This window comes from Gluconacetobacter sacchari (assembly GCF_014174255.1).
GTDB lineage: Bacteria > Pseudomonadota > Alphaproteobacteria > Acetobacterales > Acetobacteraceae > Gluconacetobacter > Gluconacetobacter sacchari.
On the sequence record NZ_JABEQJ010000035.1, the window covers coordinates 1 to 50,628 of the forward strand.

44 protein-coding genes and 2 pseudogenes are annotated in these 50,628 nt (G+C 66.8%); 24 read left to right on the forward strand and 22 right to left on the reverse strand.

Features of this window, described 5'->3' with window-relative positions; genetic code table 11:
* A partial coding sequence (locus tag HLH48_RS19295; RefSeq protein WP_182999111.1) for a transposase occupies window positions 1-170 on the reverse strand: 170 nt, incomplete at its 3' end.
* 162 nt (window positions 171-332) lie between these two features.
* On the opposite strand from HLH48_RS19295, the pseudogene exbB reads away from it, so the two are divergent.
* A pseudogene (gene exbB / locus HLH48_RS19300) lies at window positions 333-1,027 on the forward strand (tonB-system energizer ExbB); the annotation flags it as partial.
* Window positions 1,027-1,323 (forward strand): annotated as a pseudogene (locus tag HLH48_RS19305) (energy transducer TonB); the annotation flags it as partial. The pseudogenes exbB and HLH48_RS19305, both read left to right, overlap by 1 nt.
* A gap of 48 nt (window positions 1,324-1,371) precedes the next feature.
* Here the strand turns inward: HLH48_RS19305 and HLH48_RS19310 are convergent.
* Genes HLH48_RS19310 through HLH48_RS19325 form a run of 4 tightly spaced genes read right to left on the reverse strand, consistent with a single transcriptional unit; the run spans window position 1,372 to window position 4,455 of the window.
* Window positions 1,372-1,686, reverse strand: a complete 315-nt coding sequence (locus HLH48_RS19310; RefSeq protein WP_182999112.1) for an antibiotic biosynthesis monooxygenase family protein — start codon at window positions 1,684-1,686, stop codon at window positions 1,372-1,374.
* Window positions 1,687-1,712: 26 nt separating this feature from the next.
* Complete coding sequence (locus HLH48_RS19315; RefSeq protein WP_182999113.1) at window positions 1,713-2,513, reverse strand: ATP-binding cassette domain-containing protein; 801 nt, start codon at window positions 2,511-2,513, stop codon at window positions 1,713-1,715.
* Window positions 2,510-3,541: a FecCD family ABC transporter permease gene (locus tag HLH48_RS19320; protein WP_182999114.1), complete on the reverse strand. Its 1,032-nt coding sequence runs from the start codon at window positions 3,539-3,541 to the stop codon at window positions 2,510-2,512. Before HLH48_RS19320 ends, HLH48_RS19315 begins: the two co-directional genes overlap by 4 nt.
* Window positions 3,538-4,455 (reverse strand): heme/hemin ABC transporter substrate-binding protein, encoded by a 918-nt coding sequence (locus HLH48_RS19325; protein ID WP_264812262.1) that lies wholly within the window; start codon window positions 4,453-4,455, stop codon window positions 3,538-3,540. Before HLH48_RS19325 ends, HLH48_RS19320 begins: the two co-directional genes overlap by 4 nt.
* Window positions 4,456-4,592: 137 nt before the next feature.
* On the opposite strand from HLH48_RS19325, the gene HLH48_RS19330 reads away from it, so the two are divergent.
* Window positions 4,593-6,746 carry a TonB-dependent receptor domain-containing protein gene (locus HLH48_RS19330; RefSeq protein ID WP_182999115.1) on the forward strand — a complete coding sequence of 718 codons (2,154 nt, stop codon included), beginning with the start codon at window positions 4,593-4,595 and terminating at the stop codon, window positions 6,744-6,746.
* 209 nt (window positions 6,747-6,955) lie between these two features.
* Here HLH48_RS19330 and HLH48_RS19335 read toward each other — a convergent pair whose 3' ends face one another.
* The 5 genes from HLH48_RS19335 to HLH48_RS19355 all read right to left on the reverse strand — a co-directional run bounded on the left by HLH48_RS19335 (window position 6,956) and on the right by HLH48_RS19355 (window position 14,388).
* Entirely contained in the window at window positions 6,956-7,465 is a 510-nt protein-coding gene (locus HLH48_RS19335) for a hypothetical protein (RefSeq protein ID WP_182999116.1), read from the reverse strand.
* A complete protein-coding gene (locus HLH48_RS19340) occupies window positions 7,447-7,995 on the reverse strand; it encodes a hypothetical protein (RefSeq protein WP_182999117.1) in 549 nt (182 codons plus the stop codon). Before HLH48_RS19340 ends, HLH48_RS19335 begins: the two co-directional genes overlap by 19 nt.
* A 152-nt stretch (window positions 7,996-8,147) precedes the next feature.
* Window positions 8,148-9,242 carry a Gfo/Idh/MocA family protein gene (locus HLH48_RS19345; protein ID WP_182999118.1) on the reverse strand — a complete coding sequence of 365 codons (1,095 nt, stop codon included), beginning with the start codon at window positions 9,240-9,242 and terminating at the stop codon, window positions 8,148-8,150.
* A gap of 2 nt (window positions 9,243-9,244) precedes the next feature.
* On the reverse strand, window positions 9,245-11,536 hold the full coding sequence (locus tag HLH48_RS19350) for a Ca2+-dependent phosphoinositide-specific phospholipase C (protein ID WP_182999119.1): 2,292 nt from the start codon (window positions 11,534-11,536) through the stop codon (window positions 9,245-9,247).
* Complete coding sequence (locus tag HLH48_RS19355) at window positions 11,536-14,388, reverse strand: TonB-dependent receptor (protein ID WP_182999120.1); 2,853 nt, start codon at window positions 14,386-14,388, stop codon at window positions 11,536-11,538. Before HLH48_RS19355 ends, HLH48_RS19350 begins: the two co-directional genes overlap by 1 nt.
* A 672-nt stretch (window positions 14,389-15,060) precedes the next feature.
* On the opposite strand from HLH48_RS19355, the gene HLH48_RS19360 reads away from it, so the two are divergent.
* From HLH48_RS19360 to HLH48_RS19405, 10 genes are all read left to right on the forward strand, one after another.
* Window positions 15,061-15,951 (forward strand): glycoside hydrolase family 76 protein, encoded by an 891-nt coding sequence (locus HLH48_RS19360; RefSeq protein ID WP_182999121.1) that lies wholly within the window; start codon window positions 15,061-15,063, stop codon window positions 15,949-15,951.
* On the forward strand, window positions 15,948-17,240 hold the full coding sequence (locus tag HLH48_RS19365; protein ID WP_182999122.1) for an extracellular solute-binding protein: 1,293 nt from the start codon (window positions 15,948-15,950) through the stop codon (window positions 17,238-17,240). Before HLH48_RS19360 ends, HLH48_RS19365 begins: the two co-directional genes overlap by 4 nt.
* Entirely contained in the window at window positions 17,237-18,109 is an 873-nt protein-coding gene (locus HLH48_RS19370) for a sugar phosphate isomerase/epimerase family protein (RefSeq protein WP_182999123.1), read from the forward strand. The genes HLH48_RS19365 and HLH48_RS19370 overlap by 4 nt, the downstream gene beginning before the upstream one ends.
* 5 nt (window positions 18,110-18,114) lie before the next feature.
* Window positions 18,115-19,038 carry an ROK family protein gene (locus HLH48_RS19375; protein WP_182999153.1) on the forward strand — a complete coding sequence of 308 codons (924 nt, stop codon included), beginning with the start codon at window positions 18,115-18,117 and terminating at the stop codon, window positions 19,036-19,038.
* Window positions 19,039-19,045: 7 nt separating this feature from the next.
* Window positions 19,046-19,948, forward strand: a complete 903-nt coding sequence (locus HLH48_RS19380; RefSeq protein WP_182999124.1) for a carbohydrate ABC transporter permease — start codon at window positions 19,046-19,048, stop codon at window positions 19,946-19,948.
* Entirely contained in the window at window positions 19,948-20,766 is an 819-nt protein-coding gene (locus HLH48_RS19385; protein WP_246387559.1) for a carbohydrate ABC transporter permease, read from the forward strand. Before HLH48_RS19380 ends, HLH48_RS19385 begins: the two co-directional genes overlap by 1 nt.
* Window positions 20,763-21,971, forward strand: coding sequence for an ROK family transcriptional regulator (locus tag HLH48_RS19390; protein ID WP_182999126.1), 1,209 nt, complete (start codon window positions 20,763-20,765; stop codon window positions 21,969-21,971). The genes HLH48_RS19385 and HLH48_RS19390 overlap by 4 nt, the downstream gene beginning before the upstream one ends.
* A gap of 44 nt (window positions 21,972-22,015) precedes the next feature.
* Window positions 22,016-23,131 carry an ABC transporter ATP-binding protein gene (locus HLH48_RS19395; RefSeq protein WP_182999127.1) on the forward strand — a complete coding sequence of 372 codons (1,116 nt, stop codon included), beginning with the start codon at window positions 22,016-22,018 and terminating at the stop codon, window positions 23,129-23,131.
* 156 nt (window positions 23,132-23,287) lie between these two features.
* Window positions 23,288-24,385, forward strand: coding sequence for a phosphotransferase (locus HLH48_RS19400; RefSeq protein ID WP_182999128.1), 1,098 nt, complete (start codon window positions 23,288-23,290; stop codon window positions 24,383-24,385).
* On the forward strand, window positions 24,382-25,734 hold the full coding sequence (locus tag HLH48_RS19405) for an aspartate aminotransferase family protein (protein ID WP_220795211.1): 1,353 nt from the start codon (window positions 24,382-24,384) through the stop codon (window positions 25,732-25,734). The genes HLH48_RS19400 and HLH48_RS19405 overlap by 4 nt, the downstream gene beginning before the upstream one ends.
* A gap of 13 nt (window positions 25,735-25,747) precedes the next feature.
* Here the strand turns inward: HLH48_RS19405 and HLH48_RS19410 are convergent, their stop codons facing one another.
* Together HLH48_RS19410 and HLH48_RS19415 are read right to left on the reverse strand one after the other, a co-directional pair.
* Window positions 25,748-26,176 carry a DOPA 4,5-dioxygenase family protein gene (locus HLH48_RS19410; RefSeq protein ID WP_182999129.1) on the reverse strand — a complete coding sequence of 143 codons (429 nt, stop codon included), beginning with the start codon at window positions 26,174-26,176 and terminating at the stop codon, window positions 25,748-25,750.
* The gene (locus tag HLH48_RS19415; RefSeq protein WP_182999130.1) at window positions 26,173-26,835 is read right to left on the reverse strand and encodes an NADPH-dependent F420 reductase; all 663 of its coding nucleotides are present in this window, start codon (window positions 26,833-26,835) and stop codon (window positions 26,173-26,175) included. The genes HLH48_RS19410 and HLH48_RS19415 overlap by 4 nt, the downstream gene beginning before the upstream one ends.
* Before the next feature lie 309 nt (window positions 26,836-27,144).
* Between HLH48_RS19415 and HLH48_RS19420 the strand changes: the two genes are divergently transcribed.
* The 5 genes from HLH48_RS19420 (at window position 27,145) to HLH48_RS23830 (ending at window position 33,116) form a co-directional block, all read left to right on the forward strand.
* A complete protein-coding gene (locus HLH48_RS19420) occupies window positions 27,145-27,768 on the forward strand; it encodes a nitroreductase family protein (protein ID WP_182999131.1) in 624 nt (207 codons plus the stop codon).
* Between the two features lie 167 nt (window positions 27,769-27,935).
* Window positions 27,936-28,148, forward strand: a complete 213-nt coding sequence (locus tag HLH48_RS19425; RefSeq protein WP_182999132.1) for a heavy-metal-associated domain-containing protein — start codon at window positions 27,936-27,938, stop codon at window positions 28,146-28,148.
* Window positions 28,149-29,017: 869 nt separating this feature from the next.
* Entirely contained in the window at window positions 29,018-31,102 is a 2,085-nt protein-coding gene (locus HLH48_RS19430; RefSeq protein WP_373320161.1) for a TonB-dependent siderophore receptor, read from the forward strand.
* Entirely contained in the window at window positions 31,020-32,816 is a 1,797-nt protein-coding gene (locus tag HLH48_RS19435; protein ID WP_182999134.1) for an ABC transporter ATP-binding protein/permease, read from the forward strand. The genes HLH48_RS19430 and HLH48_RS19435 overlap by 83 nt, the downstream gene beginning before the upstream one ends.
* A 99-nt stretch (window positions 32,817-32,915) precedes the next feature.
* Entirely contained in the window at window positions 32,916-33,116 is a 201-nt protein-coding gene (locus tag HLH48_RS23830) for a helix-turn-helix domain-containing protein (protein WP_182999135.1), read from the forward strand.
* Window positions 33,117-33,344: 228 nt separating this feature from the next.
* Here the strand turns inward: HLH48_RS23830 and HLH48_RS19445 are convergent, their stop codons facing one another.
* Window positions 33,345-35,729 (reverse strand): heavy metal translocating P-type ATPase, encoded by a 2,385-nt coding sequence (locus HLH48_RS19445; protein WP_182999136.1) that lies wholly within the window; start codon window positions 35,727-35,729, stop codon window positions 33,345-33,347.
* 168 nt (window positions 35,730-35,897) lie between these two features.
* Between HLH48_RS19445 and HLH48_RS19450 the strand changes: the two genes are divergently transcribed.
* Window positions 35,898-36,245 carry a metal-sensitive transcriptional regulator gene (locus HLH48_RS19450; protein ID WP_182999137.1) on the forward strand — a complete coding sequence of 116 codons (348 nt, stop codon included), beginning with the start codon at window positions 35,898-35,900 and terminating at the stop codon, window positions 36,243-36,245.
* 27 nt (window positions 36,246-36,272) lie between these two features.
* On the opposite strand, the gene pdeM is transcribed toward HLH48_RS19450, so the two are convergent.
* A complete protein-coding gene (gene pdeM / locus HLH48_RS19455) occupies window positions 36,273-36,959 on the reverse strand; it encodes a ligase-associated DNA damage response endonuclease PdeM (protein WP_182999138.1) in 687 nt (228 codons plus the stop codon).
* Window positions 36,956-39,364 carry a ligase-associated DNA damage response DEXH box helicase gene (locus tag HLH48_RS19460; protein WP_182999139.1) on the reverse strand — a complete coding sequence of 803 codons (2,409 nt, stop codon included), beginning with the start codon at window positions 39,362-39,364 and terminating at the stop codon, window positions 36,956-36,958. Before HLH48_RS19460 ends, pdeM begins: the two co-directional genes overlap by 4 nt.
* A gap of 46 nt (window positions 39,365-39,410) precedes the next feature.
* Between HLH48_RS19460 and HLH48_RS19465 the strand changes: the two genes are divergently transcribed.
* Entirely contained in the window at window positions 39,411-40,448 is a 1,038-nt protein-coding gene (locus HLH48_RS19465) for a ligase-associated DNA damage response exonuclease (protein ID WP_182999140.1), read from the forward strand.
* Entirely contained in the window at window positions 40,445-42,052 is a 1,608-nt protein-coding gene (locus HLH48_RS19470; protein ID WP_182999141.1) for a cisplatin damage response ATP-dependent DNA ligase, read from the forward strand. Before HLH48_RS19465 ends, HLH48_RS19470 begins: the two co-directional genes overlap by 4 nt.
* Before the next feature lie 29 nt (window positions 42,053-42,081).
* On the opposite strand, the gene HLH48_RS19475 is transcribed toward HLH48_RS19470, so the two are convergent.
* The gene (locus tag HLH48_RS19475; RefSeq protein ID WP_182999142.1) at window positions 42,082-42,999 is read right to left on the reverse strand and encodes an AraC family transcriptional regulator; all 918 of its coding nucleotides are present in this window, start codon (window positions 42,997-42,999) and stop codon (window positions 42,082-42,084) included.
* Window positions 43,000-43,098: 99 nt separating this feature from the next.
* Between HLH48_RS19475 and HLH48_RS19480 the strand changes: the two genes are divergently transcribed.
* Window positions 43,099-43,857, forward strand: a complete 759-nt coding sequence (locus tag HLH48_RS19480; RefSeq protein WP_182999143.1) for an SDR family oxidoreductase — start codon at window positions 43,099-43,101, stop codon at window positions 43,855-43,857.
* 95 nt (window positions 43,858-43,952) lie between these two features.
* Here HLH48_RS19480 and HLH48_RS19485 read toward each other — a convergent pair whose 3' ends face one another.
* Entirely contained in the window at window positions 43,953-44,546 is a 594-nt protein-coding gene (locus tag HLH48_RS19485; protein WP_182999144.1) for a glutathione S-transferase family protein, read from the reverse strand.
* Between the two features lie 109 nt (window positions 44,547-44,655).
* Between HLH48_RS19485 and HLH48_RS19490 the strand changes: the two genes are divergently transcribed.
* Window positions 44,656-45,210 carry a TetR/AcrR family transcriptional regulator gene (locus tag HLH48_RS19490; protein ID WP_182999145.1) on the forward strand — a complete coding sequence of 185 codons (555 nt, stop codon included), beginning with the start codon at window positions 44,656-44,658 and terminating at the stop codon, window positions 45,208-45,210.
* 114 nt (window positions 45,211-45,324) lie between these two features.
* Window positions 45,325-46,326, forward strand: coding sequence for a zinc-binding dehydrogenase (locus HLH48_RS19495; RefSeq protein WP_182999146.1), 1,002 nt, complete (start codon window positions 45,325-45,327; stop codon window positions 46,324-46,326).
* 66 nt (window positions 46,327-46,392) lie between these two features.
* Here the strand turns inward: HLH48_RS19495 and HLH48_RS19500 are convergent, their stop codons facing one another.
* From HLH48_RS19500 to HLH48_RS19520, 5 genes are all read right to left on the reverse strand, one after another.
* Window positions 46,393-47,202: an SMR family transporter gene (locus tag HLH48_RS19500; protein ID WP_182999147.1), complete on the reverse strand. Its 810-nt coding sequence runs from the start codon at window positions 47,200-47,202 to the stop codon at window positions 46,393-46,395.
* Window positions 47,203-47,350: 148 nt separating this feature from the next.
* A complete protein-coding gene (locus HLH48_RS19505; protein ID WP_182999148.1) occupies window positions 47,351-47,842 on the reverse strand; it encodes a hypothetical protein in 492 nt (163 codons plus the stop codon).
* Window positions 47,843-47,970: 128 nt separating this feature from the next.
* On the reverse strand, window positions 47,971-48,759 hold the full coding sequence (locus HLH48_RS19510; protein ID WP_182999149.1) for an SDR family oxidoreductase: 789 nt from the start codon (window positions 48,757-48,759) through the stop codon (window positions 47,971-47,973).
* Between the two features lie 82 nt (window positions 48,760-48,841).
* Window positions 48,842-49,753, reverse strand: coding sequence for a LysR substrate-binding domain-containing protein (locus tag HLH48_RS19515; protein ID WP_182999150.1), 912 nt, complete (start codon window positions 49,751-49,753; stop codon window positions 48,842-48,844).
* 297 nt (window positions 49,754-50,050) lie between these two features.
* A complete protein-coding gene (locus HLH48_RS19520) occupies window positions 50,051-50,578 on the reverse strand; it encodes an aspartate/glutamate racemase family protein (protein ID WP_343065451.1) in 528 nt (175 codons plus the stop codon).
* Window positions 50,579-50,628: the final 50 nt, after the last annotated feature.

A 50,628-nucleotide genomic window follows, 5' to 3' on the forward strand; every position in this document is an offset into this window, starting at 1 on the left:
GGATCGGCGATGAGCCGGGCGAGGCGATCAGCCAGGCCGATCCGCCGCTCGGCGGCAGCCAGCAGCAGGACACCACCATCCGAGGTGATCCGGCCACCATCAAAATCAGCCATGATTTTCTTGCGTCGGATGGCTGGAAACAGGAACGGTTGGCTCGTATCGTCGGACATGGCGGGTGTGGCTCGGCGCGATCGGAGAAACGGATGGCTTTGACACCCAATTCGTAAACCCAATCAAAAGCTTAGGCGATACCCGCCACCCAGCCCCGACCAACCCCGTGAATAAGATGGGTTAACTCCTGGTCCCATTTCCGGGGACCACTTCAGTCGCTCATGACCCCGATTTCGTTTTCTCCATGGCAGATGTTCCTCGGCGCCGTCGTGCGCGGCGTCATGATCCTGCTGGCGGTGGCATCGCTGCTGACCTGGACGATCCTGATCGCCAAGAGCGTGGAACTCGTGCGGCTCCGCCTGGCCCTCAGCCGCGCCGAGCGCGCGCTGGGCGCGGCCAATACACTGACTCTCGGCGAGGAATGGACACGCGACCATGGCGGGATCGCCCACCGCCTCGTCATGGCGGCCGAGGCCGAGCGCAGGCAGTCGCAGGATATTCCCGACGACCGCGACGGACTCAGGAGCGCATCGTGCTCCATCTCGAACGGCTGGAAGCGGCCGAGGGGCGCCGGCTGATGCGCGGCACCGGGTTGCTGGCCACCATCGGCGCGACGTCGCCCTTCATCGGCCTGTTCGGCACCGTCTGGGGCATCATGACGTCGTTCACCGGTATCGCCGCCAGCAGGGCCACCAGCCTCGCGGTGGTGGCGCCCGGCATCGCCGAGGCGCTGCTCGCGACCGCGCTCGGGCTGGTCGCGGCCATCCCGGCGGTGGTGATCTACAACCACATCGCGCGGCAGTCGGCGTCCTGCCGCGCACAGCTGGCCGACCTGACGTCACTGGTGATGCGTCTGGTCTCACGCGGCCTTGGCCGGATGCAGGCTTTGATCGCCAGCGGCCAGGTCGTGCGGCTCCCGTCGCCTGGCAGGGCGCGTTGCTGGCGCAGTTGGAGACGTTCAAGCGCTATCCGGCCGATGCCATGGCCGAGCATCAGGAAGGCACGCCGACCGTGACCTTCGCCATGGACCGCAAGGGCCGCGTGCTCTCGGTGACGCTGGCCAGCCGTTCCGGTCATCCGTTGCTGGACCAGGAGGCGGTCGCGCTCCCCAGCCGCGCCCAGCCCCTGCCGATCCCTCCCGACAGCGTCGCGGGGGATCCGATTACCCTGACGGTCCCCGTCGCGTTCTACATATCCGGCGGCGGAGACTGATCTTTCCTCGCCGCCATGGGCGCTGGCCGCGCGCAGACGGGGGCGCTTCTACCCCTCGACGTTCTGGAGTACGTCGAATCCTTCAAAAACGGGCGGCCCGACCGTCAGGGGCTGGCCTTCCCCCGCATTGGCGTGGGCCGCGCGAAACTGCTCGGAGCGCGTCCAGCCGATAAACGCCTCGTAGGACGCCCAGACCGTGTGCGAGGCGTAGAGCACATGGTCCTCGGCGGCCGCTCCCTTGAGAAACTGGAAACTGACGAATCCCGGTACGGTTTTCAGCAGGACGTCGCGGTCCAGCCAGCGCCTCCGGAAGGCTTCCTCGCAGTCGGGACGTACGCGAAAGCGGTTCATGGCGATATACATGCATGTCTCTCCGTATAGGGGGTAGGCTAATCAAGCAGATCGTGCGGCAGAATGTAGGGCCGCCCGGTGGGTGCATGAGGCGGCGCAGGCACGGTCCGGACACCGAAAACGTCCGCCAGAAGGGCCGCGTTCAAAAGCTGGTCCGGCGGCCCCTGCGCGTGGATCTGCCCCCGCTTCATCACGACGATCCGGTCCGCCCGCGCCGCAGCCCAGTTCAGGTCATGAAGCACGACGACGACGCTGCCACCCATGCGCGCATGATCGCAAGCGAGATCGAGCACCAGTTTCTGGCGCGCGAGATCCTGCGCCGCGATCGGCTCGTCGAGCAGGAGAATGCCGGGGCCGTCCCTGACGGCGCCCGCCTCCAGTTGCGCCAGCACGCGCGCCAGATGCGCCCGTTGCCGTTCGCCACCCGACAGGGTCATGACGTCCCGCCGCGCGAATGCCGAAAGACCGGTCCGGGCGAGCGCGGCGTCGACGATCCGCGCCTGTCGGGGCGCGGTGAGGCCGGCTCCGGCGACGGCAAGCCCCATCGTCGCGAGTTCCCGCACGGTAAAGCGCGCCCGAAGGCTGCCGTCCTGCGGCAGAAGCGCCCGCCGGCGGGCGAGGATGTGCCGGGGAACATCCGCGATCGGCCGGCCGTCGGATGTCACGACGCCCGTGGTCGCCCCCACGATGCCGGCCAGCAGGCGCAGGGCCGTGCTCTTGCCCGCGCCATTCGGCCCGACGATGGCCAGAACCTCGCCCGGCCGCGTCTCAAGGTCGAGCGCCGCCACGATGGATCTCGCCGCAACATGAAACCCGGCCCGTCTCAGACGCAGGCTCATGACGGCATGTCCGGATCATGCGTGCGGGTCAGCAGCCAGACGAAGGCCGGGGCGCCGAGCACCGCCGTCACGATCCCGACCGGCACCTCGGCAGGTGCCGCGATCACGCGCGCCAGGCTGTCGGACAGCGTCAGGAGCGTCGCCCCCAGCAACGCGCTTGCCGGCAGCACCAGCCGGTGATCCGGCCCGGTCGCCAGCCGCACGAGATGCGGCACCACGACCCCGACGAAACCGATGGCGCCCACGATCGAGACCGTCGCCCCGACCATGGCCGCGACGGCGAGCATGGCCAGACGCTTGGTCCGCTCCACCGGATAGCCCATCAGCCGCGCGTCCTCCTCGCCGAGAAGCAGCGCGTTCAGCGGCCGCACGAGGCCGAGCGTCGCGAGCAGGCCGAACGCAAGAAACGGCGTGACGAGCATGACGTTCCGCCAGCTCGTCCCCGCCAGGCTTCCCATGGTCCAGAATGTCAGGTCGCGCAGGGCCTGGTCGTTGGCCCGGAAAATCAGGATGCCCGTCAGCGCGCCGCTGAAGGCCCCGAAGGCGACCCCCGCGAGAAGAATGGTCCCGATCGACGTGACGCCGTTGCGGGTTGCGAAGACATACAGCAGCGCGGTCGTCGCGAAGCCGCCGGCCATGCCGGCGAACGGCACGCTCCACAGGCCCAGGCCACCCGGCAGTCCGGCGGCGCCTCCCGCCACGATGACGAGCGCCGTCGCGAGGGCGGACCCCGGTGAAACGCCGATCAGACTCGGGTCCGCCAACGGATTGCGAAACAGCCCCTGCATGATCGTGCCCGCCACGCCAAGCGCCGCGCCGGTCAGGGCGGCCATCGCGACGCGGGGCGCGCGGATGCGCGACAGGACCGTCCATGCCATGCCGTCGCCGGAGCCGGCCCACGCGGCGCGGAGCCCAACGCCCGTCGCGCCGATATCGAGCGACGCCAGCAGTGACAGGCACAGCGCCAGGGCCAGGCCGCAGAGGAAGATCGGCGGCGGCAGCCGCACGGCACGATCCTGCCCGGTCATATCGTCTTGCCGGCCATGTCGATCATCCGCGCGAGATCGAGCGCCGCGCCGGGCGTGCGCGGGCCGAAACCCAGCATGCGCTCGCCCTCCATGGACACGATCGCCCTGCGCCTGCCCGCCGGCGTCAGGGCGAAGGCCGGGCTGGCGAGAAGGGCCGGCCGGATCGCCGCCGCGTCCTGGTCCATGAGCAGGATGACGTCCGGCGCGAGCGCGACCACCGCTTCGTCGTTCAGGATCTTGTAGCCCTGCATGCCAGAGGCCGCGTTGGCGTGCCCGGCAAGCCCGATGATGGACGCCGCGGCCGTACCGCTTCCCGCGGCGAGGGGGCGGCCATTCTGCATGCGCATGACGAACAGCACCTTGCGGGCGCCGCCGGCATGGTCCAGTCGCCATTGCCGCAGCGTGGCGAAACCCCGTTCGATCGACTCGCCCAGGCGCGCGCCCGCGGCCGGAAGATCGACCACATCGGCAAGAAAGCGCGTCCGCGCGAGAATGGCATCCGGCGACGGCGTGGCATCGACGAAGACGATGGGCACCGCCGCCGCCATGAGCTGATCGAGCGCGGCCGGCGGCCCGGCATCGTTCATGGCAAGGACGAGATCGGGGCGCAGGGACAGGATGCCCTCCGCCGAGAGCGTTCGCATGTAGCCCAGCGATTTCCTGTCGCGCAGCGCCTCCGGGGGCCAGGTGCTGGTGACGTCGACCGCCACGACGCGCCCCTGCGCGCCCAGGGCGTAGAGCGTCTCGGTAATGGTGCCGCCGGCGCAGGCGATGCGCCGCGCGAACCCCACTCTGACGCGACGCCCACGACAGTCGGTCACACTCCGTTCGTCGGCGCCGCGGGCAGGCGGCGTCATGACCGCCGAGGCGCACAGGACGAGGGTGCGCCGGGTCATTCTGGTCAGGGACGGCACGCGACGATTCTCCCAAGGATTTGGCGCCTTCATCCGAGCGCCCTCGTCCGGACATCATTAGATGAGAATGATTCCTATTGCAAATAAGAATCTTTCGCACTAACCGTCGACACGATCAGCCGGAGATCAAATGTGTGATGGTTACTCTGCGTCGAATCCTCTGCCTTTCCTGCGCGACGGCGCTTCTGGCGCCGGCCGCGGCCGTCCGCGCCGCATCCGCGCGGGACGGGACGACCGCCCCGGCAGGCACCGGACATTCCACCGCCAGCATCCGGTCGAACCCGCCCGCGATCGCGCTGCCGACCGTAAGGGTCGGCGGAAATATCCGGCCTGCCACCGTGCCCCAGGCATCGGCATCGGTCTCGCGCCAGGACATGCTCCGGGTCCAGCCCAACGAGCCCTACGCGATCCTGACCGGCGTCCCGGGCGTGTTCTTTCAGAACGACGGAACGCCCGCCCTGTCGGTGAGCATCCGGGGGATGCAGGATTTCGGCCGGGTCAATGTGATGATCGATGGCGCGCGGCAGAATTTTCAGGAAAGCGGACATGGCGCCAACGGCAGCGTGTATGTCGATCCGGCGCTCCTCGCCGGTCTGGACGTTCGGCGCGGCACCGTCTCGACCGGCGATGGCGCGGGAGCGACCGGCGGCGTGATGAACCTGCATACGCTGGATGTCGGCGATATCGTCGAGACGGGAAAGCGGTATGGCGTCACGGCCCGCGCCCTCGGCGGGACGAACAATTATGACGGGTCGGGGATGATCGGCGCGGCCGATCGCATCAATCGCTGGATCAGCATCGGCGCGGCCTTCAGCATGCGCAGCTCGGGCGATTACGAGGACGGCAACGGCGACCGGGTCGCCCATACCTTCCAGCGCCTGCAATCGGGCCTGTTCAAGATCGACATCACGCCGGGGGCCGACCAGAGCCTGCGGCTGGGCACGGTGATCTATCACAACCAGTTCGGCGTCGGCTCCGAGGGCATCGCGACCGCCGACACCGTGCAGAACAATACGGGCAATATCGAATATCGCTACACGCCGAAGGGCAATCCGCTCGTCGCCCTGCATGTGAAGGGCTATGTCGTCAGCACCGGCATGACCAATTACACGCCGTCCTTTCAGGGCGTCACCATGGCGGCGGCGGATCGGACGCGCTACGGACTGACCACGCTGGGGTTCGAGGCCGACAACAATTCGCGGCTCCTCGCGGGCCCGATCCGCATAGCGCTCGATTACGGCGGCGAATATTATCACGACCAGGTCACGACGACGGACCAGACCGGATACACCGGCGCGACACCCTCGGGCGGCCGGGCGGTCGGCGGCGCCTTTACCCAGGCGACGCTGGGATGGAAGATCGTCGATCTGACGGGCGCCATTCGCTACGACACCTACCACCTCTCGGGCGGCGGAACCAACGAGGCCTCGGGCTTCACGCAGGTTCCGGCCGGACGCTTCCATGTCGGCCGCGGCGCGGACGCCGCAAGCCCCAAGGTGACGCTGGCCGTCCATCCGACGCCGGGTCTTCAGGTCTATGCCAATTACGGTCTCGGCTTCCGTCCGCCGGCCACGACGGAGACGCTCTATTCCGGCTCGCACCCCGGCCTCGGATTCCTGAAATTCATTCCCAACCCCGCCCTGGAGCCCGAACGGACCTATGGATGGGAAGCCGGCAGCAAATTCCATTTCCGCGATGTCTTGTCCGCCCATGACAGCGTGGAGTTCAACGGCGATTATTTCGATACGCGGATCAGGAACTATATCGGCCAGACGCTCGTGACCGGCGCGCCCGCTCCGGGTTCCTACATCCCGACCATGGGATATTTCTTCCAGAACATGCCGGGCAATACGCGGACCAGCGGCTTCGAGGGGCAGATCAGATATGAGTCCGCGCTGGTCTTCGCCTCGCTGTCCTACACCAACACGACCACAAAACTGCCGATGATGGACTATACCGGCTACGACCAGCTCGTCACGACGCCCCCCCGATCGGTCATGGCGGCCACGCTCGGGTTCCACCTGCTCCAGGACAGGCTGACCCTCGGCGTGCGCTCGCGCGCGGGGTCGGAAACGCGCGGCCAGCCCAGCGCGGAAACCGGTATGGCCCAGGTGCGGCCGGGCTACGTCATCTTCGATCTGTTCGGATCGTACCAGATGACGAAACGGCTCCAGATCTTCGCATCGGCCGACAACGTGGCCAACCGGGCCTATTACGCCGACGCTCTGTCATCGATTCCCAATCAGGGGCTCGCGGTCATGGCCGGACTGAACTTCGCCCTGTCACGATGAGGAGGCGAGCAGATTGCCCGACGTCATGCGCACGGATGTCCGCAAGCCGCAAGCCGATCCGGCCGGACACCACGCCCTGAAGCACGCGAAAGCCAAGCGGCAGCGGAAACGACCGTGCCATGCCGCACAGGCCGGAGGCGAGCGTGCAGGCCGGCCGCGACCCGCGCCGACGAACAGGCGCACCTGCCCGACACGCCGCCTGTGTGGGTTCAATGCAGGGTCGTGGCAGGGATGGATGACGACCATCCCTGTTCGCCGCCGGGCCACCACGGCGCGCCGCGCGGCGCTTCGAAAACATGTCCCGCCGCCGCGAAGGTCAGCGCCATCCGCGCGAGATGGTCGCAGCCATCCAGGGCGGCTGCGTCGGTCATCAGGCCGGTGAGGATATCGAAGGCGTCCTCATGCCGCCCCCGTTGCTGGCAGGCGAGGGCATCCAGCAATAGCCGTTCGTCCGCGCTGACATACGGGAAACAGACGCAGTTCACCTCGATGACGCGCCGCGCGCCCCGCCCCGTCGTCACCATCAGGCCATGCAGGTCCGCGATTGCCGCGCCGACGCCAAGCTGGTGGAAGACGTTTTCGATCCCCTCCGCATAATCGCGACGATCGGACAGGCTGATGACCCAGGCCCGGATGCACCAGAGAACGGTCCGTTCCAGCTCCGGCAGGTCGGCACGGCGGCGGGAGATGCCGGCCGCCGTCATGACGGCTCTTCCCATCTTGCCGTTCCGGACCATCCGACGCCCGTGCCGCCCGAAGCCGGCCACGCGACCGCCAGGCGGGCCGGATCGGCGCCACGCAGGCGCATCAGGCGCAGGGCCGGCGCCGGCAGCGGCGCGGCCGACAGCCAGTGTCCGCACCCGGCCAGGCTGTTCGCCAGCGTCGTCACCGCCCGTGTCAGTACCGGGCGCGCGCGCGGGTGAGGCGCGAGTTTGCACAGGAAATTATCCACCAGCCCGTCCTCCTCGTTCTGCGCGGCGCCCGCCGCCTGGAGCAGCCGGCGCTCATGGCGCGTGGTTTCGATGGTTCCGGGCGGCGCCACGATCAGCCCCGCGCCCTGCCATTCCAGCATCGCCGCCTGGGCACCGCGGAAGCCGGCGCCGATCGCCGGCAGCGCGCTCTCCCAGGCGGTGATTTTCCGCGCCGACAGGGGGCAGGCTCGCGATCCATGGAAGGCATGCCGGACCGCGCCGATGATTTTGGCGGCGGCCTCGCTGGCGGCGGGATCATAGGTGAGCGTGATGGTCATCGGCCTGTCCTTCTGCCGTGTCTCCCTCTTCGCGATGCTATATATTGCAAACGACTCGCAATTGCAATTCAAAACATAGCCGCGCCCCATGATCCGATGCGGCGCTTCGCGACCGGTAAGATTGTCCGGCGGTGTCGGCCCCTGTGCCGCCTCTATGGCAGGGGCGTCATCGTCCGACGCGCCGCCATGATGATCTGCCGGCACAGGTCGAGATCGGCGACCGCCTCGCGGAGCGGGGTACGCGGCGGCACGCCCATGACGACGGCCTCATGGAAATGCTCCAGCTCCACGCGGAACGGGTCCTTGTAGAAAGGACCGAAATTCTGGATGACATTTTCCGTCTCGGTGCTTTTCTGTAGAACCGCGCGGCCGGGCAGATTGCGGATATAGGGCGTATCGTAATGAATATCGAGCTTTTCGTGCCCTGAAATCACCTCGATCGTCGCGTCGAAGCGGACGACATCGTCGATCAGGCATTCATAGCTCGTCACGAAATGTCCATGGTCCAGAAGCGCGTTGATCTGCATGCCGCTCTGCGCGACATGCGCCGCGATGACGCGCCGCGGCGCGCCCAGCAGCATGCGCAGGGCCGACAGCGAATGCACACCCAGCCCGGTGAGAACCTCATACGCCTTCAGCATGGTGGGCGACGCGTCGTCGCCACAGACGGATTTCAGGTCGGCAAGGCGTCTGGCCCGGCCCGACGCGACCATGTCCGCCGGAATGTCATCCGTGGGCACGGCAACATCGCTCCAGTTGCGGAAAAACCACGGGCCTTCGCAAATCAGGTCTCGAACACGGGCATACCGCGTCTCGCCCATGTGCGTCAGCAGCGCCTGGCCCTGCGTGAAGGCGGGGGCGTAGCACCGCATGTATCCCACCATGGCCACCCGGTCGGTCTGCTCGTCCACCTCGATCAGGGACCGCAGATCCGCGTTCGTCAGGCAGGCGGGCTTTTCGAGGAAAACATGCTTTCGGGCCTTCAGCGCGGATCGGGCATGTTCGCCATGGAACTGGTCCGGACTCAGGATCATGACGGCGTCGATCGAGTCGTCGGAAAGAAGGGCGTCAACCGTGTCGTGGCGATGCGGTATCGCCCATGCCTCGCCGACACGCGACAGAACCGAGGGCGACGGGTCGTACAGCGCGGTCACGTCATATCGGTCCCGCAATTGGTGCAGGACCGGCAGATGGATAAGCTGCGCGACCTCGCCGGCGCCAAGCAGGCCGAGAGAAATCTTCGTCATTGTCACTTTTCTCCTGTGGTGGGCGCATGCGGGTCCTGCGCCCGGCTGGTCTTCAAGGCGGATATCAGCTCGTCAGGCGTGCAGAGGCCCGTTGCGGCCTTGCAGGCCGGCACGGCGGGAAACCCGAGCGAAGGCCGGGCGTGCCCAGGCGCCGCGCGCAAGGCTTCCGGCGTCTGGGATTGGAAGAAGACGCGGATAGCCGTCTTGCCCGCATCGGTGTCGTAGACGGCAAATCCCAGCGCCGAACCGACGGGTATCTCGTCTGGCGCGTAACCCGGCGCGCGCACATGGGTATCCATCAGGCCCAGAAGCGGTGCGATGGTGTCGTCATGCCCGACATAGAGCCGGAAGTCCGGTCCGCTGGTCTCGGTCAGATCCGCGATAAGGCGCTCACGCAGGTCGCGGGACAGGGGTTCGCCGATCGCGGGCGGCCGCACGATGCTGTTCAGCATCGCGGCATGCAGCGCCGAAAACAGTCCGAGTTGGGCGGCGCCCACGGACGCCCCGTCCAGGCGCGTTTCCGGCTTGCCGTCCAGATAGGCCAGCATCAGCGCCTCGGCGATGGAGGAGCCTTCGCGGATCGGGCCGGCGAGGATCAGCCCGTGATTCGCGCCATCCGGCTGGACACGGTTCACGGATGTCAGGAAGCTGCACAGGCCGCCATTGCAACGGACAAGCCGCGCCAGTGCCGCCAGCGCGTCCGTCCGTCGCGCAAAAACCCGGTCTGCGTCCGGCAGCCGCCGCACGATGGCGCGCATGTCGAAGCGCGTCGGGTCGGCGTCCAGCGCCGAGAAGATCGGGTCGGGCACCCCAGGGCGCAGATGCGTGACGCTGATGGAGCACGCGGGCGCGAAGCCGCGGGTAAACGCCTCGGCGCTGGCGACCGTGCGGGGTTCCGAATTGGCGCGTATCGCCAGGGTCTGCGGCGCGGGGCAGCCACGCGCCGGAATCAGGCCGTTCTGATCCAGCCATTCACGCTCGAACCGTCCGGTCGCGCGCATGCCCGCGGCACCGCGCGGCGTCAGGTCGCCGGGGGCGACCTCCCATCGCGGCCATCCACCGGGAACGGTCGCCTCCCCGGGTTCCTGTCCCGGAAGCGGAGAGCGGATGCCGTGCCGCATGACCATGACGACCCGGCGCAGATGGAGCCCGTGCCGGCCGGCGGGCTCGATCCCCTGCGCGATACAGCCTGCCGGGGCGGTGACGGGGTTGCACCGCGCGGCGCCTCCAGCCGGAAACCCGACCCGGTACCCGCTCCAGCGCGCCGGTTCACCGTCGGGATAATCCGTGCTGACGATCTGCGCCCCGCTGGCCAGCATGGCGTCGCGGCGTGCGATGCGCCCGTCCCGGGCCTCGATGGTGTTCACGTCGGCCCGCGTGCGTACAAGCAGGTGGCGGCGCACCAGCGCCGTGATCCGGTCGGTCGGACCATCGTTGAGTTCCGCGAAGGCGGCGTCGGGCGCGTCGGGGGCCGCATTGGTAAAGGCGACGCGGCCGCGCAGGGACGGGTGTCCCTCGAGATAAAGCGGCCCGTTATCGCGTTGGTCGAGCAGAAACACGATCTTGCCCCGGCTGCGGGCGAGCGTCGGCCACCCACGCGCGCTGACGGCGGCCGAAAGCGACGGATCACGGCCGCGCACGTCATCGGGGGTCAGCAGGTCGTTCGGCGCGAAAACGGACCGGATCGTCTCATCGAGCGTGTCGAACGCTCCGGCGTTGAAAAGCTCGGCAGGCGTCGTGCCGGGAACATCGTTCGACTGTTCGATTTCGAGAATGACGAAGACCGGAACATGGTCGGGATGGGCGTGCGACCAGGTGCGAATCTCTTGCAGGCATGCCTTGAGCGGCTGGCAGGTCGCATGCTGGTCGATGTCCGGAATATGCATGACCTTCAGGCCGGGCTGGCGCATGAGCGCGGCCTCGGCCGGAGGAAGCGGCCATTTTTCTTCAGGGTGACCGGGGCGATGCGGATCCGCGAAGCGGCCGCCCTGGCTGTCGGCGTAAATATCGAGTTCGAGTTGGCGAACGCCCTGATCGAGTTGCGTCGAAAGGGGCGGGTGCGCGTAGTCGAGCAGCCGCGCGAGATCGGGGGAGGTGCGTCCGATCTCCGCGAGAATGCCGGGCTCGACCCCGGCATGATAGCTGTTATGCGATCCGATGACCTGCACCTGATCCAGCCGCAGCGATGCCGGATCGAATGTCTCATCGGCCTTCGCCGCGCCAACCGCCGCCAGGAACAGCGCGGCCGCAAGGGCCGCGCTCCGGTGATGACGGCGCTGTGGGAAAGCATTCATCAGAATTGCCCGGTCAGCCCTGCGAGATACGTCCGGCCCGTCTGGACAAAGGCGCCATTGGCCGAGCCGTCATAGGCGAGATAGGCTTTCCCCTTGCCCATCGTTTCCCAGTAGGCGGGCGTATTCAGCAGGTTCTGCATCGCCAATGTTCCCGTCAGACCCCAGCCGAACCTGTATTTCATGCTGAGATCGAGCCGCTGCGTCGGTTGCAGATAGAAGTCCGGCAGAGTCGAATTGACGCTGAGAAGCTGCGGTCCGATATAATTATAGTTCAGGTCGAAATGGACCGGACCCCGGTTATAGAACACGCCAAGATTATACATCATCTCCGGCGCGCGCGGCAGCGCGGTATTCGGATGTCCGGCAATGTTGCTGTCGGCGACCGAATGCTGGAGCGTGATGTTGCCGTTCACGCCAAAGCCGCCGAGCCAACCCGGCAGGAAATACAATGTCTGCTGGGCATTCAGTTCGATGCCTTCCAGCGTCGCGCCGCCGCCGTTCATGGGCATCTGGTATTCGGTCCCGTTATTCGTATAGGCGTTGGTCGGCACGTTGCCACCCAGCGTCGAACTGTTTGACGTGCCGGAGACGGAGGTGAAAACGAATTTCTGGATCTGCTTGTAATAGACCGACGCCGAAACCACGCCGGAATGGTGGTTGTAGAGTTCTCCGGAGAAGTCGAAGACGGTGGCGGTCGTCGGGCGCAGATTCGGGTTGGGCTCCGAAACCGAGATGATGCGGTTGGTCAGAGAGTCCAGCGTCAGGGAGGTCGCGCCGTTGATCAGGCCGAAGGCCGGGCGCGTCAGGGAGCGGCGCACGGAAAAACGCAGGACACTGAGGTCCGTCGGGCGCCAGTTGATGTTGAGGTAGGGAAGCGGCGTGCCATAGGACTGCTTCACGTCGATGAAGGACCCTGTCGCGTCGTCGCCGTTCGATTTCCAGTGCGCGCCGCTGAAATCGGTATATTCGTAGCGGAAGCCAGGATGGATATCGACGGGGCCGGCCTGGAGGTTCAGTTCGACGAAAGCCGCATAGATGCGTTCGGAGCCACGGCTGGTATTCGCATTCCAGTCGTTCTTCGTGTAATCGCCCGCGCCGTTGGGATCGTTCTGATATTTGTACGGGACGGTCGTATTCTTGATCCAGTCGCGGTCAAGCAGGCGGAAATCGCCGGCGGCGCCGCCGAACGCATTCACGTTCCTGCCCGGAACGGCGCCGACGACCGGGCCGGCCGCATTGTTGTAGGCCCAGTTCTCGCCACCGAAGAAAGGCCCGTCATACACGAAGTTATTGTCGTCGTGGAAATACGGATGATGCCAGGCCTGCCGCTGCGTGTCGCTGACCTTGAAGCCGAATACGATGGATTTCAGGATGTCGGAATGGAAGCGATAGGCGGCGCCGGCATGGATGCCGAACATGTCCGCGGTACTCCGGGAATCACGTCCCTGCGTCTTCCAGAAGCGGTCCGTGTTCTGATCGTAGAGCCGGGAAAGGGCGGCGGACGACGCAACGGCGCGCGGCAGCGTCGTGTTGGCGACATCGAAGGTGAAGGGGCCATTGACGATCGTGTTGCCATACATGCTGGCCTCGACCTGATTGGGGCTGGACTGGACGCCATAGCTGTTGAACACGTCATAATTGACGGTCCAGTCGCCGGTGCGCGTGGTGCCTCCGAGTTTCTGCGTGGTCAGCAACTGGGCCGAGTCGTCGGTTTCGAAATACTGGCCGCGCGTGGCCGTGGCGGACTGGTACACGCCATCGGAGCCATAGCCCGAATTCGCGCCGCGCAGCGACACCTGATTGTCGTTTATGTTGACGTTGTACTGGCCGTACGTGCCCAGAAAATAGAGTTCCTGGTTGTCACCCTTGTAATTGAGCGAGAGGGAACCGCCATAACGCTTGAGGGAACTCGAAAACAGATCATATTTCAACTGTTGCGTCGAAAGCTGCGATGCCTGGTTCAGGCTCGTCACACCCGCCTGGGACAGCAGGGTCGGCGTGTACGATGTGTTCGGCGCGACGGCATCGGCCAGAACACCCTTGGACGAATAATAGCCCGTGGCGTAGACGCCGAAACGTCCATCCCTGCCGAAACGCCGGGCGAACTCCACCTGCGCGGTGCCGCCGAGATCCTGCGTGCCGATCTGCGCGGCCTTGTCGTTCAACTGTCCCTGCAACGTGATCTTCTGGTAGGGGCCGACGAAATCGAAGGCCGTGGGCGTCCGGATATCGATGGCGCCCCCGACCGCATCGCCATCCATGTCGGCGGTGGTGCTTTTGGACACCTTGATCGACGTGATGCCATAGGGGGCGAGCATATCGAATGAAATGGCACGGGTGGACGGGTCCGCCGGGGCAATGCGCTCGCCATTGAGCATATAGGCGTTGTAGCTCGAATCCAGGCCCCGGATGGTCATGTACTGCGCTTCGCCCGTCGCGGCCTGGCCGCTGGCCATGTCGCTGTAAGCCGATACGCCCGGCAGTCGCGTCAGGATGTCGGAAAGGTTCGTCTCGGGCGCCTGCTCGATCTGCTCGCGAGACATCACGCTCGCCACGCCCGGGCCCCGGCGCTGCTCGTCGAGCGCGGCGGCAACGCTCCCTCCGCGCAGCGCCGTGACGTTGATGCTCTCGGTGTTGTCGGCAGGGGCGACGGTCTTCCGCGAGGCAGCGGGGGCGGATGCCGCCGATGCCGGCAGCGCCGGGGCCGCGGTCTGGTTGATGGCGTGCGGCTCAGTCTTCTTGCTGCGGGTCTTGAGCTTGTGCGTCGTCGGCTGCGCCATCGCGGGCGCGATGACGCCTGCCGCCGCCAACGGGATCAGATATCTCGTCAGCGCTTTCTTGAACGATATCATCGAACGGATCCTCTTGAAGGAAAGAGACGGACGACACGCCGGCCGCATGGGACATCCGGCTGTCGCAGGCGGCGGGGTCGCGGGAAATTCGGGAGGGCGAGAGACGGGAAGGGGTCACATCCGCCACCCCTGTTCGACGGGTATAAAACAATAGAACGGATTTAAATTTCTATTGTCCAGATTCGCAACGAGAAGCCATATCGCCTCGTGGTCTTTCGCGTCCTATCATCAGAAATCCTGATAAAACTTGGAAGATGACCTCCGATGCGGCTTTAATCGCTTTCCTTGGGGATTTGTGTGAAGGCTGTGTTAAATCTCCATCCATGTCGATTTGTGCCAAAAACCCGGATGGACTTGGGAATAAAATACGACATATGTAATTAAAGAGGCGGCATGAGGCCGGCATGAGGTGCTTCTGGCTCTCAGCGCCCGTTCAGGGCGGTGCAACGGGAGAGGGCGGTGAGGTCGGGACGCGTTCGAAAACTTCCGGGAGTTCCGGCTTTTGTCGCATGGGGGCTTCTGTCATGGTCATGTCCCCTCGCGGCGGCAACGTGCCCCGGGTCGCCACTTCTCCACCATGCGTCGGCGGCGCTGGCGGTCCTGCCCGGGCGTTATGGCCGCGCGCTGCATGCCCATCGTGACGGCGGCGATGTTCATGCCTGGCAGCGTTTCGTGACCGTCAGCGCCCTGGCGGGATACGAGGCGGCGTCGCATGACCGTCGCTTTCACACGCTGGGGCTGGCGCTTCTCGCCGACCGCCGTGGGCTGGACGGCAATGACGACGATCTGTGGGTCGCCGAGGCGGCGCTGGACATGGCCGAACTGGAGGCGGACCCGGCGCATCGGCGCGATGCGGCGATGGACGCGGCAGGCATCTTCGATCGTCTCGCCGCCGATTATTGGGATACGACCTGTGGCGGCGGCCTGTGGTGGGATCACGCGCGTACCTACAAGAACGCGATCACCAACGCGCTTTTCATCGATGTCGCCGCCCGTCTGTATGGCGCGACGGGCACGTCTCGCTACAAGGGGTGGGCGATGAAGGGTTGGCGCTGGTTCGATGCCAGCGGCATGATCGCGGCGTCCCATGAGGTCAATGACGGCCTGGACGCACGCTGTCGCAACAATGGCGGCGTACCCTACAGTTATAATCAGGGCGTCATTCTCGATGCCCTGCGGCGCCTGTCGGTTCTGACGGGCGATCGCCGCCTGCTGGACGAAGCCGCCCGGATCGCCCGAAAGGCGATCGACGCGCGCGGAACGCCGGCAGGAGGCTTCCGGGAGGCCCAAGAGCCGATGAGCGTGGACAGCCGGATTTTTCGCGGCATCTTCGCGCAGGCCCTCGGGCGCCTCGCACCGGCATTGCCCCCCGGCGAGGACCGTCGGCATGTCGGCGCCTGGCTGCGCGACCAGAGCGCGCACCTGTGGAAGACCCGGTCCCCAGCCGCGCTGTTCAATGCCACCTGGGATCGCACGGCCTTTCGGCCCTCGGCGCAGGCACAGGTCACGGCGGCCGATCTGTTCGTCGCGGCGGCGCGCGCCTCGGGGGAACGCGCCCGATGAGGAGAGGTCTGTCGATCATCCTGGCGGGCTGCGCGCTGCTTTTCGGCCAGCGGGCGTCGGCGGGAAGCCTCACGGTGTTCTGCTCGTCGAGCGGCGCGGAAATGGCGCTCTGCCGGTCCGAAACCCAGGCCTGGTCCCGCGCGACGGGAAACACGGTGACACTCGTCCCGCTGCTGTCCGACTGGGGCACGATCCTGCCGCTCTATCGGCAACTTCTGTCGGCGCAGAAGACGATGGTCGATATTCTGGTCATGGACGGAACATGGCTGGGCACGCTGGCTCCCATGCTCGGCACCATCGCGCCGGCGCCCGATGATGGCGATCTGGCGCCCGGTCCGTTCGTCAGCGCCGGGCGCGAGGTCGCGCTCCCATGGTACCGCGATATCGGTCTGCTGTTCTACCGGCGCGACCTGCTGGAAAAATACCGCCTTCCCGTGCCGCAAAGCTGGGACGACCTCGCCGCCGAGGCGCGCACGATCCAGAACGCCGAACGGGCGCACGGAGACGGGTCCTTGTGGGGCTATGTCTGGCAGGGCCGGACGGCGGAAAGCCTGATATGCAATGCCCTCGAATGGTTCGGCCCCGCCGGGGGCACCATCGTTGCCGAGAGCGGGGCGGTCGATCTCGACAACGCGGACGCGCGCGCGGCTCTGGCGCGGGCCGCGGGCTGGATCGGCACGATCTCGCCCGCGGGCGTCCTCTCGGACGACGAGGAAGCGGCGCGCGGGGTTTTTCAGGACGGCCATGCCGTGTTCATGCGGAACTGGGTCTATGCCTGGGCGCTCGCCAATGATCCGCAGAGCCCGATCGCGGGAAAGGTCGGGGTCGCGCCGCTGCCCCGCGCACGCGCTTCCGAACCGCCGCGCGGCGTCGATGGCACGGTCTATCTCGGCATGGCGCGCGGCACCGCCCATCCGGCGGAGGCGCTTTCGCTCATGCGCTATCTGACGTCGCGCGCGGTCGAACGGGCGCGCGTCGTCACGGGGGCTTATATCCCGGCGCGCCGATCGCTGCTCGACGAACCCGACGTGCGCGCGGCCCTGCCTGTTCTCGCGACGATCCGGTCGGCGCTGCTCCATCCCGTCCTGCGTCCGATGGCGCAGACCGGCGTGGATTATCCCCGTGTGGCCTGGCTCGCGGCAAACGGCTTCCACGATGCGTTGCGCGACCGGCACGATGCCCCGGACACGCTGCACCGGCTTGCGAACGTTTTCGAGGTCATGGCCCACCGTGGCCAGTGGCCCGGAAGGCCGGCGGACAAGAACGCTCTTCAGGAGAAGACAGAATGACCATTCAGATCGGAACGGCCCCGGACGCCTGGGGCGTATGGTACGCCGAGGATCCCCGCCAGACACCGTGGGAGCGTTATCTCGACGAGGTGGCGCAGGCCGGTTATGGCTGGACCGAACTGGGCCCGTGGGGCTACCTGCCGACGGACCGTTCCCGGCTCGCGGAGGCATTGGCCGCGCGCCATCTCGGCCTGTGTGGCGCGGCGGTGGTTCATCCGCTGGCGGAGGCGAACGCCCTGGAGACCCTGCGGGCGCGCCTGCGGCCATTGTGCGAGACGCTGGTCGCCACCGGCACGCCGTGGCTCCTGCTCATGGACGATTCGGACGTCTATCCCACCCGGCAGGGGCGTATCGCATCGCCCGAAACATGGCGGCACATGATGGGCGTCATCACCGAGGCCGGGCGCGTCGTCGCGCAGGACCATGGGCTGCGGCTTCTCTTTCATCCGCATGTCGGCACGGCGGTCGAAACCGAGGAGGAAATCCTCCGTCTTCTGGCCGACACGCCGGAAGACCTCGTGGCCCTCTGCTACGATTTCGGCCACCACGCCTATACCGGCGCGGATGCGCTGGCCTTCATGCGCGCGCATGCGGACCGGATTCCCTATTATCACTTCAAGAATCTGGACGGTTCCATCCATGCCCGCGCGATGGAGGCGGCCACGCCGTTCATGGAGGTGTTCCAGAACGGCGTGATGTGCGAGCTGGACAGGGGGGTCATCGATTTCGCGGAAGTGGTGGCCTTTCTCAAGGCGCGGAATTTCGAAGGCTTCGCCGTGGTCGAGCAGGACATGTATCCGTGCCCGCCGGAAAAGCCGCTGCCCATTGCCCGGCATAACCGCGAAGCCCTGCGGCGGCTCGGCCTGTGACGGCAATGCGGGCGCCGTCCTCGTACGCCATCGGGATCGATGTCGGGGCAACCAAGGTCGCGGCGGCCTGGGTAAACCTGCATGACGGCACGCTCGGGCCCGTCAGCCGCATTCCAACCCGCCGCGACGCGCGGCGGGAGGCGATCGTAGACGATATCGTGGCGCTGGTCGGCACAGCCACACCTCCCCCCGGCCCGGACGCCATCGCAGCGGCCGGCGTGGGCGTGGCGGTTCCCGAACTGGTTGACCTGCGCGGCGAAATCCGCAGCGCCTGGAATTTCCCGCTTCCCGGTCTCGTCGAGCGCCTGACGGCGGTCGCCGGCGCGCCTGTCAGGGCGGAGAGCGACGTCCGTGCCGCCGCCCTCGCCGAAGCGCGCTTCGGCGCGGGGCGGGGCTGCGACAATTTCGCGTATTTCTCTCTCGGTTCCGGGATGAGCTACACACTTTGCCTCAACGGTCGCCCCTACGCGGGCGCGCACGGTTTCGCCATCCATTTCGCGAGTTCCGAAATGGCGGTGCCGGTGCGCGATCGTTCGATGCTCGCGGCCGCCATCCCCGAAGACTACGCCTCGGGCCTGGGCATGGCGCGCCTGTGGGAGGAGCGGGGGGGCGCGCCGCTGCCGCAAGGGGTCCATAGTCTTGAAGGGCAGGCCGCCCTGGGCAATCCACGGGCGCTGGGGGTCATCGCCGATGCCGCCGGAATGGGGGGGCGCCTGATCGCGCAGGCGGTGAACATGCTCGACCCCGAGAAGCTCATTCTCGGCGGCGGGCTCGGCTGTTCCACCGGGCTCTACAGAACGCGGCTTGAAACGCAGATCCGCGCCCATATCTGGGAGCGGTCATGTGCGGATATTCCGCTGCTCGTGGCCGAACTTGGCGAGGAAGCAGGCATCATCGGCGCGGCTCTGGCCGCGTGCGCGGCGCGATAGGCGCCGGATGTCGCGCGGCAGCCTGACGCACAAGATGCCCGCATGGCAGCCATGGGCCTTGCTGCTGCCCGCGCTCGCCACGCTGGCGGCGCTGGTGCTGGTCCCGTTCGTCCAGACCGTGATTCTCGCCTTCAGCCACGATCCGCACGGCTTCGTTCCCGCGCGGCCGGGCGCGACGTTCGAGAATTTCCATATCCTGCTGGGCGATCCGGGCTGGTGGCGCGCGGCGCGCACGACGGTCGCGTTCGCGCTGGCCGCCGTTCCGGCCGAGACGGCGCTGGGCGTGGTCCTGGCCGTGCTGCTTCGTCAACTGGGCAGGCGGCCGCGCGGGGCCGTGCTGGCGGTCATGCTGCTGCCCTGGGCCGTGCCCGGCGTGGTCGCCGCGCGGCTGTGGGGCTGGATGCTCAACGACCAGTACGGCGTGCTGAACGCGGTACTCGTCGATGTCGGGCTGATCCGCCACGGCGCTGCCTGGATGGCGAACCCGGCCGGGATGCTCTTCGTCATGGTCATCGTCGACATATGGCAAGCGACGCCCTTCATGACGCTGCTCGCCCTTGCCGGGCTCCAGGCCGTGCCGCCGGACGTGGTGAACGCCGCGCGCATGGACGGCGCGAGCGGCTGGCAATGCTTCGTCCATGTCACCCTGCCTCTGCTCCGGCCGACACTTGCCGTCGCGGCGCTGTTCCGCCTGCTCGACGCGCTGAGAATGTTCGATCTTTCCAGCGTTCTCTACGGCGCGGATATGAACGGCATGACCCTGTCCGTCTTCGTTCAGATGCAGATCGTGCAATTCGGCGCGGCGGGTTACGGCGCGGCGTCGGCGCTCGCCACGCTGGGGGTCATCGGCCTCGTCGCCGCCCTGTTCTGGCGATGCGCCATCCCGCCGCGCCGCGGGGGCGATCGCTGATGCGCCCCGCCCGTCTCTCCTGGCGCTGGCTGGCCCTGGCCGCGGCATGCGTCCAGACGATTCTTCCGCTGTACTGGGCAGTCGTGACGTCCTTCCGGCGGGGGCCGCAACTTTTTTCGACCGCGTTGCTCGCCCGTCCCGATTTCGGCAATTATCGCGTGGTGCTGTCGGAGCCCACATGGTGGCGCGACGCCGCCAATTCCCTGGTCTCGGCCGCCGCCGTGGGGCTGATCGCCCTGTTTCTGGCGCTTCCCGCGGCCTATGCGCTGGGGCGCATGTCCTTTCGCGGGCGCAGGACGGTTCTCGCCCTGCTGCTTGGCTGCGCGATGCTGCCGCAGATCGCGATCCTGTCCGGCCTGTTCACCATCATTTCCCGCCTCGGCCTCTATGACCGGCTTGGGGGCCTGATTTTCGCCGATCTGTCGTTCGCGCTGCCCTTCGCGATCTGGCTCCTGGCCGGCTTCTTTCGCGATCTGCCGCGCGATCTCGACGAGGCTGCCGCGTTGGATGGATGCGGCCTGCTGCGGCGCCTGGCGATGATCCACCTGCCGCTGATCTGGCCGGGCATCGTCGCGACCGGCCTTCTGATTTTCATGAACTGCTGGAACGAGTTCCTTTTCGCCCTGGCCTTCACCCTGAGCGAGTCCGCGCGTACACTGCCGGTCGGTATCGGCCTCATCTCCGCGTCCGGCCGGTTCGAACTGCCTTTCGGAATCATCATGTCTGCTTCCCTGCTCGCGACGCTGCCTCCTGTTTTCCTCGTCCTGCTGTTCCAGCATCGCATCGCGGCGGGGCTGACGGCGGGAGAGGTGAAATGACCGAACATGACGTGCCCGACGGCGCCGGACAGGCCTTCTCGCGCATCTACAACCGGCGCCTCGTTTTCGAACTGCTGCATCAGAACGGGCCGTTGAGCCGTGTGGACATCGCGCAGCGCGTCGGCCTCAAGCCGCAGACGATTTCGGGCATTACGCGCGAACTGCTCGATCAGGGGCTGATTCGCGAGGCCGGGCGGTCCACGGGGTTGCGGGGGCAGCCCCAGACCTACCTCGCGCCCAATCCCGAGGCCGGCTACGCGATCGGCATGCACGTGGATCGCGGGCGGATTTCGGCCGTCCTCGGAGATCTCCTGCTCAATATCGTCGCCCGGGCCGACTGGTCGGGCGATACCGGCAATCCGGTGGACACGATGGCGGTCATGGCGCGGCTGGCCGGCCAGCTCATGACGGACAGCGGCATCCAGCACGCGGCGGTCTGGGGGCTCGGCCTCGTGCTGCCGACGCTGAACGCCGACATGTATGAAGTCGAGATGCGCATGCCTGGCTGGGAAATGTGGCGCGGCTTCGATCCGATCGCCGACCTGGCCGGTCGGCTCGGGATTCCGGTCCTGATGGAAAACGATGCCACGGCGGCGGCGGTCGGCACGCTCCTTCACCAGTCCGGCGGGTCGCTGCGCAATTTCGTGCTTGTCTATATCGGGTATGGAACCGGCGCGGGCATCGTCGTGGACGGCATGCCGATGAAGGGCGTGCATGGCAATGCCGGCGAATTCGGCCTGCTGCCGGCACCGGGCGGCGAAGGCGTGATCGACGACCAGCTTTCGCTCCACGCCGTCGCGCGCTTGCTGGACCAGCCCGTGGAGGAACTGACGCCGGACAGGCTGGCGGACCTGCATCGCCGGCGTGACAGCCGTCTCATGCACTGGCTGGAAGATGCGGCCACGACCCTGCGCTACCTCATTTCAATCATGGAAACGGCCTTCGATCCCGAGACGGTGCTGCTGGGCGGCACGATGCCGGAATCGATCCTCTCGGCACTGGTCGAACGGGCCTATCCGCTTCTTCCGTCCCTCAGCGCCATCCGCGCGCGCGACCTGCCGCGCTTTTCCGTCGCCAGCCTCGTGACGGACGGTCCCGTCATCGGCGGCATGAGCCTGCCGATCTTCGTCAATACGCGCTCGGACTTCCATCATCTCTATATCCGGCACGCCGCGGGCGACGAGCGGCCTTTCGATCATCGCTGACCGCGCGTTTCGGCGTCCTGACTTTTCCACGGAGCCTGCCGCCCATGGCCCTCGTCGAACTGAAGAACATCCGCAAGACCTATCACGCGGAAGAGATCGTCCGGGGCGTTTCCCTGTCCGTCGCGCGGGGCGAGTTCGTGGTCTTCGTGGGCCCGTCGGGCTGCGGCAAATCGACGCTGCTGCGCATGATCGCGGGGCTGGAGGACATCTCGTCCGGCGAACTGCTGATGGACGGCCAGTTGATGAACGCGGTCGAGCCGGCCAGGCGCGGCCTGGCCATGGTGTTTCAGTCCTACGCCCTTTATCCGCACATGACGGTGCGGCGGAACATGGAATTCAATCTCAGGCTCGCGAAGCTTCCGGCCGCCGAACGCGCGCGGCGCGTGGAGGACGTCGCGCGCATTCTCAAGCTGGACTCCTGCCTCGACTGCAAGCCCGGCGCACTGTCCGGCGGCCAACGGCAGCGCGTCGCCATCGGGCGCGCCATCGTGCGGAACCCGAAGCTGTTCCTGTTCGACGAGCCGCTGTCCAATCTCGACGCCGAGTTGCGCGGGCACATGCGGGTCGAACTCGCGATGCTGCATCGCAGGCTCGGCGCGACGACCATCTACGTGACGCACGATCAGGTCGAGGCCATGACGATGGCGGATCGGATCGTCGTGCTGCGCCAGGGCGCGATCGAGCAGGTCGGCACGCCGCTCGACCTCTATCTCCACCCGCGCAACCGCTTCGTCGCCGGATTCATCGGCAGCCCGGCGATGAATTTCATCCCCCTGACCATCCTGAAAACCGGGGGTGCCGAAACGCGTGTCGCACTGTCCTGCGGGGTTCATCTCACGCTGCCGATCGGGTGCCCGTCACGGCTGGCCGGCACGTCGGCCACGCTGGGCATCCGGCCGGAGCACATTCATGTCATGGATGGCGCAGACGCGCCGCTTCGGGGCACCATCCTGACCGTCGAACATCTCGGGGCGCTGACGTTCCTGCATGTTCGCCTCGGGCGGGCGGAAACGGTGGTGATCCAGGTCGGGGGGTATCGGGACGGCCGGGTCGGGGCCGACCTGTCTTTCTGCTTCCCGCCTGCATCCTGCCACCTCTTCGATGTCACGGGCGCGTCGGTCGCCCGGATGATGGCGGACGAAGCGCCGTCGCAGGCCTGACGGCACCGACAGGGTCGAGACCGCCGGAGGCAAGACGCGCCGCGCGGACGCGATCCGGCTGCGCGGACCGGACAATTGACAGCAATTCCGGCACGCAAATATAGTCCAGCCCGGCACCTGTCTCGATCCGCCCGTCCGCTGGAAAGGCCCCGGCCCTTGCCCGACACGCCCGCCCGCATGCCGGACATCGCCCTGCTGGGCGACCTGGGCTCGACCTTCGTGTCGATCGCGCGGGACGAAGCCATCGATATCCTGAAACGTTTCTATGGCCTGACCGCATCGGTGGCGCGGCTGGAGACCGAAAAGGACGACACGTTCCGCGTCACGCCCGCCTGCGGCGACAGCCTGATTCTGAAAATCGCCAACCCGGCCGAGGACCCGGCCGAGATCGAGGCGCAGGCCGCGCTGCTGACGTTCCTGGAACGGACGGCGCCGCACCTGCCCACCCCGCGCGTGATGGCGGGCCGCGAGGGTGCGGCGATCGTCACCTTTCAGGACCGCGCCGGCCAGACACGCCGCGCGCGCGTCATGACCTACCTGCCGGGCCAGCCCCTGGACCGGCTGGACGCCGGCGCGGTGCTCCGCCGCGATGTGGGGCGGATGCTGGGGCGATTGCGCCTGGCGATGGCGGCGTTCGATCATCCGGGCTGCCATCGGGTCCTGGCCTGGGATGTCCGGCATGTGACGAAGCTTGCGCCCCTGCTCGACCATGTTCACGACCAGCGGCGGCGCGAGGCGCTCGCGGAGGCGATGCGCCGCCTGACCGGCCTCTCGCAGCGTATCGCCGGCCTGCGCCGGCAGGTCGTGCATAACGATTTCAACCGCTCCAACCTCATCATCCGCGACGATGGCGGCCCCCGGCTCGGCGGCATCATCGATTTCGGCGACATCGTCCACACCGCGATCGCGATCGACGTCTCCACCGCGGTCGTGAACCAGTTGCCCCGGACGCTCGACGGCGCCTTCCGCGACGATCTGTTCCGCGACGCGCGCGATGTGGTGCGCGGCTACCTGGCGGCGGCCGACCTCGATGACGAGGAACTGCGGCTGATTCCGCACCTGGCGATGGCGCGGATCGTGGTGCGATCCCTGATTTCACTGTATCGGGCGGCGCTGCTCCCGCATAATGCCCGCTATATCCTGCGTAATACCGAACCGGGCTGGGCCCAGCTCGACTGGCTGCTGAAACGCGATCCGGACCGGATGTCCGCCCGGTTCCTGTCCGATCTCCGACATCGAGGCCCCAGCACATGACGTCCGTGAAACAGCCCGCGACGATGGTCAACGCCTTCGATCCCGCCCGTCTGGGCGATCTCGACGCCGAAACGCGCGGCATGATCGAACGGCGCATGCGCCTGCTCGGCCCGGCCTATCGCCTGTTCTACGAACAGCCGCTGCGCGTCGAACGGGGCAGCGGCCCGTTCCTCTACGACCAGAACGGCGTGGAATATCTCGATGCCTACAACAATGTCGCCAGCGTCGGCCACGCGAATCCCCGCGTCGCGGCGGCGATCGCCGGGCAGGCCGCGCGCCTGGCCACGCACACCCGCTACGTGCAGGAGCCCATCCTGCGCTATGCCGAATCGATCCTGCCCAGCTTCGGCGGCAGGCTGGCCGAAGACGGCCATATCATGTTCACCTGCACCGGGTCCGAGGCCAACGACCTGGCATTGCGCATCGCCCAGCATCGCACCGGGCGCGACGGGATCATCATCACGTCCGAGGCCTATCACGGCAATTCCCAGCTCACGGCGGGGTGCTCGCCGTCGCTGGGGCGCCGCGCGCCGCTGGGCCCATGGGTCAGGCAGGTGCCCACGCCCGATTCCTATCGCCTGCCGCGGGAGACGATGGTGCCCTGGTTCGTCGAACAGGTGGCGCGCCAGATCGACGACCTGGAACGGCACGGCAACGGGATTGCCGCCTTTATCTGCGATTCCATTTTCTCGTCCGATGGCATCTACGACGATCCGGTCGGTCTGCTGGCACCGGTGGCGGATCTCGTACGCAGCCGGGGCGGGGTCTTCATCGCCGACGAAGTCCAGGCGGGCTTCGGGCGCACGGGCACGGCATTCTGGGGCTATCGCCGCCACGGCGTCGACCCGGACATGGTGACGATGGGCAAGCCGATGGGCAACGGCTTTCCCGTCGCGGCCGTCGCCGTCCGCCCCGACATCATCGCGGGCTTCGGGTGCGACATGCGCTATTTCAATACGTTCGGCGGCAACGCGGTGGCGATCGCGGCCGCCCAGGCCACGCTCGACGTCCTGCGCGACGACGCCCTGTCCGAGAACGCGGAGCGCGTGGGCAACCATATCCGCGCCGGCTTCGCCAGGTTGCGGCACCGTTTTCCCGTCATCGGCGATATTCGCGGCGCCGGCCTATATGTCGGCGTCGAGATGGTCACGGACCCGGCGAGCCGGCAGCCCGACGGCGCGCTGGCGGCGCGCATCGTCAACGGCCTGCGCGACCGGCATATCCTGATCTCCGCGACCGGCTTTCACGCCAACACGCTCAAGATCCGCCCCCCGCTGGTGTTCACGACGGAGAACGCGGACCGGCTGCTGGATCAGACCGAAGCGCTTCTCGACGCTCTGGCCGGATAGGCCGCGCGGCGCCTCACGCGCGCGCGGGCACGACCGGCGCGGTATTGGGCACCCCGGCGCCATCCGCGTCGGGCGCATCCTCCGGCAGGCGTTCGCCCAGCAACGCCAGGCGCGGCCCAAGCCACGCGCCGGCAACCAGATGATCCCGGCGCGGGTGGCGGGTGTTCGGATGGATCAGCACGCTCAGGCCGCCATGATTGAGCATCAGCCACGGCACCAGCGTCGCGAACAGCGCGGTTTCGAACGCGATCTGGTACATCGGCAGCGTATGCGGGCCCACCGGCACCTCATGCCAGCGCCCCAGCCGGACGGCGAAGCGATCGGCGAGGGCGCCGCGCAGGTCCCCGGCCGCCGCGCGCTCCGCCGGGCCGTCGAAATAGACATGAGCATGATAGCTGGCGATCGTCTCGACCTGGCGAACCGGCTCGGGCATCGGGGTCATCCGGCCTTCCATTGCGCTGTCCGTTCCGGCCGGGCGTCGGCCAAGGCCTTTTTCACCCCCGCGAAGTCCAGGTCGGCGGCATAGACCGGCGTGCCGGGCTGCTGCCGCCACGAATCGTCCAGGCCCCCGGCATCGACCGGGTCGAAGCCCAGGTCGTTCACCAGGTCCAGCACGATCGCCTTGGCGACCGGGTCGTCCCCCGCGACCGGCAGGGCGATCCGCCCCGGCGTGCCCTGCGGCCTGCCGTTCTCCAGCAGGTGCAGCGAATAGATGGTGTTGAATGTCTTGACGACCGGATGCGCGATCATCCGCTCCACCCAGCGGCTTTCGGGCAACCCGTCCTCGATCGCCGCGATCCGGCCATCGCGCTGCTGCGGGTAATAATTCCCGGTATCGACCACCGGCAGCGCCCTGGGCACGTCCGCGAACAGTCCATGGGGCAGGGACGGGACGTTCTTCTCCGGGATCGTCAGCACGATCAGATCGACATCCTTCACCGCCTCGCGCGGCGTCACGGCGGTCGCCCCGGTTTCCGCCGCCAGGTCGTCCAATGTTTCCGGTCCCCGGGAATTGGCCACCAGAACGATATGTCCCAACGCCGCCAGCCGGCGCGCCAGCGTGCCGCCGATATGCCCGGCGCCGATAATGCCGATTTTCATAGGTGCCTCCGTTGCAGGTGGCCTGTTAGCTATGAACGGCACCGAAGGCGGGCAAGGGGTGCGCCCAGCGGTTCTTTTTTAAAAAGAGCCCCAGCGCCCGCACAACACCGCGCGTCCGCCAGCGATCTTCCTGCGTCCATGCGCGGTGTCGATGCAGGAATGCACGTACCGCGCCCTTGCGGCGATGCCACGATTATATTGCATTTGTTCCGTATGATATACAAATAACGAATAATCGTTGTAAGAATGGTATTTTCCTGACAGCATGGAACTAAATCCGTTCCAGCCAAGCATGAAAGGCCGATCGCCATGACTGACCTGTCCAGGACCAAAGCCTCCGGGCGCGTGTCCGAAACCCCCGTGGAGCCCCTGATCCTCGACCGCTGGTCGCCCCGGGCCTTCGCCCCGGCCCCGATTGCCGAGGCCGACCTGCTGGCCCTGCTCGATGCCGGCCGCTGGGCGCCGTCCGCCTATAATTCCCAGCCCTGGCGCTTTCTCTACGCCCGCCGGGATACAGCCGACTGGGATCGCTTCCTCTCCTGGCTGATCCCGTTCAATCATGCCTGGGCGCAGCATGCCTCGGCGCTGGTCTATGTCGCGTCGCACACGGTGACCAGCGCGGCGGGACAGGCCGAGCCGGTGCCCGCCCCGACCCACGCCTTCGATGCCGGCGCGGCGGCGGTGCTGGTGCAGGTGCAGGCCGCCCGCGCCGGCTGGGCGACGCACCCGGTCAGCGGCTTCGACCACGAGGTTGCCCGCGCGGGCCTGGAACTGCCGGACGATTATGCGCTGAACGCGGCGATCGTCATCGGCCGGCAAGGCTCGGCCGATACCCTGCCCGAGGGGCTGCGTGCCCGCGAAACGCCCTCCGGCCGCCGGCCGCTGTCCGAACTGGCGTTCGAGGGGCGCTTTCCCGCCCGGGCGGACGCATAGCGCGCAGCCGCGTGGATGTCCCTGTTCATTCTGGTTTCAACATGAGTGTTGCATACCCCCATGGGGGATGATAAGGAGTCGTCAGATACCCTCATATGGTATCGATCCTCTCTTGCTTGCAGACTTCGCGCCTCCCGGGGGCGGATGAAAAAAAGGGAACAGGGCATATGGTTGCCATTGAAAATCTGATCGTCGAAGGCATGTCCTGTGGCGGTTGCTCCGGCAAGCTCAAGCGCGCGCTGGAGGCCCTGGACGGCGTATCCGAAGCCGATGTCGTGCTCGAAGGCGGGAAAGTATCGGTGCAGTACGATCCGGCCGTCGTGCAGGCGTCGAAATTCGCCGAAGTGGTGGAAGAGACCGGTTTCGAACTGGTCTCCTGATCCCGCGATAGAATCCAGGCCGCATCCTTGGGCATAACGAAGAAGCGGCCTGGATGACTGTGACATATGGTTCCGGGTGGCTGCCCGGGGGGCATGCTGCATGCCAATTAGTTTCGATAAAGAAATGATTTGGCGGGGATTTTCATGCGGTACCTGCCCTCGCCAATCATCGGCTATTAAAAACCACTATATAAAACTGTCAAATTGGGCATCAAAACAAGTAGAACAATTATCTTGCGTGATTCGTTTGTTGCTTCTATATACCCATATAGGGTATGGATACTTTCTCTGGCCCGGGCGACTCGATATGTGGTGGGTTGGCTGTCAATCATGGAAGATCGTCTGGATGTCATAACGCCACCGGCGAGTCGTCTTTCCCAGTCGAACAATAGGCTGGTGTCCTGTCTTTTTTATCTGTGTTGCGACGTCAGGCGTCGCATTTTTTAAATGCGTTCTTATCAGTTCAAGAGATGTAATAGTAAAGTGCTTCTGCTCTGCTAAACTGATAGCGTGTTCCGAAATATAAATACAGGCTGTACCGCCGTGGCGCAGGAATCGGTACCACCCTTTTGGATAATACCTGCCATTTCGTTTCTAGTAAGAAACGTTTAGTCGTTTTCATGTCTGCGAAAGGTTCGGTGATGAAGCGATCGGTCGAACATAAGGAAATCCGCCTTTCCGGGGTCTCCCTGCCTGCCCTGCTCTGGGGCGGCGTTTTCATGGGTCTCTGCGCCCCGCCGCCGGCAGGGGCCGCAGATCATCCGGCGGTGCTGTCGCGGTCTTGCAAGACCGCACGGCAGGCTGGCATGCATCGGTGCCATCGCGCGAAGCTCCCCGCGACGGTGTCCCCGACCGCCGCCCCGGTCTCCATGCCGCAGCAGCCCGATTCCGCCGCCGCAAGCAGCGGGCCCGAATCCATCCAGGTTCTCGGCACCGCGGGGTCCTATACCGCCCCCACGGCCGAAGGCTGGGGCAAATCGCCGGTCGCGTTGAAGGATATTCCGCAATCCATTTCGGTCCTCACGCAGGAGCGGATGCAGGATTCCAACATGCTGACGATGACGGACGCCATGCGCGCGATCAGCGGCATCCGCGTCATTCCCGCGTCCACGGCGAACAGCAATTTCTATGCGCGCGGCTACCAGTTGACGACTTCCGTCGACAGCACGCCGAACGTGGCCGGCACCCTGAACAACGCCACCTTCGACCTGTCGATGTATGACCGGATCGAGGTCCTGCGCGGCTCGGCCGGACTGCTGCAAGGCGGTGGCGGGGCAGGCGGCGTGGTCAATGAAGTCACGAAGAAGCCGGGCCGCGCATTCGCGATCAGCGGTGCCGCGACGGTCGGCAGCTTCGACACCTACCGGGCGGACCTGGACATGACCGTGGTCCTGAACAAGGCGAGAACCTTGCGGTTCCGCACCGCCGACCTGTTCGAGGATAATGATTTCTTCTACAAATACGCGCATTCCCGCAAATGGCAGGCCTACGGCGTCCTGGAATGGGACATCACGCCGTCCACGACCTTCACCGTCTCGAACGCTTCCCAGCAGCAGGACATCACGGCTCCTTATTACGGCCTGCCGCTCACCACGGCCAATACCCTGTGGTACGGCGGCCGCGACGCCAATCCGTCTCAGAAATGGGGCTACAGCAATTACATGACGCAGCAGACGATCGCGTCGCTGTCACGGAAACTGTGGGGCGACTGGACGGTCACCGCGCGCGGCACATTCTACGACCAGAGCTACAATACCCTGTATAACGAGCCCTGGAACACGATCGATGCCACGACCGGGCTGCTCCAGTATCGCGACCAGGGCAACGTCGCCTATCGCGGCACCAATTCGTCACGTTCGGCGGACATCTACACGCAAGGCGGCTTCAGGCTTTTCCGTCGGACGCACCACGCCCTTTTCGGCTTCAACTACAATTCCTATGACCAGCTTGTCCGTTATGGCAACGTGACCAGCAACAATATCTATAATGATGTCAGTATCAACGATACGGGGGTGGTGCCGCCGCCGCCGGTCGGCAGCATCAATTATCTGCAAAATTCCGACGGCTACGGGACCGACGATTTCGCCTATCAATGGGGGTTCTACGGCCAGCTTCGCCTCGAACTGCTGAAGAACCTCACCCTGATCCTGGGCGGTCGCGTCTCGCGGTTCTTCGAACATATCCGCAACGTCTCGCCCGCGCCGGCCAGCGGATGGAATCCGGAGGCCAATATCTCGGCGCAACTGACCCCCTATCTTGGCCTGACCTATGACATCACGCTCCATATTACCTGGTATGCCAGCTATTCCAGCATCTTCACGCCTTCTGTCGGCAGGTTGAACTATCACGGCGGGGGCCTGCCGCCACAGACGGGCAATCAGGTCGAGACCGGCTTCAAGGGCGAATATTTCCATGGCCGACTGAATGTCTCATCGGCGCTGTTCCGCCTGGAAAGCGTCAACCAGCCGGCGCAGGACCCGGAACATTCGAATTTCTACGTCACCACCGGCCTGATCCGACGCCAGGGGTGGGAAGCACAGGTCGACGGCCAGATCATCCCGAACCTGGATGTCTCGATCGGCTATACCTACCTTGATACCAGGGTATCGGGCGGCAACCGCATCAACGATTTCGGCGGTATCTACTCTCCCCGCCACATGTTCAAATCCTGGGTTCATTACAACGTGCCGTCGGGCAGGCTGAAGGGCCTGGGCGTCGGACTGGGGCTGGACGCCAATTCGAACCTGCGCGGCAGCTACGCCACCACCCTCCAGGGCGGCTACATGACGCTCGACGGCATGATCGGCTACCATTTTGATAAACATCTGAAGCTTCAGCTCAATGCGACCAACCTGACGAACCGCTATTACTATGAGCGCGCGAGCGGGATATGGCAGTTCAACTTCCCTGCGGCCCCGCGTTCCTTCCTGGCGACACTCCGTGCAACCTACTGACGAAACCCCGCCCCATTCCCTCTCCGATTGGAAAGTCCTGCTACCCTATTGGGTGTCGGAGGAGAAATGGCAGGGCCTGACCCTGCTGGCGGGCATCGTGGCCCTCTCGTTCCTGTCCGTCCAGACGGCGGTCTGGTTCGGGAAGTGGGACCAGCGATTCTTCGATGCCTTCTTCGCCTTCAAGGTCGCGGAGTGCATCGGAATGCTGCCGGTCTACGTGGCGGTCATATTCGTCTCGGTCGGCATTCACGTGACGCAGACCTACATGACGCAGATCCTGTCCATGCGCTGGCGCCTGTGGAACACCCGCGTCTATCTCAGGCAATATCTGTCCCACGAGGCCTATTACCGGCTGGAACACGGGCTGGAAAAAGCCGACAACCCGGACCAGCGGATCGCGGACGACCTGTCCCAGATGACGATCTGGGCGCTCAGGCTCGGTCTCGACGCCATCCAGGCGGTGACGACCCTGCTGTCCTTTTCCGTCGTGCTGTGGGAAATCGGCGGCGCGCTGACGATCCCGTTCCGGGGGCATGACATCCATGTCCCCGGCTACCTCTTCCTGGGTACGGTGGCGGCCACGCTTCTGGCCTCGCTCATACTGGAAAAATTTGGGGCGCCGCTCGTCGACGCCGATTACCGGCAGCAGCATTTCGACGCCGACCTGCGTGCCGGATTGCTCGATATCCGCCGCAATTCGGAACAGATCGCGTTCTATGGCGGCGAGGACGCGGAAAATGCGCGCCTGTCCACCTACCTGTCCCATATCGCGACCAATTGGCGCAGCGTCGTCACCTATACCTGGCGGGCGAACTTCGTCTCCGGTTTCTTCAACGGTACCGCCACCATCATCCTGTGGCTTCTGCTGATGCCGAAACTCATGGCCCACGCCCTGACCTTCGGTCTCTATTCGCGGATCAACGCGGCATTCATGCAGGTGCGCCGCAGCCTGCAATGGTTCATCGACAATTATACCGACCTCGCGACGCTCCGCTCCATCCTCCAACGACTGAGCGAGTTCGAGCGCATCATGGCGCATCCCTTCCAGAAAGGGATCACGCGTCATCAGGTCGATACCAGGGATGTCGAGATCCGCGATCTCGTGCTCAACCGGCCCGACGGCACCCCGATCGCATCGATCGCTTCCCTCGTGATACGCGGCGGCGAACGCTGGATGATCGTCGGTCCGTCCGGCGCGGGCAAGAGCACGCTGCTGCGCGCCATGGCCGGCCTATGGGGCCATGGCAGCGGGGACCTGTTCTTCGACATCCGCCACGCGATGTTCCTGCCGCAGCGCAGCTATATGCCGGCCGGCACCCTGCGGCAGGCCCTCAGCTACCCGCTCGCACCCGGCTGTCATGACGGTCCCGCCTGTGGCACGGCCCTCACGGCGGTCAATCTCGGCCCCTATGTCGCCCGGCTGGATGAAGACGCCGACTGGCCCGCCATCCTGTCCCCCGGCGAGCAACAGCGCCTGGCCGCCGCCCGCGCGTTGCTGCTCCGTCCACGGATCCTGTTCCTCGACGAGGCAACCTCGGCCCTCGACGACGAAAACGAACGCCTGGTCTATGACGCCCTGACCACGCACCTTGCCGGCGCCACGATCATCAGCGTCGCCCATCACGCGGCCCTGCGGCGCTATCACCAGTGCGCGCTCGCGATCGGTCCCGGCTACCCGCGCGCCGAGCGCATCACCACGGCGCGGGAGGCCTGACGCGCAGGGGGGGCGGACAGGGATCTGTCGTGTCGATGTCGTGGCGGGCGCCCCGGCAAGCCTATACAGCGGCTCGGGCAAGGACAGAGGGAGGCGCACGTGCATGGACGGATCAAGGGCGCAAGGCTGCGGGATCTCAGGCAGGCGCGCGGCTGGACCCGGGAAGAACTTGCCGAACGCTGCGATCTGAGCCCGCGTTCCATCCAGCGGTTCGAAGGCGGCTCGCGCATCGCGCGGCAAAGCGCGCAGAGACTGGCGCGGAGATCATCGAAACGGAAACCGACCAATGTGTGGGCATAATATACGCCACGACGGGTTGGATATTCGCGTCAGACCGTCACCTGTCGCTGTTCTTTCAGTCGGACACGGTGCGCGAATTATCCGGCCTGACCGTCCCGTAGTCCTGTACATCTACGTCCGCCAATTCAGCGCCGCCGAATGGGTCGTCGGCGCCGAGGGGCGGCTCTCGATCTACGCGGCGCGCCTGCCAGGCCCGACCGGTCAACTCCCGGATCGCGCCGAGTGATCCTACCCCTGCGCGCCCGAGCGGGCATGCGGCTTCCAGCGGTTCAGCAGCAGGGAATTGCTGACCACCGACACGGAACTCATGGCCATCGCCGCGCCCGCCACGATCGGGTTGAGCATGCCCAGGGCGGCCAGCGGCACGCCCAGGATATTGTAGATAAAGGCAAAGAACAGGTTCTGCCGGATCTTCGAAAGCGTGGCGCGCGACAGCGAAATCGCGTCCAGAACGCTGGTCAGCTCGCTGTTCATCAGCACCACGTCCGCCGTGTCCAGCGCAACGGCCGACCCGCCGCCGATCGCGAAGCCCACATCGGCGGCCGCCAGGGCGGGCGCGTCGTTGATGCCGTCGCCGACCATGCCGACCACGCTGCCCGCGGCGCGGTATGTCTCCACGCCCTCGGCCTTGTGGCCGGGCAGCACGCCGGCCAGGTAATCGTCCACGCCGACCTGCTTCGCCACGGCCGAAGCCGCGCGCTGGTTGTCGCCGGTCAGCATCACGACCCGGATGCCGGCCGCCTTCAGGGCCCTCACGGTCGCAACCGCGTCCGGGCGCAGGCGGTCCGACAGGGCGATATATCCCAGCAGCCGCGTCGCCAGCGCCACGCCGATCACGGTCTTGCCCTCGCTCTCCAGCCGCCCGACCAGCGCATCGTCGACGGCAATCCCGGCATCCGCCAGAAACCGGGGCGATCCCAGGCGGGCGGCGGCGCCGTCAAGCGTCGCCGCGACACCCATCCCGGGTATCGCCTGAAACCCCGCGACCGTTCGCCCGGCCGCGCCGGCCGCCAGGGCATGGTCCACGATCGCGCGGGCCAGCGGATGCTCCGAATCACGCTCCAGGGCCCAGGCGACGCCCAGCAGCTCGGCGTCCGCGCTGCCCGGCGCGGCATGAACGTCGCTGACCGTCGGCCGGCCTTCCGTCAGCGTGCCGGTCTTGTCCATGATGATGGTGGTCAGTTTCTCCGCCTGTTCCAGCGCGTCCGCATTGCGGAACAGAATGCCCGACCGGGCGCCCAGCCCGGTGCCGACCATGATCGCGGTCGGCGTGGCCAGGCCCAGCGAGCAGGGGCAGGCGATCACCAGCACCGAAACCGCCGAGACGAGGCTCCAGGTGGCATTGCCCGTCACCAGCCAGCCGACCAGGAACGTGGCCAGCGCGATCGCCACCACGGCGGGGACGAAGATGTTGGAAACCCTGTCGGCCAGGCGCTGCACGCTGGCCTTCGACCCCTGGGCCTGCTCGACCATCCGGACGATGCGCGCCAGCGCGGTGTCCGCGCCGACGCCGGTCGCCTTGGCCCGCAGCACGCCGTTGGCATTCATGGTGCCGCCGAAGATCTGGTCCTCTGGCGCCTTGAGCACGGGCATGCTTTCGCCGGTCAGCATGGCCTCGTCGACGTCCGACATCCCCTCGATCACCGCGCCGTCGACGGGAATGCTCTCGCCCGGCCGCACGACGAAGATATCGCCGATCCGCACATCGGCCACCGGCCGGTCGACCACGCCGCCCCCGGCCTCGACATGCGCGACCGGCGGCTGGAGCCGAAGCAGGCTCTCGATCCCGGCACTGGTCCGGTTCTTCGCCCGGGTCTCCATCAGCTTCCCGAGCGAAATCAGCGTGATGATGGACGCGCTGGCCTCGAAATAGACAGGTTGGGGCAGATGGAACAGCACCACCACGGCGCTGAAGCCATAGGCGATGCTGGTGCCGAGCACGACCAGCACATCCATGTTGGCCGAACCGCCACGCACCGCGTTCCAGGCGCGCTGGTACAGATGGCGCGCGCAGACCACCTGCACGGGCGTCGCGAACACCCATTGCAGCCAACCCGGCATCATCGCCATGTGCCCGGCCAGCATCCCCGCCATCTGCACGAAGAAGGGCAGGGACAATCCGGCCGTCAGGATAAAGCGGTTGCGTTCGGCCGCCCATATCTGCGCGCGCCTGGCCGTGGCGTCTTCATGCGCGTCGTCATCCAGCCGTTTCGCGCCGAAGCCCGCTTTCTCGATCCGCGCGATGAAGGTCTCGGGCTCCACGATGCCGGGCACGAACACGATATGCGCGCGTTCCGAGGCGAAATTCACGCTCGCCCGCGTCATGGGCAACTTGTTGAGGATCTTTTCGATCCGCGCGGCGCAGGCCGCGCAGGTCATGCCGGACAGGGAGAGGTCGACGCTGCGTTCCTCGACCACGAATCCCGCCTTGCGCACGGCGGCGACGACGGCACCGATCGACGCGGACATGTCGTCCAGAACGACCTGCACGCGTTCCGAGGCGAAGTTCACCGTCGCGGCCACGCCGCCGAGGCGGTTCAGGACTTTCTCGATGCGCGCGGCACAGGCCGCGCAGGTCATGCCCCCAACCGGAAAACTGACCGTGACCGACATTCTTGCTCTCCCCGAGATCTCATCCCTGATCTTATACCCCATACCGGTATTATCAAGGGTCGCGGATTCTTTTTCCGCAGGGCGCCCGCCTCCGGCCGGGCCACGCGCCGGATGGCGGTCGGGGGCACGACCTGCTAGGAACATGCTGCAATGGAAGGTGAGGCAGGCATGGCAACACAGAGTCGAAAGGCGTCTGCCGTCGACAAATGCGCGCATTGCGAGGTCGAGACGGATGATCCGGGCAAGCGTGTCCGCCAGCCGCAGAAAAAGGCCCTGACCAACCGCCTGCGCCGTATCGAGGGCCAGATCGGCGGCGTGCTGAACATGATCGAGAACGATCGGTACTGCGTGGATATCCTGATGCAGATCTCGGCCGTCAAGTCGGCGCTGGACGGCGTCGCCATCCAGATATTGTCGGCGCATGCCAGCGGCTGCGTCCGCAAGGCGGTGAAGGAAGATGGCGGCGACGACGCCATCGAGGAACTGCTCGGCGTCGTCCGGCGGATGATGCGCTAGGCGCCATCGCCGCCCGGCCCGCGCCCGTCAGCCAGCGCGCATCGAGAGCCTGACAAGGCCGTCGCGGCCGGGAACATAGAGGTCCGCTCCCCGCGGAAAGAGCGACCGGATCGGCGGCATCGTCACGTCGAGGCCGCCGGTATAGGCGCCGAAGGCGGGCAGGATCACCCGCCCTCCACCCACCACGAAACAGGGGCGGGCCATCGCGTGCCCACCGGCCCGGATACGGGCTTTCGGGTGGAGGTGCCCTGCCAGTTCACGCACGTTCGCCGCGGAGGACGGCACATGCCGGAAGGTGACCGTCCGGCGCGCGAACGACGGCACGACGGTCCCGGGCAATGTCGAGGGCAGTTCCGGATCATGGTTGCCGACCAGCCAGATCGTCCGCGTGAGGCCGGCAAGGGCCGCGAGGCGTTCGCGCGCATGCGTATCGAGCCGTTCGACGCTCCCGGCGTCATGAAAACTGTCGCCGAGGGCCAGCACGGTCTCCGGGCGCAGGGTGCGCACGAGATCGAGCAGCCGGGCCAGCGTCTCGTGCGTGTCATAGGGCGGCAGCAGGATACCTGCCTCGCGCCGGGCCGTCGCCTTTTCCAGATGCATGTCCGCGACAATCAGCATCCGTTCCGCCGGCCAATATACCGCCTTCTGCGGCAGCAGCACGAGTTCCTCGCGGCCCAGCATAATCGTGGCGCCGTCGCCCCGCCGCGCGTTCATGACAGTCCGGCCTCATGCACCAGCGCCTCGGCCTCCCGCAGCAGCAGTTCCTCCCCTTCGCCGTTCCTGATCCGGTTGCGACCCAGTTCCAGCAGGATCGGCACCGCCAGGGGCGAACCGCGGTCGAGGCGGCGATGATCGATCCGTCCCTGCACCCGCTCGACCAGTGCCCTGATGCGGTCGAAGTTCGTCAGTCCGCGCGCCGCGTCCTGCCAGGTCGCGCGCAGCAGCACATGGTCCGGGTCATAACGGCGCAGAACGTCGTAGAGCAGGTCGGTGCTGGCCGTCATCTGCCGCCCGGTCCTGGACCGTCCGGGCACCTGTCGCTCCGTCAGGCCGGAAATGACGGCGACTTCCCGAAAGGCCCTGCGCACGACCGCACTTTCGGCCAGCCACTCCGTCATGTCGCCCTCAAGAAGGCGCGGGCTGAACAGGGCATGGATATCGGCCGGCTCGCGCATGCACCAGCAGGCCAGCGCGTCGTCGGTGGCGACGAAGCCCAGCGGCGCCGCACCCGTCTCTTCCAGAATACGGGTGGCGAGCAGCCCCAGCGTCTGGTGCGCGTTCCGCCCCTCGAACCCGTAGGCCACCAGGTACCACCGCTTCCGGCGTGGAAAGGTCTCCACCAGCAGCCGGTCCGGCTGCGGCAGGACGGAGCGCCGGGCCTGTGCCGACAGCCAGTCGCGCACGTCAGGCGGGAGCAAGTCCCACCGCGCCCGGTCATGGATCAGGTCGCGCACACGCCCGGCTAGGCCGCGCGACATCGACAGGCGGCTGCCGCCATAGACCGGCACGCGCGGCGTCCGCGCGGCGGAACGCGCGACGGTGGCCGTCGTCTCGCGCAGGGTCAGGAATTCCACCACTTCCCCACCCAGGAAGAACGTATCCCCGGCCACGAGGGTGGAGGCGAAATACTCGTCGATGCTCCCCATGTCCCGGCCCCGACGGGTCCGCACGCGGATGCGCGGCGTCTCGACGATGGTGCCGATATTCATCCGGGCCGTCCGTGCGATCGCCTCCGTCCGCACCTCCATCCGGCCCAGCGCGTCGCGGTGCAGGCGCCTGTGCCTGTCATAGGCGCGCAGGGCGAATCCGCCGGTTTCCACAAAGTCGAGCACGGCGTCGAAACACTCCCGGCCCAGCATGGCATACGGCGCGGCGCGGCCTATCTCCGCGAACAGCCGGTCTGGCAGAAACGGTCCGTGGCAGGCCGTCAGCAGCATGTGCTGGGCCAGCACGTCCAGCGTCCCCGGACCGGGCGGCTCGCCATCGAGGTCCCGCGCCAGCACGGCCTCGCGCGCGGCGACGCTCTCCAGCACCTCGAACCGGTTGGCGGGGACGAGAAACGCGCGGGAGGGCCGGTCCATCCGGTGGTTCGACCGGCCGATCCGCTGCGCCAGCCGCGCCGCCTCGCGCGGGGCGCCGACCTGGATGATCTGCTCCACGTCCCCCCAGTCGATGCCGAGGTCGAGCGAACTGGTCGCGATCACCGCGCGCAGTTCCGCGGCCGCCATCGCGGCCTCGATCCGGCTGCGCCGCGCCGGGTCCAGGCTGCCGTGGTGCAGGCCGATCGGCAGGTTGCGATCGTTGATCTTCCATAGCGCCTGAAACAGCAGCTCCGCCTGCGCCCGCGAATTGACGAACACGATCGTCACCTTCGCCCGCTCGATCTGCCGCAGGATCGCCCCAGCGCTCGCCAGCCCCATATGCCCCGTCCAGGGCATCGGCCCGTCCGGCAGGATCAGTCCGATCTCCGGCGCCATCCCTTCGCCGGCGCGCACGATGCGCGCCCCGCCGGGCGCGCCGCCCGCGACATAGGCTGCCAGCGCAGCGGGATGCGCCGCGGTCGCCGAAAGACCGACCCGGCGCAGCCCGGGCGCGAGCGTCGCGAGCCGCTCGGCACATAGGGCGAGCTGGTCGCCCCGCTTGGTCCCGGCGAGCGCATGGACCTCGTCGATGATCAGTGTTCGCAGCGCCGCGAACAGGGTCGTCGCCTCGGGCCGCGACAGCAGGAGGCTCAGGCTCTCGGGGGTGGTCAGCAGGACCTGCGGCGGCATGCGCGCCTGGCGCCGCCTGCGGGACGAAGGCGTGTCGCCCGTCCGCACGTCGAGGCGGATGCCCAGCCGTGCCTCCCCGACCAGGCGCGCCATCGCGTCGGCAATGTTGGCGGTCAGTGCCTTCAGCGGCGCCACATACACGGTATGCAGCCCGGCCCGGGGCGCATCGGCCAGGGCGACGAACGACGGCAGGAACCCCGCCAGGGTCTTGCCGCCCCCCGTGGGCGCGATCAGCAGCGCGGAATGCCCGGCCCGCGCGGCGTCCAGCATGGCAAGCTGATGTGGATACGGATGCCAACCCCGGGCGGCGAACCACGTTCTGAAGGCAACGGGAAGCGGTTCGGTCATCGTGGGACACAACGCCCGCTCCGACTGCCGGTTGCGGGGAGGGGCAATGGTCGCGTGGCTGGTACCGAAACCCGAAGGGCTGTATTGCGCCCCGGGCGATTTCTACATCGACCCGCTGGTGCCCGTGCCGCGCGCCGTCATCACCCATGGCCACGCCGACCACGCGCGCCCGCATCATGAAGCCGTGCTCGCCACGCCGGAGACGCTCGCGATCATGGCGCTGCGCATGGGGGAGGACCGCGCCGGACGCGCGCGCCAGTCGCTGGGCTACGACACGCCGCTGCGCCTCGGCGACGTGACGCTCCGCCTCGCGCCGGCGGGTCATGTGCTGGGCAGCGCGCAGGTGGTGCTGGAGCATGCCGGCCAGCGCGCCGTGGTCAGCGGCGACTACAAGCGCGTGCCCGATCCGACCTGCGCGCCGTTCGAGCCCGTGCCGTGCGACCTGTTCGTGACGGAAGCCACGTTCGCCCTGCCGGTCTTCCGCCACCCCGATCCCCGGCGCGAGATCGGGCGCCTGCTGCACGACGTCAGGCTGTTTCCCGATCGCACGCATCTGGTCGGATGCTACGCGCTCGGCAAGGCACAGAGGCTGGTCGCGCTGCTGCGGCAGGCCGGCTACGACGCACCGGTCTGGCTGCATGGCGCGTTGCGGCCGATATGCGCCCTGTACGGCCGGTTCGGCATCGATCTCGGCGTGCTCGGCGCGGCGACCGGGGCCGCCAGGGACGCGATGCGCGGCGGGATCGTCCTCGCCCCGCCATCGGCGATCGCCGACCGCTGGGCCCGCCGGCTGCCCGACCCGGTGGTCTGCCTCGCGTCGGGCTGGATGCAGGTCAGGCAGCGCGCCAAGGCACGCGGTGTCGAGCTTCCCCTGGTCATCAGCGACCACGCCGATTGGGATGCGCTGCTGCAAACCTGCGACGACACGGGCGCGCGTGAGGTCTGGGTGACCCACGGGCGCGAGGACGCCTTGATCCATGCGCTGGGCAGGCGCGGCGTGCGCGCCCGCGCGCTCCGCCTGGTCGGCTACGGCGAGGAGGACGAGGCCGGCGACGCAGCGGCGGCCGAGGGAGAGCCCGCGTGATCGCCTTTGCCGCCCTGCTCGAACGGCTGGTGTTCACGCCCTCGCGCAACGCCAAGATCGCGCTGTTGCGCGATTATTTTCTCCATGCGGCAGACCCCGACCGCGGCTACGCCCTGGCGGCGATCGCGGGCACCCTGGCGTTTCCGGCCGCCAGGCCCGGCATGCTGCGCGCGCTGGCCATGGAGCGCGTCGACCCCGAACTGTTCGCCCTGTCCTATGATTATGTCGGGGACCTGGCCGAAACGGTGGCCCTGATCTGGAGGCCCCCCGCCGACCGCCCCGACGCGTCGCCGCCGGGCCTGACGGAGGTGGCGACCGCGCTGGCCGACACGCCCAGGGCCGACCTGCCCGCCCTGCTGGCGCGCTGGCTGGACATCTGCGATACGCCGACGCGCCATGCCCTCCTCAAGCTCGTGACGGGCGCCCTGCGGGTCGGGGCCTCGGCGCGCCTTGCCAAGGTGGCGCTGGCCGAGATCGCGGACGTGACGGCCGACGAGATCGAGGAGGTCTGGCACGGGCTCGCGATTCCCTATGCGCCGCTCTTCGCGTGGATCGACGGCACGGCCCCGCGCCCGGACGCGAGGGACGCACCGGTCTTTCGGCCGCCGATGCTGGCCCACCCGCTGGAAGGGGTGGACCTTGACGCGCTGGCCCCCGCCGACTGGCGCGCGGAATGGAAATGGGACGGCATTCGCGTGCAACTGGTGCGCACCCCGGGCGGGGAGCGGCTGTACACCCGCACCGCCGAGGATATCGGCCGCGCATTTCCCGATATCCTGCGCATCCTGCAGGACATGGCCGGACATGTCGTGCTCGATGGCGAACTGCTGGTCATGCGCGGTGGCGCGCCGGAGCCCTTCGCGCAACTCCAGCGCCGCCTCAACCGCCTCGCACCCTCCGCGGCCATGCTGCGCGACCTGCCGGCGGGCGTGCATCTGTACGACATCCTGTTCGAGGACGGCGAAGACCTGCGCGCGCTGCCATTCGACACGCGCCGCGCGCGGCTCGAATCATGGTTCGCGCGCAACGCGCCGCCGATGCTCGGTCTCTCGCCGCTGATCCCGTTCGGCAGCTTCGCCGAACTGGCCGGGATCCGCGCCGGCACGCGGGCGGAGGGGGTCGAGGGGCTGATGCTCAAGCGCGCCGACAGCCCCTATCTCCCCGGCCGCCCACGCGGACCGTGGTGGAAATGGAAGCGCGATCCGCTGACCGTCGACGCGGTGCTGATGTATGCGCAGCGCGGTCACGGCCGGCGCAGCAGCTTCTATTCGGACTACACTTTCGGTCTCTGGCGCGGCATGGGCGACACGCGCGAGCTGGTGCCCATCGGCAAGGCCTATTCCGGCATAACGGACGAGGAACTGAAGTTCCTCGACCGCTGGGTCCGCCACCACACGATCGCCCGCTTCGGTCCGGTGCGGGAGGTGGAGAAGAGCCTCGTGCTGGAAATCGCCTTCGACGCGGCCCAGCCCTCCACCCGGCACAAGAGCGGCGTGGCACTGCGCTTTCCACGCATCGCGCGTATCAGGGCCGACAAACCCGCCGCCGATGTCGAGGACATTCCGGCTTTTCTCCGGGCGACGCGCTGCGTCGACGGCCCCTGACGCCTCCTCGGGGCAGCCGGCGCACCCTTTCAGGACAGGCTTCCGCCCTCCCCGACGGTGCGCACATATCGCATTGGCGACACGCCGACATGGCGGGCAAAGGCGGTGCTGAACGTGCTCGCCGAGCCATAGCCGACCTGTGCCGCGACATGCTCCATCGCCATCTCGCGCGAGCGCAGCAGGCGTTTGGCGAGCGCCATGCGCCACGCCAGCAGATATTCCATCGGCGGCAGCCCGACGATGCGATTGAAGCGCGCGAAGAACGCCGAGCGCGACATGGCGGCCTCGGCGGCAAGATCGACGACGGTCCAGCGATGCGCGGGCCGCGCATGCATGGCCCGCAGCGCGAAGACCAGGCGCCCGTCCGCCAGCCCGCGAGAAACGCCCGGCATCGACGAGACATCGGCCCCGCACCGCAGCGCCTCGATCAGCAGCACCTCCAGCAGGCGCTCCAGGACCAGTTCCCGGCCCGGCCGGGCATGGCGCGTCTCGTCGCCCACCAGTTGCAGCAGCAGCGCGAGGCGCGGCTCCCCGCTGGCGACGATCATCGCCGGCAGCAGGGAGACGAGCAGGGCGGCATCGGGCGAGGCGAAGCTGCAAAATCCGACCTGCATCCGGAGATTGACCGGTTCGCCGGGGGGCCCGACCCGAAAGCGCCCCGCGCCGATCTCCGTCGGCACCATCGCGGTCCCGTACGCCGGCGCGTCGATGCTTTCGACGGCGTGGTCGTTGGTCGAGGGAGACAGCACGAAATCTCCCTGGCGCACGATGATCGGCGGCCGACCGGACGACACGACCCTGCACGCGCCCTCCAGCACCGCGAAAAAGACAGGCTTGCCTTCGATGTCGCGGCGGATGCGCCATCGCCCGGCATACTCGACAAGCTTGGAGTAACTGGCCGAGGGCTGGAGCAGGGTCACGATCTCGGCCAGCGGATCGATGGGCATGACAGGACGATCGCCAATGAATTAGGGACGGACGACCATAGAGAATCTTCCGCCCCGGCGCCATATTCGGATGACCACACACCAGTTCGGAGCACGCGCATGCCCACCATTCTCATCACCGGCTGTTCCTCGGGCTTCGGCCTCGACACCGCGAGGCTGTTCCTCGAAAAAGGCTGGCGCGTCGTCGCCACGATGCGCCGGCCCATGCCCGACCTCCTGCCCGCGTCCGATCATCTCACCATCCTGCCGCTCGACGTCACCGATCCGCACAGTATCCGGGCCGCGTTCGCGCAGGCCGGCGATATCGACGTGCTGGTCAACAATGCGGGGGTGGGGGCTGCGGTGCCGGTCGAACTGACCGAGCCGGAAACCGCGCGCCTGTTGTTCGAGACCAACACCCTCGGCACGCTGGCGACGATGCAGGCGATCCTCCCCCGGTTCCGCGAACGCCGCGGCGGCACGATCATCAATGTCACGTCGAGCGTGACCCTCAAGCCGCTGCCGCTGATCGGCGTCTATCGGGCGAGCAAGGCGGCCGTGAACGCGCTCACCGAAAGCCTCGCGATCGAAATGGAACCGTTCGGCGTGCGCGTGCATATCGTCCTGCCCGGCCGCTCGCCCGAGACCAGCTTCGGTACGAACGCCATGCCGCATCTGCGCGGCCTGGACAATGCCGACTACAAGCCGATGATCGAAGGCATGATCGCCAGCTTCCGCGATGCGGGCGGCCCGGTCACCCACGCGGGCGACGTGGCGGCGGCGGTCTGGCGCGCGGCCACCGATCCAGGCGCCCCGTTCAGGATCGCGGCCGGCGAGGATGCCGTCCAGTGGATGGCCGAGGCCGAAGGGCACGACTGACAACCGCACCGAGGCCAGGCGAACGGCGCTTCCTTTCGCGACCAGCCGATATCTCGCGGTTTCTACGATGCATGCGTCCCGCCGCGATCACCTCATCACAGCCCCGGCATCGGTATAAAGCCGGCAAGGCTGCGGACGCGGCCGAACCACCGTGCGAGAGCAGGATAGGGGGACAGGTCGATCCCCCCCTCGGGCGCCAGCGCGAGATACGGAAAAAGGGCGCAATCGGCGATGGTGGGGCGGTCCAGCGCGAACCAGTCCCGCGTCGCGACATGGGCGTCGAGCAGCGGCAGAAGCCTGCCGGTCTGGCGCAGGGCGGCATCCATGTCGAGCGCATAGCCGAACTTCCGGATCAGCCGGGCCACGTTCGGGCCGCCGCGGACCTCGCTCGCTGCCACGGACAGCCATTGCATGATGCTGGCCTGGGACCGGCTATCGTCGGGCCACCAGCTTCGGTCCGGCAGCCGGCCGGCAAGGTAGACCAGAATGGCCTGCGAATCCCGAAGGATGAAGTCGCCATCGACCAGCACCGGCACTTCCTCGAACGGGTTCAGTTTCCGGAATGCCGGATCATGATGCTGTCCCGCCGCGAAATTGACGGGAACGAGGTCCAGGCTCGTCCCGGTGAGGGCCGCGAAAAGCCGCACCTTGTAACAGTTTCCGGAAAGATCGAGATCATGAAGAAGCATCGCGTCGTGTCCTGCGGCTCGAAGATGAAGGCGATAGACAGAAGATCCTTGCCGGAGAAAGATCGGTGCCCTACGGTAGGCGAACGATCGTTCGTGAGTCAAAGACGGAATGAGGGAAACGGTTTCCATCCACCGGATCGTTGCCGAAGCGCGCGAGCTGTTTCGCGATCGCGGCTACGAGGGCGCATCCATGCGCGATCTGGCCGATCGCGTGGGCCTGCGTCCGCAGAGTCTCTACACGCGCTTTGCGTCGAAGGAATCGCTGGTGCGCGCGGTACTGGCCATGACGCTCGACGACGCGCTGGCCGATCTTCCGGATCCCGCGACGGACTGGCGTGGAGCCTGGCGAACGCTGATCGGGCGGATTGCAAAGACGTTCGAGACACGAGAGCGCTGCGTGGGGCTGCACCTCGCTTATGGCGTGACGGCGCGGACACCGGACGCGCAGGACGCGGTGCGGGCGTTTTTCGTGCGATTGCGCGATGCGATGGCCGGGATTCTGGATGCCGGGAAGGTTTCCGAACCCGCGTCCGTCGCGGCGGACACCCTCGCGCAACTCGAAGGGGCAACGCTCTGGATCACGACCGAGGGTAACATGGCGCCCCTCCGCCATGCCGTGGAACGCGCCCTGCGTGTTGCCGATCCGGAAGGGAAACCAGCGTGATCGAAACCGAGAGATGGCGTCTCTCGCTCCATCAGCCGACCGATTTCGACGATCTGCGCGCGATGTGGCGCGATCCGGATGTCGTTTTTTCCAGCGCAAGAAGGAAGATCGGTGATGAATGCCTCCGCAACCGCATGCCGCGCCTGGACCTGGCACGCGCCGGGCGAGCCCGAACAGCTTCAACCGGGTAAGCCGCCCATCGTGTCGCCAGGACCGGGCGAGATCGTGGTGCGGAATACCATGATCGCGCTCAACCCCGTTGACTGGAAAGTCATCGCCGCGCCCCCCGACGGCTGGAAGCCGGGGCACGTACCCGGCGTGGATGGCGTCGGCATCGTCACGGCCGTGGGCGACGGCGTGAGCCTTCCCATCGGAACGCGGGTCGCATATCATCAGGCCCTCGGCAAACCGGGCAGCTTCGCGGACTATACGACCGTGGACATCGCGTGCGTCCAGCTCGTGCCCGACGGCGTCGGCGACGAGAGCGCCGCCGGAATCCCCTGTCCGGGGCTGACGGCGTGGCAGGCCCTGGCCAAGGTGCCGGACATTCCGAACCGGGACGTGCTGGTGACGGGGGCAGGCGGCGCGGTGTCGCTGATCCTGGCGCAACTGGCATCCCGCCGGAACTGGCGTGTCTGGGTAACGGCATCGCCCGCCCATCGCGACCGGCTGCTGGCGCTGGGCATCGCCGGAACGTTCGATTATCGCACCGAGGATTGGCGGGACCAGTTGGGCGCGGCGCTCGGGCCGCGTCGCCTTTTCGCGGCGTTCGATACCACGAATGCGGCGTATGCACGCGGCCTGGCGCCTCTCCTGGGGTATAACGGTCATCTGGTCTGCATCCAGGACCGGCTGGACGCATCGCCCATGCCGCCCTTCACGACGGCGCTGTCCCTGCACGAGGTCGCGCTGAACAGCGCCCACGCCCATGCGACGGCCGAAGACTGGCGAGACTGGCGCAGGGCCGGAGCCAACCTGCTCGATGCGGTCCGCACCGGCGCCCTCGATCTCCAGCAGCATATCGTCACCGCCTTCGACGACCTCCCGGCCAGCCTCTCCGCTCTGAAGCACGGACGCATCACAGGCAGGAAGATTCTCGTGCGCACGAGGGAATGAGGTCGTCATGTCGGGGCGTCGTCCGGCCGTTTCGCGACGCGCGCCATGCCGCGATGAAACCGCGCTTCAGGACAGGCGGAGAAGCGCGGTGCCCAGCACGATACAAAGCGTGGCAACGACACGCCGCACGCTCACACGCTCGCCCAGAAAAATCACAGCGATCAGCGTGCCGAACACGATCGAACATTCCCGCGTCGCCGAAACGACGGCGATGGAAACGCGCGTCATGGCCCAGAGCGCGATTCCGTAGGAGCAGACACTCCCCGCGCCGCCTGATACGCCGCGCCATGCATGGTGCGCGAGACGTACCGCGAATGCGTGTCGACCCAGTGCCAGGTTCCAGGCCAACATTGCCGTGCCAGTCAGTAAAAAGACCCACAACACATAGCCCGCCGGTGCCTGGGCGGCACGCACGCCTTGTCCGTCTATGATCGAATATCCCGCGATCGCCAGGGCATTGACCAATGCATAAATCACGCCCTTGCCGCTCCAATTGTGATGACGCGCCAGAACGAGGCTGCCGATGCCACAACTGATGACGGCAATGCCCACCCACGCCATGGTCGGAACGGTCTCGCGCAGCCACAGGACGGCGGCGAAGGCGGTCATCAACGGCGCCGCTCCGCGCATCAACGGATAAACCTGCGTCATATCCGCCTCGTGGTAGGCGCGCGCCGTCAATAAATAGGAAATGATGTGGATAACAGTCGATAAAACGAGAAACGGCCAGCTCGCACGCGCCGGCTGGTCCATGAAAGGCAGCACGACCACCGCGACGAACGCCGCGCCGCCCGCCACCGCGATCGTGGTGGCAACGCGATCCTCCGCCCCGCGAATCAAGGCATTCCAAAACGCATGCAGCGCCGCGGCGCCCATCAGGAGAGCAAACACAGAGGAGGGCATGGGTTGGGCGTGGCTTTCAAGGCAAGCATGGCTCTATGGGCGGCAAGTCTCCTTCATATCCCGGCCAGCACCGGATGTCGTTGCCTTGTGCCATGGGGTACTCATGCAAGCACGGCTTCGATCAGGACGGGGCCACCCGTCCGCATGGCCCGACCGAACGTGTCCCTGAACGCGCCCAGCGTGGCGACACGTTCCGCGGCGACGCCCATTCCTGTCGCAAGGGCGGTCCAATCGAGATCGCCGCCGCCAGTTGCCGGATGACCTCGTCGCCCCGGTAATGCAGTCGCTCGATGACGGGATGATCCCCTCCCCGACGAATCCGGGGCGCGAAGGTATCACAGAACAGCATCGCCCCCGTTCGTGCCGCGATACGCGCCGCCCGCTGGAGACCATGTCCGTGCAGAACATCGCCACGCAGGAGCATCGCCGACCGGCCGGGGCCACGTAGAAGGCTGGCGACGCGTTCGAGCGTGCTTTCGGCGCTCGTCGCGGGCAACGGCTCGGAAACGGGCAGGCCGATCCGCTCGGCCGGAGACCAGGCGGTATCGGCGGGCAAGATCAGCGTGGCGATCTGCCCGGGCGCACGACGCGCACAGGCGACCGCCGCGACCACATCTCCCGGAAGAGCACGGGTCGAGGCCGATCGACGAACCCAGTCGGATACAGGCCGCGCGAAGCCGGCGATGTCCGAGGTGAGAGGCGCATCATACTGGAGATGACAGGTGGCATGGCAAAATGCGTTCAGTGACCGTGCAGCAATCCGCCATCGACAGGGATGAGCGCACCCGTCACGTACGAGGCCAGAGGGCTGGCGAGAAAGGCGGCGACGGCCCCGAATTCCTCGGGCGTCCCATAGCGGCCTGCCGGTATGGTTTCGAGATCCCGTCGCCGAATCTCCTCGGCGGAGCGACCTTCGGCGTCCGCGCGCGACTGGTGGAGCGTCTGGACCCGAGCCGTATCGAAGCGGCCGGGCATCACCGTATTGACCGTGACACCGTCTCGCGCGACCTCCCGCGCCAGGGTACGGCCCCAGTTGGCAAGCGCCGCTCTCAAGGCGTTGGAGAGTACCAGACCCGCGATCGGTTCGACGACGCTGGTGGACGAAACCATGATGATGCGTCCGAAACCGTTCGCGCGCATGGCCGGCAGGAAGGCGTCGGTCATGGTCATCACGGGCAGCAGCATCGCCCGCGCCTGGGCCTCCCAGAGCGCGGCATCGAAGTCGGCGGCCGAACCCGGCGGCGGCCCACCGCCATTGCCGACCAGGATATCGGGCACACCGATCTCGTCTTGTATGGCGCCGATCGCCGCATGAACCGCGTCCTGCGATGCCAGATCGGCTACGATGCACGATATCCGCGTCGACGAAACGTCACGGAGCCTGGCCGCCGCCGTGTCCAGGCGCGACGGGTCGCGCGCGAGCAGGCCGACATGCACGCCTTCCCTGGCGAGGGCACGGGCAATCCCGAATCCGAGGCCGCTGCTGGCGCCCATGACGATGGCCGTGCGGCCTGAAATCTGAAGATCCATTCCATGTCCCTCCTTTCCCGACAGGAAAATTACCTGCCGGCGCACCGAGGGCGCCAATGCTCCTTTGATGGGGTTGATGATGTCAGGTCATCACCTGAGACAGTCGGTCGGTGTGCCACAGAGCGTTTGTGGCGGCTCCCTCGGACGCGAGCCAGGCAATGAAGGCGCCGATCGCGCGTTCATGCTGGCGTCCGGGCCGGGTGACGACATGATAGGCGGTTCCGCAATCCATCCAGGGCGTGCGAACACGCACCAGGCGTCCGTCGTCGAAATGAGACTGGAGCAGGGAGCGTCTGCCGACCATGATCCCCTGGCCCGCCAGGGTCGCGCTGATGACCACGTTATAGTCGTTCAGCGACATGACGGCGGGCCTGGAAGAAACACCGAGCGCGTCGAGCAGTCGATCCCATTCGAAAGGTCGCGCCGCGCCAAATACCGTCCTGCCCGCAAATATCCACTCCCCCTCCGCGCTGTCTTGCCACGCGGCCGGAGCCGCGACGGGGGCCAGTTCCTCACGCATGAACATGCGGGACCACGTTCCCCGCCACGGCCCTGTCCCGTAACGCAGGGCCAGGTCGGTCGATCCGGCATCGAGGTCGGCGAGGTGGTAGTCCGGCACGAGTTCGACGGCGATATCCCGATGCGCCGTCATGAAGCCAGGCAGACGAGGCGCAAGCCATGACGCGGCCAGCGAAGGCAGGACGCTGACACGCAGTGGGGCCGCCGCGCGTTCCGCGACCTGGGAAAGACCCTCGTGCAGCCATTGGAAAGCCTGCTCTGCTTTCGCAAAAAGCAGGCGCCCCTTTTCCGTCAGCGCGATGGTGTTCCCGCGTCGCGCGAACAGAGGCACGCCCAGATCCCGTTCAAGATTCTGGACATGGCGGGAAAGCGCGCTTTGAGAAACGCCGATAGCCTCGGCGGCGCCGCGAAAGCTGAGATGCCGCGCGACCGCGCAGAATGCTTCCATGGCCGTCAGGGGCAGGCGTTGGCGCATGATGTCTTTCCTGTAAATGGGCCGCCACGGTCGGCGAGCCAAACGCTCTGGCCGCCGCCTGTCTGTTCCTGATGCAGCAGCGTTTCGCCACGGGACAGAGCGTCGTGATCGATCGGGGACGGTATGCCGGTAAAGAAATCGTCAGGCGCAGGCAGGCTACGAGGAGCCCGCCCTGATAGTCGTCGCAATGTGCCTTGTTCTCAAAAGGCGGCATGTGCGATCGGGAATCAGCCCCGCCCTGCCGCAATCATGCGGATCGGGCTCCGCGGACGCGATTTCAGAGCCGATCTCGCCCGGTCATCCTTCATCGGGAAAGGTTTGCCCCAGACTCATCGTCACGGCCGCCTCGGCATGGAGCGCGATGGTGTCATAGAGCGGCACCGGGCTGTCATCCGGGCCGATCAGCAGCATGATTTCCGTGCAGCCCAGAATGATCGCCCGCGCCCCACGGCGCCGCAGCCATTCGATGACGGTGCGATAGGCGCGGCGCGAGTCCGGCAGGACACGTCCCCGCACCAGTTCCTCATAGATCACCCGATGGACGGTCCGCCGATCGTCCGCGTCCGGAACAAGCACGTCCAGGCCGTGCCGCTCCGTCAGGCGCCCCCTGTAGAAATCCTGCTCCATCGTAAAGGCGGTGCCCAGCAGCGCCACCCGGCGCAGCCCGTCCGCCCGGATGCGCGCGGCGGTCGGGTCGGCGATGTGCAGCAGCGGGATATCGATGGCCGCCTGCACGTCGCCTGCCATGCGGTGCATGGTGTTGGTGGACTTGCGCTGAAAAAGTGGAGAGCTCCTGATACACTGAGAGAGGAGTTTTCTGGGCATGCCACAGAAGCGGTTCACGAAGGAATTTGAGGATGAGGCCGTTCGCCTAT

What these genes read in the sequence shown, in the direction of transcription:
- HLH48_RS19310 (WP_182999112.1), bottom strand. Translation starts at nt 1,686, where the DNA reads ATGTATATCGCCATGAACCGCTTTCGCGTACGTCCCGACTGCGAGGAA.
- HLH48_RS19315 (WP_182999113.1), bottom strand. Translation starts at nt 2,513, where the DNA reads ATGAGCCTGCGTCTGAGACGGGCCGGGTTTCATGTTGCGGCGAGATCC.
- HLH48_RS19320 (WP_182999114.1), bottom strand. Translation starts at nt 3,541, where the DNA reads ATGACCGGGCAGGATCGTGCCGTGCGGCTGCCGCCGCCGATCTTCCTC.
- HLH48_RS19330 (WP_182999115.1), top strand. Translation starts at nt 4,593, where the DNA reads ATGGTTACTCTGCGTCGAATCCTCTGCCTTTCCTGCGCGACGGCGCTT.
- HLH48_RS19335 (WP_182999116.1), bottom strand. Translation starts at nt 7,465, where the DNA reads ATGGGAAGAGCCGTCATGACGGCGGCCGGCATCTCCCGCCGCCGTGCC.
- HLH48_RS19340 (WP_182999117.1), bottom strand. Translation starts at nt 7,995, where the DNA reads ATGACCATCACGCTCACCTATGATCCCGCCGCCAGCGAGGCCGCCGCC.
- HLH48_RS19345 (WP_182999118.1), bottom strand. Translation starts at nt 9,242, where the DNA reads ATGACGAAGATTTCTCTCGGCCTGCTTGGCGCCGGCGAGGTCGCGCAG.
- HLH48_RS19350 (WP_182999119.1), bottom strand. Translation starts at nt 11,536, where the DNA reads ATGAATGCTTTCCCACAGCGCCGTCATCACCGGAGCGCGGCCCTTGCG.
- HLH48_RS19355 (WP_182999120.1), bottom strand. Translation starts at nt 14,388, where the DNA reads ATGATATCGTTCAAGAAAGCGCTGACGAGATATCTGATCCCGTTGGCG.
- HLH48_RS19365 (WP_182999122.1), top strand. Translation starts at nt 15,948, where the DNA reads ATGAGGAGAGGTCTGTCGATCATCCTGGCGGGCTGCGCGCTGCTTTTC.
- HLH48_RS19370 (WP_182999123.1), top strand. Translation starts at nt 17,237, where the DNA reads ATGACCATTCAGATCGGAACGGCCCCGGACGCCTGGGGCGTATGGTAC.
- HLH48_RS19375 (WP_182999153.1), top strand. Translation starts at nt 18,115, where the DNA reads ATGCGGGCGCCGTCCTCGTACGCCATCGGGATCGATGTCGGGGCAACC.
- HLH48_RS19380 (WP_182999124.1), top strand. Translation starts at nt 19,046, where the DNA reads ATGTCGCGCGGCAGCCTGACGCACAAGATGCCCGCATGGCAGCCATGG.
- HLH48_RS19385 (WP_246387559.1), top strand. Translation starts at nt 19,948, where the DNA reads ATGCGCCCCGCCCGTCTCTCCTGGCGCTGGCTGGCCCTGGCCGCGGCA.
- HLH48_RS19390 (WP_182999126.1), top strand. Translation starts at nt 20,763, where the DNA reads ATGACCGAACATGACGTGCCCGACGGCGCCGGACAGGCCTTCTCGCGC.
- HLH48_RS19395 (WP_182999127.1), top strand. Translation starts at nt 22,016, where the DNA reads ATGGCCCTCGTCGAACTGAAGAACATCCGCAAGACCTATCACGCGGAA.
- HLH48_RS19405 (WP_220795211.1), top strand. Translation starts at nt 24,382, where the DNA reads ATGACGTCCGTGAAACAGCCCGCGACGATGGTCAACGCCTTCGATCCC.
- HLH48_RS19410 (WP_182999129.1), bottom strand. Translation starts at nt 26,176, where the DNA reads ATGACCCCGATGCCCGAGCCGGTTCGCCAGGTCGAGACGATCGCCAGC.
- HLH48_RS19415 (WP_182999130.1), bottom strand. Translation starts at nt 26,835, where the DNA reads ATGAAAATCGGCATTATCGGCGCCGGGCATATCGGCGGCACGCTGGCG.
- HLH48_RS19420 (WP_182999131.1), top strand. Translation starts at nt 27,145, where the DNA reads ATGACTGACCTGTCCAGGACCAAAGCCTCCGGGCGCGTGTCCGAAACC.
- HLH48_RS19425 (WP_182999132.1), top strand. Translation starts at nt 27,936, where the DNA reads ATGGTTGCCATTGAAAATCTGATCGTCGAAGGCATGTCCTGTGGCGGT.
- HLH48_RS19430 (WP_373320161.1), top strand. Translation starts at nt 29,018, where the DNA reads ATGCCGCAGCAGCCCGATTCCGCCGCCGCAAGCAGCGGGCCCGAATCC.
- HLH48_RS19435 (WP_182999134.1), top strand. Translation starts at nt 31,020, where the DNA reads ATGAGCGCGCGAGCGGGATATGGCAGTTCAACTTCCCTGCGGCCCCGC.
- HLH48_RS19445 (WP_182999136.1), bottom strand. Translation starts at nt 35,729, where the DNA reads ATGTCGGTCACGGTCAGTTTTCCGGTTGGGGGCATGACCTGCGCGGCC.
- HLH48_RS19450 (WP_182999137.1), top strand. Translation starts at nt 35,898, where the DNA reads ATGGCAACACAGAGTCGAAAGGCGTCTGCCGTCGACAAATGCGCGCAT.
- pdeM (WP_182999138.1), bottom strand. Translation starts at nt 36,959, where the DNA reads ATGAACGCGCGGCGGGGCGACGGCGCCACGATTATGCTGGGCCGCGAG.
- HLH48_RS19460 (WP_182999139.1), bottom strand. Translation starts at nt 39,364, where the DNA reads ATGACCGAACCGCTTCCCGTTGCCTTCAGAACGTGGTTCGCCGCCCGG.
- HLH48_RS19465 (WP_182999140.1), top strand. Translation starts at nt 39,411, where the DNA reads ATGGTCGCGTGGCTGGTACCGAAACCCGAAGGGCTGTATTGCGCCCCG.
- HLH48_RS19475 (WP_182999142.1), bottom strand. Translation starts at nt 42,999, where the DNA reads ATGCCCATCGATCCGCTGGCCGAGATCGTGACCCTGCTCCAGCCCTCG.
- HLH48_RS19480 (WP_182999143.1), top strand. Translation starts at nt 43,099, where the DNA reads ATGCCCACCATTCTCATCACCGGCTGTTCCTCGGGCTTCGGCCTCGAC.
- HLH48_RS19485 (WP_182999144.1), bottom strand. Translation starts at nt 44,546, where the DNA reads ATGCTTCTTCATGATCTCGATCTTTCCGGAAACTGTTACAAGGTGCGG.
- HLH48_RS19490 (WP_182999145.1), top strand. Translation starts at nt 44,656, where the DNA reads ATGAGGGAAACGGTTTCCATCCACCGGATCGTTGCCGAAGCGCGCGAG.
- HLH48_RS19495 (WP_182999146.1), top strand. Translation starts at nt 45,325, where the DNA reads ATGAATGCCTCCGCAACCGCATGCCGCGCCTGGACCTGGCACGCGCCG.
- HLH48_RS19500 (WP_182999147.1), bottom strand. Translation starts at nt 47,202, where the DNA reads ATGGGCGCCGCGGCGCTGCATGCGTTTTGGAATGCCTTGATTCGCGGG.
- HLH48_RS19510 (WP_182999149.1), bottom strand. Translation starts at nt 48,759, where the DNA reads ATGGATCTTCAGATTTCAGGCCGCACGGCCATCGTCATGGGCGCCAGC.
- HLH48_RS19515 (WP_182999150.1), bottom strand. Translation starts at nt 49,753, where the DNA reads ATGCGCCAACGCCTGCCCCTGACGGCCATGGAAGCATTCTGCGCGGTC.
- HLH48_RS19520 (WP_343065451.1), bottom strand. Translation starts at nt 50,578, where the DNA reads ATGCCCAGAAAACTCCTCTCTCAGTGTATCAGGAGCTCTCCACTTTTT.